Below are 54,797 nucleotides of genomic sequence, written 5' to 3'. Positions count from 1 at the left end.
TCCCCAACTGCCGACGATCCGCGCCTGGGCGGCCGGCCCGGTGCAGGGCCTGAAGCTCACCTCGCTGTCCGGCGCGGCCCTGTCCGGCTCGACGTACTACACGAAGGGCGCGATCACTGCGAAGTGGTCGACCACCACGCCGGGTTCGCTGATCTCGAAGTTCGAGCTGCTGGTGGACGGCAAGGCCGCCGCCACCGCCTCCGGCACGGCCACCTCGGTGAGCGCCACGCTCGGTGCGGGCAGCCACGCCGTCGCCGTACGGGCCGTGCACCAGTCGGGCAAGACCACGACCACGGCCACGGTGACCGTCGTCACCGACACCACCGCGCCCACGTTCGCGACCGCGCCGAAGCTCTCCCTGCGCACCGGCACGGTCAGCACCACCGCCGTCCCGGTCACCCTCGGCTGGAAGGCCACCGACAACGCGGCCCTGAAGTCGGTGAGCCTGCTGACCCCGACGACGGCCGCCTTCGGCCCGACCACGACCAGCTCCAGCCGCACCGCCAAGTCCGGCTCGGCGTCCACCTGGTCGATGAAGGCGTCCGACTACGCGGGCAACACCCGCACCTCGTCCCCCGCCTTCACCCCGGTGATCCTGCAGGAGACCTCGGCCGCCAAGTCCGGTACCTGGACGGCTCGTTCGTCCACCAACTACCTGGGCGGCAAGTCGTACTCCAGCACGTCCAAGGGCGCGAGCCTGACCTGGACCTTCACCGGACGGTCCGCGTCCTGGGTGGTCTCGCGGGCCTCGACCTCCGGGCAGGCGTACGTCTACGTGGACGGCACCAAGGTCGCGACCGTCGACCTGAAGTCGTCGGCCACCGCCTACCGCCAGGCGATCTGGACGAAGACCTGGTCCTCCAGCGCCAAGCACACCGTGAAGATCGTGGTGGTCGGCACCAGCGGCCGTCCGACGATCACGACGGACGGTCTGGTGTACATCAAGTGACCGGGCTCAAGTAGCCGAGTCCACCGGTTCGGGCGTCCGCTCCTGCGCGGCTTGCGGAGTGGGCGCCCGGTCCGCGTTCACGACCACTCCGGCGATCAGCGCGCCCAGCAGCAGCGCGCCCATCGCCCACCACGTGGCGACGTTGAAGCCGTGCACCAGCGCCGTCGCCTGGAGCTGTCGCCGGTTCACGCCCGGCCCCGCGTGCGCCGTGAGATAGCGCGCGGTCACGCTCGCGGCGATGGTGTTCAGCAGCGCCGTACCGATCGAGCCGCCCACCTGCTGGGCGGTGTTGAAGGTCGCCGACGCCGCCCCCGAGTCACGCGGCGCGACACCACCCGTGGCCAGCGACACCGACGTCATCATGGCCGTACCCATGCCGAGGCCGAGCATCAGCATCGCGGGCAGGATGTGCGAGGCGTACGCGGGTTCGGTGCCCACCTGCGCGATGATCGCCAGCGCGCCGGCCGCGATGAGCAGCCCCGGGACCATCAGCACCCGCGGCGGCACCCTGTTCAGCAGCCGGGCCGCGACCTGCGTGGAGCCGGTGACCATGCCGACCGTGATGGGCAGATAGGCGACGCCCGTCTTGACCGGCGAGTACCCGAGGACGCCCTGCATGTAGTAGGTGAGGAACAGGAAGACGCCGAACATGCCGATCGTGACGAGCAGCACGGTCAGGAAGGCGCCCACCCGCTGACGGTCCTTCACCACCGACATCGGCAGCAGCGGCACTCGCGCCCGCGTCTGCCACAGCCCGAACAACCCGAGCAGGACGACCCCGGCGGCGAGCAGGGCCAGCACCAGGCCGTCGCTCCAGCTCCGGGACTCCGCCTCGGAGAAGCCGTACACGAGGGAGAGCATCCCGGCCGACCCCAGCAGCGCGCCCGGTACGTCGAGGCGGGCGTCGGGGTGGCGTTCCCCGGGCGCGAGCAGGGCCAGCGCGCCGAAGAAGGCGATCAGGGCGATGGGCACGTTGACGTACAGGCACCAGCGCCAGTCCAGGTACTGGGTGAGGAAGCCGCCGGCGAGCAGCCCGACCGCGGCGCCCGCGCCGATGATCGCGCCGAAGATGCCGAAGGCCTTGCCCCGGTCCTTCGGGTCGGTGAACGTCGTGGTGAGCAGGGACAGCGCGGACGGCGCGAGCAGCGCGGCGAACACGCCCTGCAGGGCCCGCGCCCCGAACAGCATCCCGGAGTTTGCTGCGGCCCCGCCGAGCGCGGAGGCGGCGGCGAACCCGAGGAGTCCGATCGTGAACGTGTTCCGGCGCCCGGCCAGGTCGGCGATCCGGCCTCCGAGCAGCAGCAGTCCGCCGAAGGCGAGGGTGTACGAGGTAATGACCCACTGCCTGTTGCCGTCCGACATGTGCAGAGCGGCCTGGGCGGAGGGCAGCGCGATATTGACGATGGTCATGTCGAGTACGACCATCAGCTGGGCCAGCGCGATGACGACCAGGGCCCACCAGCGTCGGTTGTCGGCCATGGGCCAATCGTGCTCCCACCCAAGCCACTTGGGAACGCCCGCGTCTCTTATTGCGGGGTTTTTGCCAACCCCCCGGGCGTCCAGGGCTGCCCCACGGCTACCCCATGGCGTCCCGGCACAGCAGCCGCAGCGAACCATGGCCGCCGTAACACCGCCGGGCCTCGTCGACGGGGTCCCAGAGCCTGCCGTCGGGGGTGCGGACCCAGTGGTCGCCGCCGGACGACCACCACTCGGCGCCGGTCTGACGGGCGATCACCTCGCCGGCGTAGCACCCGAGGCCGCGCAGCATCTCCCGTACCGCGTCGTACGGCGCGCCCTCCCGGCGTATCTCCTCGATGACCCGGTCGACCCGCCACAGACTCTGTGCCGAGTAGTCGAGCCGGACCCGCGCGCCCTCGCGCATCATGGCCACCGCGTCCGCCGCCCAGCGCGCCGGTTTCGTGGCGGCGTGCGGCCTGGTCTGCTGCTGTGCTGTCACGTGGTGAACTGTCACACAGGGAAAAGCGAGGTCAGCGACGGTTTCGTCACTCCCGTTCGGGGTGTTCCGGCAACCGGTGCAGGACCCCCGCAACTCCGCCGCAGCTCCGCCGCACGACACTCACAGGAACCTCTCAGGCGGGCCCGCCGGCCAGGTTCAGACGCGCCCGCGGGCCCGGCGTGACACCACCGCGCGCAGCACCCGGCGGCCCTCGGTGGAGACGTCCAGCGCGCGGCGCAGCCCGGCCGCGCCATGGCCGGCGAGCAGTTCGAGGACGGTGACCTGGCGGCGCAGTTCGGCGGCGACCAGCGGGGACATGTCCTCGGTGCCGCCCTCCCGGCGGGTGTCGACGGAGGGTGCCGGGTCCTCGACGGGGTCGAGGAGCCGGTGGATGCGCAGCGAGGCCACGGAACAGGCGTCGGCCCACCGCCGTACCTCGTCGGGGGCGCGGTCCGCGGGGGCGGCGTCGAGCATGCGGCGGGCGAGCAGCCCGGCCTCGGCCTCGCCGGTGTCGAGGGCGTCCCGGGCCTGCTCCAGGCCCGCACCCCATCCGGTGTCGTCGGCGAGGCTCGTCCACAGCGGCCGCAGCACCAGGTCGTCACCGCCGAGCAGCGGCACACACCGATCCAAACAAGCCAGCCCGCTGGCGGCCAGTCCGCGTTCATCGGCCTGCGCGATCAGCTCCACCAGGCTCATCCCACGCCTCCCACAACGGTATGCACCAAGGCGCCGACCTGTACGGAGCCCGCACTTCCCCTTACTGCGTGCAAGGGCCCGGGAGTGTCACAGCGGTACGACGCCCAGCAGATCAAGGAGCCGGAAGAAAGGGTTTTCGGCCAACGGCGCCGACGGGTCGGGGTCGGCGGTCAGTACGGCGAGGAGCGCGTCCGGGTCCGTGGGGTGCCCGGCCTCGGCGGCCCAGGCGACGGCGCGGCCGGCGGCGTCGAAGGGGTCCAGGAAGTAGTCCTCCAGGGACAGCCCCCGCTCGTCGAGCCCCAGCAGGCGGGCCGCGGCCTGCCGGCCCAGGCAGGTGGTCCAGCCGCCGCTCTCCGGCGCCGCCGCCTCGACAACCACACAGGCGCCGTCCATCACATAGCCGAACAGCGCGGGCGCACCGGTGCGCGCGGCGAGGGCGTTCATGCTGCCGACGTCGGCATCGGGGCTGTCGTACGCCCAGACCCGCCAGCCGTCCGGCGCCAGGGTCCGCACGGTGCCCCCGTCGGGCGGCGATTCGCCCCGGCCGACGACGAAATACCCCCAGTGGCCCATCTCTGCCCCCCCACTCGTCCCGGGCCGAATACACCACAGGGGCGCGGGAGTCCGCCAGACGCGTGCGGCCGTGAATCAGAGTGCTGCCGGGGCGGCGCCCGCCAGCGCCTTCTCGTGCTGCATCCGGGTCAGCCGCACCACGACGAGGATCGCGAGGACGGCGGCGGCGATGTCGAGGGCGTCCGAGACCAGCATCCCGAGGGCGTCGTCACGGGCCTGGGCCGCGCCCTCGGTGTCGCCGTTGCCGCCGCTCACGGCACGGCCGGCGAACAGCGAGGCCAGCCAGAGCGTCCACCAGGCGTTGACCAGCGCGTGCGAACGGGTCGTCCCCCACGGGCTGCTGGCGTCCCAGATGTCGAGGGTGATCCGGCGCGGGTACCAGAGGTTCACGACCGGCACGAACCAGCCGCCGATCGCCCAGCCCGGCGACTTGCGGTGCCCGAACGGGTTGAACACCTGGGCGTTGGCCCGTACCCGCTGGAACCAGCACAGGTACACCACCGCGCAGCTGACCAGGGAGACGGCCTGGGCGCCGGCGGCGAGGCCGGAGAGCGCGTCGGCACGGTCGGCCCGGCGGAACGCGGCGGCACCGGTCTCCCCGTCGGCCAGGGCGCCCGTGGCGTCGTACTGGAGGAGGTCCGCGCAGACGGCGAACAGGTCGGCGGCGACGACCGCGCCGAGCAGCACGGCGGCGGCCCAGCCGAGGCCCACGGGTGAGCGTAGCCACAGCCCCGGCGCGCTGCCGAAGACCGGGGCGGGCTCGGGCGAGGCGCCCAGGCAGCGGTGGCACAGGGTGGCGCCGGGCGCGGCGGCGAAATGGTGACAGCGGGCGCAGATCAAGACGGTTCCCCCGGGATAGGGCACGGAACCCTCCCCTGGTCCGCGCGCGGAAGCGGAACATACGGCCCGTCACCGCCGTACGTCCACCTCTCGGCGCCCGTCAGCCCAGCTTGCCCGCCAGCGTCTTGAAGTCGGTCCAGGACATCGCCGGGGTGCCCGGGTCCCAGAGCTTCTGGATGGTGGCCCGCAGAGGCAGCCGGATGCCGGCGGCGACCTGGTCCTGCGTCTGGGAGTTGGCGAGGTCGCACCAGACGGCGAAGGAGCCGCCGAGGATCTGCGGGTCGTAGCGCGTGGCCACGGCGCCGGTGCCGCGCAGCACGCGCGGGGTCCACTGCTGGTAGATCCGCTGTCCGGTCGGATAGACGAAGGTGTTGGGCTCCCCGAGGACGTAGTAGAGGAACTCGTCGTTGTAGTTGAGGACCTTGCGCCCCGCCCTCAGGTACTCCACCGGCTGCCGGGCGCCGTTCTCCTTGCCGGTCCAGTAGGCGACCTGGAGGTCCTCGGCGGGCTGCACGGAGGTGCCCCGGAAGAAGCCGTCGTTCCAGACCCGCATGGTCCGGTCGTGGGCGCGGACGGTGTCGGCGCGGTCGTCGAGCCAGCCGGTGGTGAGGTCGGCGACGGTGCCCGAGGCGCCGTACGCCTCCCGGGCGGCGGCTGCCAGCTGCGGGTAGGAGGCCTGCGGGTCGGTGACGACGAGCGCCTGGTACTCGTCGCCGCCGAGGTTCCAGGAGGAGCCCGGGAACAGGTCGGCGTACTCGTCGAGCAGGTCGTCGACGATCTTCGCCGAGTCGTCCTGGGAGATGTCGACGGCGCCCTTGGTGGCGACGCCCTGCGCGTTGCGCAGCCGCAGGTCCGGGTGGGCGGCGAGGACGGCGCCGAGGTGTCCGGGCGAGTCGATCTCGGGCACCACCTGGATGTGCCGGCCGGCGGCGAGGTCGACGATCTCCTTGACCTGCGCCTTGGTCAGGTGGTCCGGGGAGACGATCTCGGGGTGGGTGTCGGACTCGATCCGGAACCCCTGGTCGTCGGAGAAGTGCAGCCCGAACTCGTTGAACTTCAGGTCGCCCAGTTCCTTTATCCGGCTTTCGATCCAGGCCGCCGTGAACGGCTTGCGCGCGATGTCCAGCATGAACCCGCGCTGCGGCTTGGCCGGCTGGTCCTTGACGACCCCCTCCGGGGCGCTGCCGCCGCCCCGTACCTCCTGCTTGAGGGTGCGGGTGCCGTAGAAGACACCCGCGTCCCCGGGCCCGCTGATCCGCACCGACCCGCCGCGCACGGTCATCGTGTACGACTCCGGGTCCCCGGTCCCGCCGAGGTCGAGCCGCAGGTCGCCCGCCTTGACGTCCTCGTTCGCCGCCTTCTGGCCGGCGTACGACAGCCCCAGCTCACCCGCCGTCAGCCGCCCCTCGTCGATGAGCGCCGGGTCGCTCACCACGACCCGCCCGCCCTTCCGGGGGCGCCAGCCGGGTCCGCGGGCGGCGGTGTGGGAGCGCACGGCGGGGATGGTGCGCGGGGCCTGGGAGAGCGGGTAACTGCGGGTCGGCGTGGGGGTGGGGGTCGTGGCCCGATCGGCGGACGAGGCGGCCGTGCCGCCGCCGGACGACTGCCGGGCGGCCGATCCGGCCGGGGTCCCGCCGCCGTCGCCCGAGGTGGCGGCCCATACGCCGATGCCGGTGCCGAGCGCGACGGTTGCCACGAAGGCCGCGGCGATCACCGCCCGTCTCCGTGTCACCTGCCGTGCCGAGGGCCTGCGCTTGTGCTGGCTCACCGGTCCAACCTATGACGCGTCCACCGCTCAGGCGTCATCCAACCGCTCCGAAACTCTCTCCTTCGGGTGAAATTGAGGCAACCAACCGACACACCGTGAACGTCCTCGATAACGTCGACGACACATATCTCACAGCATCCCCTGCCACACCGCATGTGACGCGAGGACCCACGCTGCCCGCCCACCGCCCGCCCCACCTCCCCACCCCGCTGGACGCCTTCAACACCGCGCCCGACGACGAGGTCGGTGCCCTTCTCCTGCACTGCCTGCGCAGCCTGCGCTGGTCCCGTCGGCTCGCCGACCACCGCCCCTACCCGGACGTGGAGTCCCTGCTGGCGGCGGCGGACGAGGCGGCCTACGACCTGTCCCCGGCGGACCTGGCGGAGGCCCTGGCGGGCGAGTCCCTCCCGCCGGTGCCGGACGATACTTACTCTGCGGCCCACACCGCCCTGAGTGCGGCGAACGCGGCATATGAAGCTCGGTTCGGACACGTGTTCGTCATCTATCTGGGCGACACACCCCCCGAGGAATCCCTGGACCGAGTTCTCGAAGGCATCCGATCACGTTTGACAAACGATCCGGAGGAAGAAAGGGTCATCGCGGCCGAGGAACTCCGGCGCCTGGCAAGCGGACGGCTCCTGGCCCTACTCAGGGGCGCGGGGCAGTGCTCATCAGCGGCTCCGCCGCGGGGCGCGACCAGCCACAAACAACCCGCACCCGGCAAATAACCGCACCGCCCACCCCGGATGCCGCCCGGCTAAGCCATACGCGTGCCACTTTGATCACACCGGTAGGCCCGGCGTAAGCCCAGCGGCAGCGCATCGCTACGATGCTGGGGGCCGGTGGACCGTACCCGGCCGGGCCCGACCGACACCAAGCCGGCGCGGCCCCAATCCCCGCTCCCGGAGGGACTTCCGTGCCGGCTGGAACGCTGTACCGCGGCCGGGAAGGAATGTGGTCCTGGGTGGCTCACCGAGTCACCGGCGTCCTCATTTTCTTCTTCCTGTTCGTTCACGTGCTGGACACCGCTCTCGTCCGCGTCTCCCCCGAGGACTACGACAAGGTCGTAGCCACGTACAAGACGCCGATCGTCGCGCTGCTGGAGTACGGCCTCGTGGCCGCCATCCTCTTCCACGCCCTCAACGGCCTGCGCGTCATCGCCGTCGACTTCTGGTCGAAGGGCCCGCGCTACCAGAAGCAGATGCTCTGGACGGTCGTCGGTGTCTGGGTCGTCCTGATGGCCGGGGCCATTTACCCCGTTCTCGGCCACGCCGCTCGTGTCCTGTTCGGGAGCTGACGCAGATGTCGACCACTGAAACCACCGCAGCCGGCGTCGGCCCCGTCGAGGGCGCCCCCCTCTTCAACGTCGACAACCCGGCCCCCCTGATCGAGGCCCCGCGCAAACGCACCAAGAAGTCCCCGAAGTCCACCCGGGGCAACTTCGAGATGGCCGCCTGGCTGTTCATGCGCCTGTCCGGCGTCGTGCTGGTCGTCCTGGTCCTCGGCCACCTGCTGATCCAGCTGGTGCTCGACGGCGGCGTGTCGAAGATCGGCTTCGCGTTCGTGGCCGGCCGCTGGGCATCGCCGTTCTGGCAGGTCTGGGACCTGCTGATGCTGTGGCTGGCGATGCTGCACGGCGCCAACGGCCTGCGCACGATCATCAACGACTACGCGGAGCGCGCGAACACCCGGCTGTGGCTCAAGGGCCTGCTCTACACGGCCACGGTGTTCACCATCCTGCTGGGTTCACTGGTGATCTTCACCTTCGACCCGAACATCCGCTAGGCACGGGGCTGCGAGAATCATGAAGATCCACAAGTACGACACCGTCATCGTCGGCGCCGGCGGCGCGGGCATGCGCGCGGCCATCGAGTCGACGAAGCGCAGCCGCACCGCGGTCCTGACCAAGCTCTACCCCACCCGCTCCCACACGGGCGCCGCGCAGGGCGGTATGGCCGCCGCGCTCGCCAACGTGGAGGAGGACAACTGGGAGTGGCACACCTTCGACACGGTCAAGGGCGGTGACTACCTGGTCGACCAGGACGCCGCCGAGATCCTGGCGAAGGAGGCCATCGACGCCGTCCTCGACCTGGAGAAGATGGGCCTGCCGTTCAACCGGACGCCCAACGGGACGATCGACCAGCGCCGGTTCGGCGGTCACTCCCGCAACCACGGCGAGGCGCCGGTCCGCCGGTCCTGCTACGCGGCCGACCGCACCGGCCACATGATCCTCCAGACGCTGTACCAGAACTGCGTCAAGGAGGGCGTGGAGTTCTTCAACGAGTTCTACGTCCTGGACCAGCTGATCACCGAGGTCGACGGCGTCAGGAAGTCGGCCGGTGTCGTCGCGTACGAGCTGGCCACCGGCGAGATCCACGTCTTCCAGGCGAAGGCGGTCATCTACGCGTCCGGCGGCACCGGCAAGTTCTTCAAGGTGACGTCCAACGCGCACACGCTGACGGGTGACGGCCAGGCCGCCGTCTACCGCCGGGGGCTGCCGCTGGAGGACATGGAGTTCTTCCAGTTCCACCCGACCGGCATCTGGCGCATGGGCATCCTGCTGACGGAGGGCGCCCGTGGTGAGGGCGGCATCCTCCGCAACAAGGACGGCGAGCGCTTCATGGAGAAGTACGCGCCGGTCATGAAGGACCTCGCGTCCCGTGACGTCGTCTCCCGGTCCATCTACACGGAGATCCGGGAGGGCCGCGGCTGCGGTCCCGAGGGCGACCACGTCTACCTCGACCTCACCCACCTCCCGCCGGAGCAGCTGGACGCCAAGCTCCCGGACATCACCGAGTTCGCGCGCACCTACCTCGGTATCGAGCCGTACACGGACCCGATCCCGATCCAGCCCACCGCGCACTACGCGATGGGCGGCATCCCGACGAACGTCGAGGGTGAGGTCCTGATCGACAACACCACGGTCGTGCCGGGCCTGTACGCGGCCGGCGAGGTCGCCTGTGTGTCGGTGCACGGCGCCAACCGGCTGGGCACGAACTCCCTGCTGGACATCAACGTGTTCGGCCGCCGGGCGGGCATCGCCGCCGCGGAGTACAGCCACACCTCGGACTACGTGGAACTGCCGGAGAACCCCGCCGAGTTCGTCGTCTCGCAGATCGAGAAGCTGCGCACCTCGACGGGCAACGAGCGGGTCGCCACGCTCCGCAGGGAGCTCCAGGAGACCATGGACGCCAACGTCATGGTGTTCCGCACCGAGCAGACGATCAAGACGGCCGTGGAGAAGATCGCGGAGCTCCGCGAGCGCTACCTGAACGTCTCGATCCAGGACAAGGGCAAGCGGTTCAACACCGACCTGCTGGAGGCCATCGAGCTCGGCAACCTGCTGGACCTGGCCGAGGTCATGGCGGTCTCCGCCCTGGCCCGCAAGGAGTCGCGCGGCGGTCACTACCGCGAGGACTACCCCAACCGCGACGACGTCAACTTCATGCGCCACACCATGGCGTACCGCGAGGTGGGCGACGACGGCGCCGAGTCCATCCGTCTCGATTACAAGCCGGTCGTCCAGACCCGCTACCAGCCGATGGAGCGTAAGTACTGATGGCAACCCCTGTTCTGGACAAGGCGGACGCGGCCGGCCAGCCCGAGCCCGGCTTCGCCGACTCCCCGTACATCACGGTCACCTTCCGGATCCGCCGCTTCAACCCGGAGGTCTCCGCGGACGCCGTCTGGGAAGACTTCCAGCTGGAGATCGACCCGAAGGAGCGCGTCCTCGACGGCCTCCACAAGATCAAGTGGGACGTCGACGGCACGCTGACCTTCCGCCGCTCCTGCGCGCACGGCATCTGCGGCTCGGACGCGATGCGGATCAACGGCAAGAACCGCCTCGCCTGCAAGACGCTGATCAAGGACATCAACCCCGAGAAGCCGATCACGGTCGAGCCCATAAAGGGCCTGACGGTCCTGAAGGACCTGGTCGTCGACATGGAGCCGTTCTTCCAGGCGTACCGGGACGTGATGCCGTTCCTCATCACGAACGACACCAACGAGCCGACGCGCGAGCGTCTGCAGTCCGCCGCGGACCGCGAGCGCTTCGACGACACCACCAAGTGCATCCTGTGCGCCGCGTGCACGTCGTCCTGCCCGGTCTTCTGGAACGACGGCCAGTACTTCGGCCCGGCCGCGATCGTCAACGCGCACCGCTTCATCTTCGACTCGCGTGACGAGGCGGCCGAGCAGCGCCTGGAGATCCTGAACGACCGCGACGGCGTCTGGCGCTGCCGCACGACCTTCAACTGCACGGACGCCTGCCCGCGCGGCATCGAGGTCACCAAGGCGATCCAGGAAGTCAAGCGCGCCCTGATCACGCGCCGCTTCTGATCCCGGCTCCGCCAGGACCACAAGGGCCCCGCTCCTCGGAAGGAGCGGGGCCCTTCCGCGTGTCTGCGGCCGGTGCGGGTGCGCGGTTCTAACCTGACGGTATGTCAGATGACGAGTCGTACGAACTGCTCGGGTTCGACAACGTGCTGTTTCCCGTCGGGGATCTCGCCGATGCCGTCGCCTTCTACGAGCGGGCCGGGTTCACGGTCGGGTTCCGGTTCGACGAGGGCGGGATCGCCCTGCTGAAGGTCGGGGGCGAGACGCCCGGGATCCTGCTGCGGGCCGAGGCGGGACTGGGGCGGCGGACGCCGGTGTGGGCCGCGCCGCGGCTGTGGCTGGAGGTGCCGGACGCGCGGGCGGCGGCGGGGCAGCTGGCCGAGGCCGGGATCGCCGTGCTCGACGCGCCGTTCTCCGTCGCCACCGGATGGACCGTCGAGATCGCCGACCCCTGGGGGAACGTCCTCGGGTTCACCGACTACAGCAAGCGGCCGGAGCTGGCGCGGCGGGCGTGAACGGGGTCACTCCGCAGTTGAGTTGAACACGTTCAAAAGCAGGGCTACAGTCATCCCTGTCAGCGTTTTGAACGCGTTCAAGAAGGGGTGGGGCATGGACCGCACGGTCATCGCCTACGTCATCTACCTGCTCGTCAGCATCGGACTGACCATCTGGGTGGCCCGCACGCTCAGCCGCAACGGGCGGATCTTCCTCTCCGACGTACTGCACGGGAACGAGCAGCTCGCCGACGCCGTCAACCACCTTCTGGTCGTCGGCTTCTACCTCGTCAACCTCGGCTTCGTCGCGCTGTACCTGCACACCAGCGACACCGTCGACGACACCCGGGAGATCTTCGAGGCCCTGTCGGCCAAGCTCGGCGTCGTGCTGCTGGTGCTCGGCGTGATGCACCTCGGCAACGTGTACGTCCTCAACCGGATACGGCGGCGCGGGATCATGGAGAAGGAACAGCTCCCGCCCGTCCCGCCGCAGGGCTGGACCGCGCCGGCGGCCGGGGCGTGAGCACCGTGCCGGCCACCGACGACCGGGGCGCCGCGCGCGTCCCGGTCCGCGGGCTCACCGTTCTCTACGACGCCGAGTGCACCCTCTGCACCCACCTGCGCGACTGGCTCGGGCGGCAGCCGCAGCTGGTGCCGCTCACCCTGGTCCCGGCGGCATCGGACGAGGCCCGCGCCCGCTTCCCCGGACTCGACCACTCCGCCACCCTCGACGAGGTCACCGTCGTCGGCGACTCCGGGCAGGTCTACCGGGACACGGCCGCCTGGATCGTCGTCCTGTGGGCGCTCCGGGAGCTCCGGCCGCTGGCGCACAAGCTGAGCACCCCGGCCGGAGCCCGGCTGGCCCGGGGCGCGGTACTGGCCGCCGCCCGGTGGCGGGGCGCCCAGTGGGGCGGGAAGGTCTACCGGCGCGAGGCAATCAATAGGGGCGGCGCGCAGCGCCTCGTTGAGGGGCGGTGGTCGGGCGACGGGTGGGCGTACGACCCCGGGCTCGGGTGGGTCTACGACCCTCCGGGCTGTGCCGGCGACATCTGCGCCACTCGTTAGGCTCTGTCCGTGTCCGCGAAGAACGACGGTCCTGTCGAGGCCGATACGCCCAGCAAGTCCGAGCAGACCCGCGCGCTGATCCTGGAGACGGCGATGCGGCTGTTCCGGGAGCGCGGCTACGAGAAGACCACCATGCGGGCCATCGCCACGGAGGCCGGGGTCTCCGTGGGCAACGCGTACTACTACTTCGCCGGCAAGGAACACCTGATCCAGGGCTTCTACGACCAGATCGCCGCCGAGCACCGGCTGGCGGTCCGCGAGGTCCTGGACCGGGAGACCGACCTGGAGGCACGGCTCGCGGGAGTCCTCAAGGTGTGGCTGGACATCGCGCTGCCGTACCACGAGTTCGCGGTCCACTTCTTCAAGAACGCCGCCGACCCCGACAGCCCGCTCAGCCCGTTCTCCCCGGAGAGCGAGCACGCGCGCGTGGAGGCGATCAGCGTGCACCGGGAGGTGCTGGCCGGGGCGAAGACCAAGGTCGCGCCGGAACTGCGGGACGTCCTGCCGGAGTTGATGTGGCTCTCGCAGATGGGGCTCGTCCTGTACTGGATCTTCGACCGGACCGGGGGGCGGGAGCGGAGTTATCGGCTGGCCGAGCGGGGGGCCCGGCTGACCGCGCGCGGCGTCTCCCTCGCACGGTTCCGGGTGCTACGGCCGCTCGTGCTGGAGGTCCACGAACTGTTCACGGACTTCCTGCCGGGGATGACGCGGGTGCTGCCCGACCCCGCGGTCAAGGCGAAGGGTAAGTGATCACTTTCGGGTGAAGGGGGTCGAACGGGACAGCGGGGGGCCTGCCTGCCTACGATGATGACCTCGACACCAGCCCCTGGGAGGCACGCGATGTCCGCCGCAGCCATCGAGCACCCCTTCGACGACGAGCCGTTCTCACTCACGGCCATCGCCGACGAGATCATGGAGCGCCATCAGGGCTACCGAGTCGAGATCATCGGAGGCCACCTCCTCGTGACCCCATCACCGGATGCCCCTCACGCCCGTACCCTGACCGGCCTCATGATCCCTTTCATTGCCGCCGGCCTGCACGGCGGGGAAACCGAGGTCCTCCAGAACGTCGGCCTCTGGCTGCCCACTGGTGCCGAGGACTACGCCATCCCCGACCTCGTGGTGGTGGACGCCGACATCGACGATCACTATGTCGAGAACAACGCGTACGAACCGGTCTGCTTCCGCCTCGTCCTGGAGGTCACGTCCAGCAACTGGAAGGACGATCTGAAGACCAAGGTCAAGGCGTACGCCAGCGCAAAGGTCCCGGTCTATGTCGTCGTCGACCGCAAGCACCAGCGTCTGCACGTCCTCGCCGATCCGGCCGGGGACGAGTACGAGTACCACCGCCCGTACTCCCCCGGCGAGATCGTCACCCTGCCCGACTCCATCGGCGCCAAGGTCAGCCTCGACGTCGACGAGATCCTCAAGGCCGGGCAGCCGAAGGTCAGTTGACCGCGTCCACCTCGTCCTCGGTCAGCTCCACGTCGTAGACCACCGGTCCCTCCGCCACCGTCACGTGCCGGGCGCGGGAGCCGTACGCCGAAGACGTCACCGCCAGCAGGTAGGAACCCGGCGCCGGGACCGACACGATGTAGGAGCCGTCCGCCAGCGACGTCACGCGGTCGAGTTGGCGCCCGCCCTTGGACATCAGGGTCACCGACGCGTCCTCCACCGGGTCGCCGTCCGCCGTACGGACGAAGCCGTGGATCGCCGTGGCCGGGCCGGTGGGCTCGGTCGGCTCCGGAGCCGCCGCCGTCTCCTGGGGTTCCACCGCCAGGTGCGGGAGCCGCTTGTCGAGCCAGGCCGGCAGCCACCAGTTGGAGTTGCCCAGCAGATGCATCGCCGCCGGCACCAGCGCCGTACGGAGAATGAACGCGTCCAGCGCCACCGCCGCCGCCAGGCCGACGCCCGCCATCGCCGCGCCCGAGTCGCCGCTCAGGACGAAGGCCAGGAAGACACAGACCATGATCAGGGCCGCTGAATTGATGACGCGGCTGGTCTCCGCGAGGCCGACCCGGACCGCCCGCGCGTTGTCCCTCGTGTGCACCCACTCCTCGTGCATCCGGCTCACCAGGAACACCTGGTAGTCCATCGAGAGGCCGAAGAGGAGGGACAGCATGATGACGGGGAGGAACGCGTTGATCGGGCCCTCCTTGCCGAGGCCCAGCAGGTCCAGGCCCCAGCCCCACTGGAAGACCGCGACCAGGACACCGAAGGAGGCCGCCGCCGCGATCAGGTTCATCACCGCCGCCGTCAGCGGGACCACCAGGGAGCGGAAGGCGACCAGGAGGAGCAGGAAGCCCAGGCCGATGATCGTGGCGATGAAGAGCGGCAGCCGGTCGCCGGTGACCGAGGCGAAGTCCTTGGAGACCGCAGTCACGCCGCCCACGTGCGCCTCCGCGCCCGCCTTCGGGATCACCTGGTCCCGGAGCGTGTCGATCAGGTCGTCGGTCTCCTTGGACTGGGGTGAGGTGGTCGGGATCACCTGGATGACGGTGACGCCCTGCGCGGGCGGCAGCGCGGCGGCCCGGGCGACCCCGGAGGTCGCCTCGATGCCCTGGACCAGCTTCGCCGTGTCACCGCCCGCGCTGACCACCTGGAGCGGGCCGTTGAAGCCGGGGCCGAAGCCCTCGGCGAGCAGGTCGTAGGCCTTCCTGGTGGTCGTCGACGCGTCGTCGTTGCCCTGGTCGGTGGCGCCGAGGCGCAGGGAGAGGACCGGGATGGCGAGGACCGCCATGACGACCACCGCGAGCACGGCGATACGCCTCGGGCGCTTCTCGACGTTCACCGACCAGCGGGCCGCGAGGCCGCTCGCCTTCTCCGGTTCGGGGCCCTCGGCGGCCAGCCGGCGGCGCTGGCGGCGGCTGAGGACGCGCGGGCCGAGGAAGCCGAGCAGGGCGGGCAGGAGGGTGGTGGCGGCCAGGACGCTGAGCACCACCGTCAGGGAGGTGCCGATGACCACGCCGTCCAGGAAGCGGAGCCGGGTGACCAGCATGCCGGCCAGCGCGATGCAGACCGTGCCGCCCGCGAACAGCACCGCCCGGCCCGAGGTGTTGAGGGCGGTGACCGCCGACTCCTCCGGGTCCATGCCGCGCAGGATGCCCTTGCGGTGCCGGGTGACGATGAACAGGGCGTAGTCGATGCCGACGCCGAGGCCGATCAGGGAGGCGAGCAGCGGGGCGATGTCGGGGATGTTCGTGGTGTGGCTGAGGAGCTGGGTGGAGAACAGGCCCATGCCGACGCCGAAGACCGCGATCGCGATGGGGAGGGTCATGGCGAAGAAGGAGCCGAAGGCGAGGAAGAGGACGACCGCCGCCGCGACGATGCCGACCATCTCGGAGAGGCCCTGCGGGGGCTCCTGGACGCGCTGGATGGCCTGGCCGCCCAACTCGACCTGGAGACCGCCGCGTTCGGCGTCCTGGGCGGTGTCGACGACCTTCTGGACGATGTCCTTGGGGATCTCGTTCGCCCGCTGGGCGAAGGTCAGCTGGGCGTAGGCGATCTTGCCGTCCTGGCTGATCTGCCCGGCCCCCTGGGCGCCGGCGTAGGGGCTGGTGACCGCGCCGACGCCTGTCAGCTTCGCGATCGTGTCGAGGGCCGGCTGGATGCGGCTCTGGACCGCCGGGTCCTTGACCGAGCCGTCGGTGACCTTCCAGACCACGGTGTCCGTGTCGCCCGAGGTGTTCGGGAAGGCCTTCTGCATCAGGTCGTACGCGCTCTTGGAGTCCGTGTCGGGGAGGGAGAAGACGTTCGCGTAGTCCGTGCCGGCCGTCGAGGCCGAGAACCCCACGCCGAACAGCGCCCCCACCCACAGCAACAGGACCACCAGCCGGTGCCGATAGCACCACCGTGCCAATGCCGTCACGCTCAACAGCTCCTTGAATCAAGTAGGTTCGGTCGGTCGGTCCCCCAGGTCCTGGGCAACAGGATTGGCGGCGGGACGGGCGCCGGGACACGCGGCGCGCATGACTCTCAAGGAACTCCAAAGCTGTGAGCCCCCCGGCTGTCGGTGGTCGCGCCGATACTGGGGGCATGACGGCTCCAGGCAGCACCGTGCTGATCGTGGAGGACGAGCCGAGCATCGCGGACGTCCTCGCCATCGCCCTGCGCTACCACCGGTTCGAGGTGATGACGGCCGGTACGGTCCGGGACGCCCTCACGCTGGCCGAGCGCACCCGCCCCGACGCCGCCCTGCTGGACGTGATGCTGCCGGACGGCGACGGCCGGGCCCTGGCCCGCGAACTGCGCGCCCGGCAGCCGGACCTGGCCCTGGTCTTCCTCACCGCGCGGGACGCGCCGGCGGAGATAGTCGGCGCGCTCGGCTACGGCGACGACTACATCACCAAGCCGTTCAACATCGACGAGGTCGTCGCCCGCATCGGCGCGGTACTGCGCCGCACCCGCCCGGCCGACGTCATCCAGCAGCACCCGCCGCTGCGCTACGGCGACCTGGAGCTGGACGAGACGACGTACTCGGTGCACCGGGCCGGCCGCACCGTCGAGCTGACCCCGACCGAGTACGCGCTGCTGCGCTTCCTGGTGCGCAACGGCGGCCGGATCGTCCCCAAGGAGCAACTGCTCAGGCACGTCTGGCAGTACGAGCACGCGCCGTCCGAGTCGACCGTCGTGGAGACCTACATCAGCTATCTGCGGCGCAAGCTGGACGCCCTGGGCGCGCCGGTGATCACCACCCGGCGGGGCGTCGGATACGGCCTGGCATGAACGTCGGGAAGCGACGCCGGCACCGGCACGGCATGCACTCGCTGCGCGGCAAGCTGACCCTGGCCAACGTCGGCCTCCTCGCCGTCGGCATCGTGGCCGCGGCCACGATCAGCATCATGGGCATGCGGCTGTACCTCCTCGACCAGGTGGACTCCTCGCTGCTCAAGATGCGCACCTCGCTGGGGAGTTCGGGGCTCACCCTGCGGCAGGTCGACTCGCTGGGCGCGCTCGGCGTCATCCGCGACCGGATGGTGCCGGCGGAGTCCGACCCGGCGCCGGGCTCGATCTTCGCCGTGGTCGACGCCAAGGGCGGCGCCGTCGAGGTCTTCGACATGGCGCCGACCGAGGCCCAGCGCGCACTGGCGGCCGCCGTGCACGACCCGCGCGCGCTCGCCGCCGCCCCCGACCCGGGCGACGTCACCGTGCACGGCGCGAAGTACCGGGTGACGGCGACCCGGCTCGCCGACGGCCCCTACATCCTGCTGGCCTCCTCGACCGAGCTGCTGCACGAGGGCATAGCCAAGGCGCTCCGGCTCGACTTCGCCGTCGGCGCGCTGCTGCTGGCGCTGCTGGCCTGTCTGACCATGTTCAGCGTGCGCCGCCGGATGCTGCCGCTGGAGGACATGGTGGAGACGTCGTCGGCGATCGCCGAGGGCGACCTGACCCGGCGGGTGCCGTCGAGCCAGCATCCGACGGAGGAGGTCGAGCAACTGCGGCTGGCCCTCAACTCCATGCTGCACCAGGTGGAGACGGCGTACCGGACGCGCGAGCGCAGCGCGGCCCAGCTGCGCCGGTTCGTCGCCGACGCGTCGCACGAGCTGCGGACGCCGCTCGCCGCCATCCGCGGCTATCTCCAGCTCTACGAGAAGGGGATGCTGAGCGAGCCCGGGGAACGGCGGCGGGCCTGGGACCGGATGCACGGCGAGGTGGACCGGATGGGCCGGCTCGTCGACGAACTGCTGCTGCTGGCACGGCTCGACCAACGGCCCGAGATCCGGTTCCGGAACGTCGACGTGAGCCGGCTGGTGCGGGACGCGGCGGAGGACCTGCGGGCCCAGCAGCCGGGGCGGCGGGTGGCGGTGAGCGCCGAGGGCGCGGTGCTGGTGCGGGCCGACGAGTCGGGGCTGCGGCAGGTGCTGGGGAACCTGGTGGCCAACGTCCGTACCCATACGCCGGTCGGCGCTGCGGTGCGGCTGGGGGTGGAGCGGTCGGACGGGGTGGTGCGGGTGTGTGTCGCCGACGAGGGTCCGGGGCTGGCGGAGGAGGACGCCGCGCGGATCTTCGACCGGTTCTTCCGGGTGGGGAGCGCGGAGGGGAGCGGGCTGGGGATGGCGATCGTGCAGGGGGTGGTGGACGCGCACGGGGGTGAGGTCTGTGTGCGGACGGCGCCTGGGGAGGGGCTGGCGGTGACTGTTACGTTGCGTTGTGGCTGAGTTTCGGGTGCGGGTGGGTGTTGTGGCTGGTCACGCACTTCCTACCGCCAGCCCCTAAAGGGGCGCTGTGATCAGCGCCCACACGGTCTTGCCGTGGGCTCCTCTGCTCCACACCCCCCACGCCGCCGCGAGCGTCTCCACCAGGTGCAGGCCCCGGCCCGTCTCGTCTCTCTCACGGACGATCCGGAGCCGGGGCTCCATCCGGCCCTCGTCGGAGACCTCGATCAGGCACGAGCCGTCCGCCAGCGCCGTCACCGCCACCTCGAACTCCCGCTCCAGCAGCGGGCCGTGGCGTACGACGTTGGTGGCCAGCTCGGACACCAGAAGCATGGCGTCGCAGACCGCCGGGTCGCCCGGACCGTGCCCCCAGTCGCCCAGATGGTCCCGGACCCGGTGCCGGGCCAGGCCCACGGACGCCGGATGCCGGGGCAGCCGGAAGGAGTTGCGTCTCAGCACGTCTGCTCCTCACCCCACGCACACCTCCGTCACATGGTGGCGCGTCGGGTGTCCGCCCCCGTCAGATCCAGTCCAGACTCCACAGGCGGAACAGGCCCGTGCTGTCCGTGAGGTACTGGGTGCCGCCCACGTCCTCGCTGCTGACGACGTAGTCCGTGCGCTGCCAGAGCGGGATCAGCGGCACGTCGTTCGCCACGTCCGTCTGGATGTTGCGGAAGTCCGCGTCGACGCGGGCACGGTCGGCGAACTGCTGGCTGTGTTGGATGAGACCGTCGACGGCCTTGTTGCTGTAGCCGGTGCTCATCACGGAGTCGCTGCCGACCAGGGAGGCGCCGAAGGTGTCCGGGTCGGGGTAGTCGGCGACCCAGCCGACCGCCCAGGCGTCCATCTTGCCCGTGGCCCACGACTTCTGGAAGTCGGTCCACTCGTATCCCTTGACGTCGACCTTGAACAGGCCGCCCGCCTCCAGTTGCTTCTTCAGCGCGGCGGCCTCCTCGGCTCCCGCGCCGTGGCCGATGCCGTAGCCGAAGGTGAACTCGACCGGGGTGCTGACACCGGCCTGCTCCAGCAGCGCCTTCGCCTTGTCGACGCTCTGCGACGGGTACTGGTCGAAGAAGGACGTGGTGTGGCCGGTGAGACCGGTCGGGATCAGCGAGTACAGCGGCTCCACCGTCCCGTCGTACACGGTGGCGGCCAGCTTCTCGCGATCGACCAGCCAGGCCAGCGCACGGCGCACGAGGACGTCGTGCAGGACGGAGTTCTTACGGGTGTTGAAGTACAGGTTGCGGGTCTCGGCGCTGTCGGACTTCGTGACCCGCTGGTCGGGGTCGCTCGGCGAGAGCTTGGACACCATCGCCGGCGGCAGCGTACGGGTGGCGACGTCGATCTCCTTCGCCTTGTACGCACTGCTGAGCTTGGCCGAGTCGGTGTAGTAGTCCAGCTTGATGGGGCGGCCGGAGCCGCTGAGGTCGCCCTTGTAGTCGGCGTTGGGCTGCAGGGACGCCTGCTTGCCCTTCGTGTAGGACGTCAGGCGGTACGGGCCGGTGCCGTCCACCGAGTTGTCGGTGCGCAGGCCGTCCGCCGGGTACTTGTCCTTGTCGACGATCGAACCGGCGCCGGTGGCCACCTTGTACGGGAACGTCGCGTCCGGGGACGACAGATGGAAGGTCACGGTCTTGCCGGAGGCGCTGACCGACGAGAGCGTCGAGAACAGGGAGGCCGGACCGACGTCGGATTTGATCTTCTTGACCCGGTCGAAGGAGAACTTCACGTCCTCGGCGGTCATCGCCCGGCCGCTCGGGAAGGTGATCCCGTCGCGGATCACACACCGGTACGTCTGCAGACCGGAGCCCGTGAAGTCACAGCTCTGGGCCGCGTCCGGGACCGGCTGGACACCGCCGGGCTCGAAGGTGAGCAGCGACTGGAAGACGTTGTTGAACAACGCCCAGGAACCGGCGTCATAGGCGCCTGCCGGGTCGAGCGCGGTGACGGCGTCGGTCGTACCGACGGTGATCGTCTTGTTCTTGTTCTCCTGCGACGGCAACAGCTGCCAGCCGCCGATCCCCACGATCGCCAGGACGAGAAGCGTCACGAGAATCCGCATGCGAACAGATCGCACGGTTGGTGCCCTCCCCAGGACCCGCACGGGCCCGTTCCAGGCCCTACCCAGGCCCTCCACAAGTGCCACTCCCCTAAGTGACGCGGCTCACCTAACCACAGGTGTTTCGTGTGGGGGAAGAGTGATCCGACTAGATGAGGAAGAACTTACCGAACGCTTGTTTCCTCCGGATTTCACAGCTCCCGCACAGGCGCCGGGAGCTCAGGCCTGCTTCGACGCCAGTTCGACGACCGTGATGTCGGAGGGTGCCCAGACGCGCGTGGGCGGGCCCCAGGCGCCGGCTCCCCGGGAGACGTACAGCTGGGTGTCGCCGTAGCGGTCGAGGCCCGCGACGGTCGGGTTGGCCGCGGCCGCGATGAGGTTGCCGGGCCAGAGCTGGCCGCCGTGGGTGTGGCCGGAGAGCTGGAGGTCGACGTGGTGGCGGACGGCCTCGTGGATCTGGACCGGCTGGTGGGCGAGGAGCACACAGGCGCGGTCCGGGTCCCGGTCGCCGAGCGCCCGGTTGAAGTCCGGACCCTGGCCCGTGCTTTCGCCGGCGATGTCGTTCACGCCGGCGAGGTCGAAAAGGTCCAGTTCGGTACGGGCGTTCTCCAGCGGGCGCAGGCCCAGCCCGCGCACCTCCTCGACCCACTGGCCGGCGCCGGAGAAGTACTCGTGGTTGCCGGTGACGAAGAAGGCGCCGTGTCGTGCCGACAGCCGGGCGAGGGGGGCGGCGGCGGGGCCGAGGTCCTTGACGCTGCCGTCGACGAGGTCGCCGACGACCGCGATCAGGTCGGACTGGGTGGCGTTGATCGTGTCCACGACCCGCTGCGCGAAGCCGCGGCCGAGGATGGGGCCGAGGTGGACGTCGCTCACCACGGCGATGCGGTAACCGTGGGCGGCCCGGGGGAGTTTGGCGAGCGGGACGGTGACGCGTTTCACGCGGGGGCCGCGGAGTACTCCGTAGGTTCCCAGGCCGACGGTGGTGACCGCAGCGGTTGCGGCTGCGCCGCCGACGATTCGGGAGACGATCAGGCGACGGGTGGGGTGGGGGTTTTCCGGGGTGGTTTCGGCAGGTTGTGCCGGTTGCTCGTCATGGGGGCCGGTCCCGCCCACGCGGCGGTGGCCGCATATCCGATACAGCACAGGCCGGAGCACCTCCCCCGCCACCACCGCCAGCAGCAGGTACAGCGACAGGGCCATCCACAGGAAGCCGGGCCAGGCCAGGGTTCGCTGGAGCGGGAACGGGGCGTGGCCCACCTCTGTGGAGAGGGCCGCGAGCATCAGGACCGGGCCGATGACGAACGCGGCCGTGCCGAGCCGGCGGGCCAGGCCCCAGCCCGTCGTCGTGTCCCGCACCAGGCGACGCCACAGGTACCAGTCCAGGCCCGCCACCACCGCCAGGGCGACGAGCGCGAAGACGATGATCACCCTGCCGTGCCTCTTTCTATGACGTTCGGCGCAGTGCGCGTACTCCGCGCAACCCGATGCCCCCGATGACCGTCCCCAATACGAAGGAAACGACGGCCAGCGTCAGGTGGACCCAGAAGTACGCCGTGGGACGGCCGTCGTCGAAAGCGAGCCCGCTGCCGTCCTTGACAAGGTTCTTGACGAAAGTGATCCAGATGAACCAAGACCACACTCCGAACGCGAGCAGGAACCAGGACACCGGGCGGCTGAGCTTCATGGGTCCAGTATCGCCGTCGGCTGTCCGGTTCCGTGTCCGGGGTGGGGTCGGTGGCGGGACTTCGCCCTCCGTGCCGGGTACGTTCTCGTCCGTGTCCGCACCGAAGCCCCCGGCCGGCCGATCTCTGCTGGCCGCCTCCGCCGCCCTGTTGTCCCTGTCGCTCACCGCGCCGGCCGCGCTCGCCGCGCCCACGCCCTCGACCAGTCCGTCGGCCACTCCCCCGGCGCGCATGTCGACGGTCGGCGGCACCCGGCTCGGGCAGCCCGGTACCCAGGTCGATCTGGCCGCCGGAGTGCCGGTGCTGCCGAAGGACATCACGGCGCGTTCCTGGATCGTCTCCGACGCCGAGTCGGGCGAGGTACTCGCCGCGCACAACGCGCACTGGCGGCTGCCCCCGGCGAGCACCCTGAAGATGCTGTTCGCGGACACCGTGCTGCCGCGGTTCCCGAAGTCGACCCCGCACAAGGTGGTGCCGACCGACCTCGCGGGCATGGGCGCCGGTTCCAGCCTGGTGGGGATAAAGGAGGGCCAGACCTACACGGTCCACGACCTCTGGCTCGGTGTCTTCCTTCGCTCCGGCAACGACGCCGTGCACGTGCTGTCCGCGATGAACGGCGGTGTCGAGCAGACCGTCAAGGACATGCAGTCCCACGCCGACGACCTCCAGGCGCTGGACACGCACGTGGTGAGTCCGGACGGGTACGACGCGGCCGGGCAGGTGTCGTCGGCCTACGACCTGTCGCTGTTCGCCCGTTCCGGGCTGCAGAAGAAGGACTTCCGGGAGTACTGCTCGACCGTGCGGGCCGCGTTCCCGGGCGAGACGACGAAGAACGCCAAGGGCAAGTCGGTCCGTGAGTCCTTCGAGATCCAGAACACCAACCGGCTGCTGAGCGGCGACACCGACGTGCCGGTCTACCAGGGCATCGCGGGTGTGAAGAACGGCAACACCACCAATGCGGGCGCCACCTTCACCGGGGTCGCGGAGCGGGGCGGCAAGGTGCTGCTGGTCACCGTGATGAACCCGGAGAAGAAGGACCACAACGAGGTCTACAAGGAGACCGCCAAGCTGTTCGACTGGGGTTTCCAGGCGGCCGGCAAGGTGACTCCGGTGGGCGAGCTGGTCCCGCCGAAGGGAGCCGTGGACTCCAGTGCCCAGCCGGGGGCGACCACCTCGGCTTCCGCGTCCGGTGCCAGCTCCGGTTCCGGTTCCGGGAAGGCGGCCGGGTCGACGCCGGTGGCGGCCGCCTCCGCCGACGGCTCCAGCGGGGTCGGGATCGCGCTGGGGATCGCGGGCGGGGCGCTGGTGCTGCTCCTGGGCGCGGCGTTCCTGGTCAACCGCCGTTGGCCGCTGCCGGATCTGGTACGTCGGCGGACTCGTCCGTGATCTCCGTGCTGCTCTCGGTCGCCGTCCAGGCGGCGCAGAACAGGACGAGTTTCGAGGTGAAGTTGATCCACAGCAGCAGGGCGACCGGCACGCCGAACGCGCCGTACATGCTCTTCGTGGCGACGCCCTGGATATAGCCGCTGAGCAGCAGCTTGAGGAGTTCGAAGCCCACCGCGCCGATCAGTGCCGCGACCAGCAGGCGGCGGCGCGGCGGTTCGACCCCGGGCAGCAGGGTGAGGGCGTAGAGCAGCACCAGGAAGTCGGCGACCACCGCGACGACGAACGCGATGACGCGTAGCAGCAGGCTGCCCCAGCTGTGCCTGTCGATGCCGAGCTGTCCCGCCGTCCAGCCGATCGCCGCCGTGGCGATCGTGGAGACGGCGAGGGTGACCAGCAGCGCGCCGCCGAGGCCGATCAGGATGCCGGCGTCCTTGGCCTTGGCGACGATCGGGTTCTTGTCCTTGTCGGGCAGTTCCCACACGGCGCGCAGACAGTCCCGCATCTGGCCGACCCAGCCGATGCCGGTGAACAGCAGGACGGCACCGGCGATGAGACCGACGGTGCCGGCGTTCTGCACCAGGGAGTTGATGTCCAGCTGGTCGGAGATCCCCGGGAACTGGTCGGCGATCTTGCCCTCCAGGCTGTGCTGCCGTGAATCGCTCAGGGTGGCGGCCGCGATCGCGGCGCCCACGGTCAGCAGCGGGAAGAGCGCGATGAAGCTGATGAAGGTCATGGCAGCGGCCAGCCGGGACCACTTCACCCGGTCGAGCCGCTCGTACGACCGCCACGTGTGCGTGTGCATCAGCCAGCCCACGAGCGGGCCGATGACGGGAAGTTTTCTCAGCCACTCCATGATCCGACTCTGCCCTCCGCGCGGAAGACCAATGTACGGGTACCCCAGAAGCGCAGAACCGTGGCGAGCGCCATGCCGACGACCGCTCCGGAGACGGTGTCGGCGCGCTGTGAGGTGAGACCCAGGCCGTAGTGGCTGACGGCGAGGCAGAGCAGCTGGACCAGGGCGCCGGCGAGGTTCACGGCGACGAAGACGGCGTAGGGGCGCATCCCGGACAGGCGCGCGTGGCGGTAGGTGCCGCGCGCGTTGCCGAGGTAGGCGACCGTGCAGCCCGCGAGGAAGGACAGGGACTTGGCGGTGAGCGGGTCGAGGGCGGCCGGGCCGCGCAGGCAGCTGAAGAGGGTGAGGTCGGCGGCGTAGGCGAGCAGACCGACGGTCGCGAAGCCGACCAGCTCGCGCGGGGGCGTGAGACTCGCGCGGAGGGAGTGCGGGCGCGCGGTCACCAGTGCGCCACCGCGAGCCCGTACATCGCGAGCCAGGCCAGGCCGATCAGGGCGAGGGCGCGGTCGCGCAGGACGACGTCCTCGGGCTCGCCGGCGGTGCCCCGGTCGGCGAAGACGGCGTAGCGCAGGATCGCCAGGATGAAGGCGACCATGGACAGCTGACGCCACGGCAGCAGGCCCGCCGCGGGGGTGTGGTGGCCCTCCAGGGCCCACAGGCAGTAGGCGAGGACGGCGACCCCGGCGGCGAGCTGCCAGACGAAGCGGAGGTAGCCGGTGGTGTATTCGGTGAGCAACGCGCGCGTGGCGCCCGCTTTCCCGGCCAGTTGCACGGCCTCGGAGTAGCGCTTGGCCGACACCATGAAGAGCGCGCCGAAGCCGGTGGTGATCAGGAACCAGCGGGACAGCGGGATGCCGAGCGCGACCCCGCCGATCACCGCCCGCATCAGGAAGCCGGTGGTGACGACGACGAGGTCGACCACCAGGACGTGCTTCAGGGCGACGCAGTACGCCAGTTGCATGCCCAGGTAGGCGGTCAGGAGGGCCGGGACGAGGGGCGGGGTCAGCCAGGCCGCGAGCAGCGGTCCCAGGACGGCCAGGACGCCTCCTGCCGCGTAGGCGACGGGGACCGGGACCCGGCCCGCGGCGACCGGGCGGCGGCACTTGGTGGGGTGGGCGCGGTCGGCGTCCGCGTCCCGGGCGTCGTTGATCAGGTAGACGGCGGCGGCGCAGGCCGTGAAGAGGACGAAGGTGAGGGTGAGGGTCAGGAGCGCGTGCCCGGAGAAGAGCCGGCCCGCTGCGGCCGGGGCGGCGATGACGAGGGTGTTCTTGATCCACTGTTTGGGGCGGGTGGTCTTCAGCAGGCCCTTGAGGAGACCGCCGGGGGTGACACGCGCGCGTGCCGGACCGTTCGCTGCTCCGTGGGCGGACCCGTTCGCTGGTTCGTGCGCTGGTTCGTGCGGTCGGGCGGGGTTGCCGCGCTGCTCGTGCAGATTCGTTTCAGCAGCGTCGTCGGCGGTCGCTCCGGTGGCGGCGTGCGCGGTCTCGGTCACCCATGCCTCCCCGCGTACGAGGCACCCGGCACTCCCCCGCGCATCCATCGCGCCCCGGCGCGCGCCGTGAGCGCCCCCAGGGCCGCGCCCGCCGCGACGTCCGTCGGGTAGTGCACGCCGACGACCAGCCGGGAGAGGCACATGGCCGCCGCCAGGGGCGCGAGGGCGGGCGCGCCGAGCGCCCCGAAGGCGACGGCGGCGGCCGCGGCGGAGGTGGCGTGCGAGCTGGGGAAGGAGTGCCGGCCCGCGGTGCGCACCCGGGGCCGGACATGCGCAGGGCGCGCACGGCGCACGAGCCGTTTGACGCCGATGCTGCCGAGGTGCGCACCCGCGACGAGCGCCGTGCCGCGCAACCATGCGTCGCGCCGCGCGCCGTCCGCGGCGGCCCCGGCGAGGCCCGCCGCGAGCCAGAGCGCGCCGTGCTCACCGGCGAGGGAGAGACCGCGCGCGGCCGACGCGACGCGTGGATCGGCACCGCAGGCGTGCAGCGCGGAGAGGATCCGGTGGTCCATGTCGTCCATTGGACTCACTGTTCACCTTGACCACGCCAAAGCTACGACCATATTGAGCGACATTCCGATAATCACCCGTTTCGGGGAGTCAGGTGATCTTCCGTAACCAATCGCCAACAGCACTCATAACACCCATACGGTAGCGATACGGTCGTCCACATGCCTGGAAAGCCTGGAGGGCCCGCAGGTCCCGCCGAGTCCGCACCCCCCGGAACCACCGTCCCCGTCACCGGCTGGGGCCGCACCGCCCCCACCGCCGCCCGCCTGATCCGTCCCCGGACGTACCAGGAGGCGGCGAACGCGATCCGGAACTGCGGGGCGCGCGGCGGTATCGCGCGGGGTCTGGGACGGGCGTACGGGGACGCGGCGCAGAACGCCGGCGGCGCCGTGCTCGACATGACGGCCCTCGACCGCATCCATGCCATCGACGCCGACGGCGGCACCCTCCTGTGCGACGCGGGGGTCTCCCTGCACCGCCTGACGGAGGTGCTGCTGCCGCTCGGCTGGTTCGTCCCGGTGACCCCAGGGACCCGCCAGGTGACGGTGGGCGGCGCGATCGGCGCCGACATCCACGGCAAGAACCACCATGTCTCGGGATCCTTCTCCCGTCACGTGCTGTCCTTCGAACTCCTCACCGCCGACGGCCAGGTCCGCACGGTGAGCCGCGGCACCCCGCTGTTCGACGCGACGGCCGGCGGCATGGGTCTGACCGGAGTGATCCTCACGGCGACCGTCCGCCTCCTCCCGGTCGAGACGTCGTACCTGACGGTCGACACCGAACGCGCCACCGACCTCGACGACCTGATGAACCGCCTGACCACCACGGACCACCGCTACCGCTACTCGGTCGCCTGGATCGACCTGCTGGCGCGCGGGGCGGCGACCGGGCGTGCGGTGCTCACGCGGGGCGACCACGCGCCCCGGGAGGCGCTCGGCGAGGGCACACGCGCCGGGCGTGCACCACTGGCCTTCCGCCCCCGTCGGCTTCCGGCCGCCCCCGCGTTCGTCCCCGAAGGCCTCCTGGGCCGCACCACCGTCGGTCTCTTCAACGAACTCTGGTACCGCAAGGCGCCACGCGCGCGTACCGGCCAACTCCAGCGCATCTCCGCGTTCTTCCACCCCCTGGACGGCGTCCCGCACTGGAACCGCGTGTACGGCCGCGGCGGCTTCGTGCAGTACCAGTTCGTCGTCGGATACGGCCGGGAGGACGCCCTGCGCCGGATCGTGGCCCGTCTCTCCGAGCGCCGCTGCCCGTCCTTCCTGGCCGTCCTCAAGCGCTTCGGCGACGCCGACCCCGGCTGGCTCTCCTTCCCCGTGCCCGGCTGGACCCTTGCCCTCGACATCCCGGCCGCCCTGCCCGGCCTCGGCGCGTTCCTCGACGAACTGGACGAGGAGGTCGCGGGCGCCGGCGGCCGCGTCTACCTCGCCAAGGACGCCCGGCTGCGCCCCGACCTGCTCGCCGCGATGTATCCACGGCTCGCCGACTTCCGCGCGCTGCGCGCGGAGTTGGACCCGCGCGGGGTGTTCGTCTCCGACCTGTCCCGCCGTCTCGGTCTCTAGGAGCTGATCGCTGTCATGAAGGACGCCTTCGGAATGCCCCAGTCCCTGCTCGTCCTCGGGGGTACGTCCGAGATCGCGCTGGCCACCGCGCGCCGGCTGATCGCCCGCCGTACCCGCACGGTCTGGCTGGCCGGCCGCCCCTCCCCCGCGCTCGACCACGCCGCCGGGCATCTGCGCACCCTGGGCGCCGACGTCCGCACCGTCCCCTTCGACGCGCTCGACCCCGAGTCCCACGAGACCGCCCTCGGCAAGGTCTTCGCCGAGGGCGACATCGACATGGTGCTGCTGGCCTTCGGCGTCCTGGGCGACCAGGCGACCGACGAGCGGGAGCCGGTGAAGGCCGTGCGGGTGGCGCAGACCAACTACACGGGCGCCGTCTCGGCGGGCCTGGTCAGCGCACGGGCCCTGCAGACGCAGGGCCACGGCTCCCTGGTGGTCCTGTCGTCGGTCGCCGGGGAGCGGGCGAGGCGCTCCAACTTCATCTACGGCTCCAGCAAGGCGGGCCTGGACGCGTTCGCCCAGGGCCTGGGCGACGCGCTGCACGGGACGGGCGTGCACGTGATGGTCGTACGGCCGGGGTTCGTGCGGTCGCGGATGACGGCGGGGCTGGAGGAGGCGCCGCTGGCCACGACCCCGGAGGCGGTGGCGACGGCGATCGAGACGGGTCTGCGGCGGCGCTCGGAGGTGGTGTGGGTACCGGGGGCGCTGCGGGTGGTGATGGCGGCGCTGCGGCACGCACCGCGGTCGGTGTTCCGACGGCTGCCGATCTAGTCGGCCACCGGCTCTACCGGCTCGCGATGGTCCCCCGCTCCGCATGCCCCACCTGAGGCGGCACGACGGAGCCCCCGAACACGTAGTCGTGCAGCTTCCGCCACACGCCGTCGGAACCCTGCTCGTACAGCGCGAACCCCATGCAGGACCACTCGGCCTCGTACTCCGCCAGCTCCGTGAAGGCCCGGTCCATCGCGGCCTCGTCGATCCCGTGCGCGACGGTGACATGCGGGTGGTACGGGAACTGCAGCTCGCGGTCGAGCGGCCCGGACGCGGCGCGGACCCGCTGCTGGAGCCAGGCGCAGTCGTCCGCCCCCTGGACCACCCGGACGTACACGACCGGTGAAACGGGCCGGAACGTGCCCGTGCCGCACAGCCGCATCGGGAACGGCCGGCCCACCGCGGCGACCTCGCCGAGGTGGGCCTGGACGGCGGCCAGCTCGCCCTCGGCGATCTCGGTGGGCGGCAGCAGCGTGACATGCGTGGGGATGCCGTGGGCCGCGGCGTCGCCGAAGCCCGCGCGCAGCTCCTGGAGCAGGCTGCCGTGAGGCTCCGGGACCGCGATCGATACGCCGATCGTTACGGTCCCCACGTCATCTCCTGTCGGTCGTGGTGGTCGGACGCGTGTCGGGTTCGTACCCGGCCGTCCGGCTATCGACTGTACGGCCACGGCCGCCTTCCGGGCAGCCGTGGCCGAAGTGATGTGCAGCGCTCCCGTGCGCTCCCCGGAGCGCTCCGAGCGCCCCCGGCGCCCCGCTCGGTACCGCCGGCACTCCGCTCAGTGCTTGGCGGGCAGGAAGCCGACCCTGTCGTAGGCCTGGGCCAGGGTCTCCGCGGCGACGGCGCGGGCCTTCTCCGCGCCCTTGGCGAGGACCGAGTCGAGCGTCTCCGGGTCGTCCAGGTACTGCTGGGTGCGCTCCCGGAACGGCGTCACGAAGTCGACCATGATGTCGGCGAGGTCCGTCTTGAGCGCGCCGTACATCTTGCCCTCGTACTCCTGCTCCAGCTCGGCGATCGACTTGCCGGTGAGGGTGGAGTAGATGGTGAGGAGGTTGCTGACGCCCGGCTTGAGCACCGCGTCGTAGCGGATCACGGTGTCCGTGTCGGTGACCGCGCTCTTGACCTTCTTCGCCGTCGCCTTCGGCTCGTCGAGGAGGTTGATGAGGCCCTTCGGCGTGGACGCCGACTTGCTCATCTTGATCGCCGGGTCCTGGAGGTCGTAGATCTTCGCCGTCTCCCTGAGGATGTACGGCTTCGGGATCACGAAGGTCTCGCCGAAGCGGCCGTTGAAGCGCTCGGCGAGGTCGCGGGTGAGCTCGACGTGCTGCCGCTGGTCCTCGCCGACGGGCACCTCGTTGGCCTGGTAGAGCAGGATGTCGGCGACCTGGAGGATCGGGTACGTGAACAGGCCGACGCTGGCGCGGTCCGCGCCCTGCTTGGCCGCCTTGTCCTTGAACTGGGTCATCCGGCTGGCCTCGCCGAAACCGGTGAGGCAGTTCATGACCCAGGCGAGCTGGGCGTGCTCGGGGACATGGCTCTGCACGAAGAGGGTGCAGCGGTCCGGGTCCAGGCCGGCGGCGAGCAGTTGCGCGGCGGCGAGGCGGGTGTTGGCGCGCAGGTCGGCGGGGTCCTGCGGGACCGTGATCGCGTGCAGGTCCACGACCATGTAGAAGGCGTCGTGGGACTCCTGGAGGGCCACCCACTGGCGGACGGCGCCGAGGTAGTTGCCGAGGTGGAACGAGCCGGCGGTGGGCTGGATGCCGGAGAGCACGCGGGGTCGATCAGAGGCCATGTCCACCATTCTCTCAGAGGGTGACGGGAGAAACGGTCGCCCTGGAGAGTGCTTGCGGTGCGCGGGGAACTGCGGCGCCGTTGTGGCTGGTCGCGCAGTTCCCCGCGCCCCTGACGGGGCGCTGATCAGCCCAGGTCGATCTCCGGGTACAGCGGGAAGCCCGCCACCAGGTCCGTCGCGCGCTGGGCGATCTCCGTCGACACCTTCTCGTCCAGGACGTGGGAGGCCTTGCTCGGCGCGCCCGACTTCGTCGTGCCCGGCTCCGTCGCCGTCAGGACCCGGTCGATCAGGGCCGCGACCTCGTCCATCTCGGCCGTGCCCAGGCCGCGCGTGGTCAGGGCCGGGGTGCCGATGCGGATGCCGGAGGTGTACCAGGCGCCGTTCGGGTCGGCCGGGATCGCGTTGCGGTTGGTGACGATGCCGGAGTCGAGGAGGGCGGACTCGGCCTGGCGGCCGGTGAGGCCGTAGGACGACTCGACGTCGATCAGGTTGAGGTGGTTGTCCGTGCCGCCGGTGACGAGGGTGGCGCCCCGGCGCATCAGGCCGTCGGCCAGCGCGCGGGAGTTGTCGACGATCCGCTGGGCGTAGTCCTGGAAGGAGGGCTGCCGGGCCTCGGCGAGGGCGACGGCCTTGGCGGCCATGACGTGCGGGAGCGGGCCGCCGAGGACCATCGGGCAGCCGCGGTCGACCTGGTCCTTCAGCGAGTCGTCGCACAGGACCATGCCGCCGCGCGGGCCACGCAGCGACTTGTGGGTGGTGGTGGTGACGATCTGGGCGTGCGGGACCGGGTCGAAGTCGCCGGTCAGGACCTTGCCGGCGACCAGGCCCGCGAAGTGCGCCATGTCGACCATGAGGGTCGCGCCGACCTCGTCGGCGATCTCCCGCATGATCCGGAAGTTCACCAGCCGGGGGTACGCGGAGTAGCCGGCCACGAGGATCAGCGGCTTGAAGTCGCGGGCCTGGGCGCGCAGCGCGTCGTAGTCGATCAGGCCGGTCGCCGGGTCGGTGCCGTAGGAGCGCTGGTCGAACATCTTGCCGGAGATGTTCGGGCGGAAGCCGTGGGTGAGGTGGCCGCCCGCGTCCAGGGACATGCCGAGCATCCGCTGGTTGCCGAAGGCCTGCCGCAGCTCGGCCCAGTCGGCCTCGGAGAGGTCGTTGACCTGGCGGGCGCCGGTCTTCTGGAGGAAGGGGACCTCGACGCGGTCGGCGAGTACGGCCCAGAAGGCGACCAGGTTGGCGTCGATGCCGGAGTGCGGCTGGACGTAGGCGTGGCGGGCGCCGAACAGCTCGCGGGCGTGCTCGGCGGCGAGCGCCTCGACCGTGTCCACGTTGCGGCAGCCGGCGTAGAAGCGGCGGCCGACGGTGCCCTCGGCGTACTTGTCGCTGAACCAGTTGCCCATCGCGAGCAGGGTGGCCGGCGAGGCGTAGTTCTCGGAGGCGATCAGCTTGAGCATCTCGCGCTGGTCGTGGACCTCCTGGCCGATGGCGTCGGCGACGCGCGGCTCGACGGCACGGATCACGTCGAGGGCCGCGCGGTACGCGGTGGACTCGGTGGAGAGGGGCTCGGTGGAACGGGGCTCGGACATTCGGGACCTCCGGACATGGCGTTCGGCGTTCACGGTTCGGCCCAGGCGCACGGCACTCGATCGGACACGGGCCGCTCCCCGATGGTCGGTCCCATCCCAGCGCGCCAGTCACGGCCCGCTGGTCAGACTACCGGGCACGCCGGAGCCGAGGGCCGTGGCGTCCACCAGTCGGGCGGGGGCGGCACACCTGCCCGGCCGACCGCCACGGCCGCCGGACCCACCGGCAGGCGCCGTGGCCGCCCGGCCGGGTCAGGCGGCGGGCGGCAGGATCACGTGGGGCAGGAAGCGGGCGTAGTCGTCCGTCACCAGGCCCTGCGACTCCCTGATGCCCAGTCCCGCCGCCTCCTCGCCCACCACCCACGCGCCGAGCACCACATGGTTGCCGTCGAACGAAGGCAGGGGCGCCAGCTCCTGGTAGCAGCACGGCTCTTCGCGTACGACGGTCCCCGCGCCCGGCGGGTGGACGAGGACGCCCGCGCCCTCCCGCCCCAGCAGCGGCTTGCTGACGTAACCCGTCGTCCGGGCCAGTTCCCTCGGGCCGTCCACGTACGCCGGCAGCAGGTTCGGGTGCCCCGGGTACAGCTCCCAGAGGATCGCCAGCAGCGCCTTGTTGCTCAGCAGCATCTTCCAGGCCGGCTCTATCCACATGGTGGTGCCCGTGCCGCCGCCGTTGTCCAGGGTGTCGAGGACGTGGGCGGCGAAGGCGTCGGTCGTGAGCCATTCCCACGGGTAGAGCTTGAAGCAGCTGCGGATGAACCGGAGCCGGTTGTCGACGAAGCGGCCGGAGAGGGTGTCCCAGCCGATCTCCTCCATGGAGATCCAGTCGGTGTCCAGGCCCGCCTGCTCGGCGGTCTCCTTCAGGTAGGCGACCGTCATCAGGTCCTCGCCGAGTTCGTCGGCGGAGGAGTGCGCGAAGTGCAGGGGGATGCCCGGCGGGAGCAGCCGGGCCTGCCGCTGCCAGGCGGCGACGAGGCGTTCGTGGAGGCTGTTCCACTGGTCGGCGCCCGGGAAGCGGTCCTCCATCCAGAACCACTGGGCCGAGGCCGCCTCCACCAGGGAGGTGGGGGTGTCGGCGTTGTACTCCAGGAGTTTCGCCGGGCCCGTGCCGTCGTAGCGGAGGTCGAAGCGGCCGTAGAGGGACGGGAGTTCGGCGCGGCGGTGCCAGGCCTCGGTGACGGCGGCGCGGATGCGGGGGTCGGTGATGCCCAGCTCGGCGAAACGATCCTGCGCGACGATGTGGCCGGCCGCCGCCAGGCACATGGCGTGCAGTTCCTCGACCGCCTCCTCCAGCGCCTCCACCTCGTCGAGGGTGAAGACGTAGTAGGCGGTCTCGTCCCAGTACGGGCGCAGGGTGCCGTCCGGGTGGCGGGTGAGGGGGTAGATCAGGCCCTGTTCCTCGACGGTCCGCTGCCAGTCGGGGCGGGGTTCCGTGGTACGGCGGTGCATCGTGCGGTCAGCCGCCGGAGCTGCCGTGGCCGCTGCCGAAGCCGCCGCGGTGGACGCTGTGGCCGCCGCTCGACGAACTGCCGGAGCCCTTGGCCGGCTTGCTGAACGAGCCGCCGCTGACCCAGCCGCTCTTCTTCTTGCCGCCGTAGTAGTAGGCGCCGTTGACGGCGGCCTTGGTGGAGGTGCAGTTCTTGTCGGAGACGACCTGGTAGCCCTTGGCGGCGGTGTAGCTGTTGCGGTCGACGCAGCGCTTGTCGGGGTCGGAGGAGCAGGCGGTGAGGGCGGCGGCCAGGAGGCCCATACCGCCGAGGATCACCGTGCCCGAGCGGAGTTGCCGGCGTGCGTCAGCCATGTTCGTGTGCCCCCGTGTGGTGTGCGGTGGGCCGACGGCGGTTGAGTGATCGTCGGCCGGGTGTCCGGCGACAGCTTAGACGAGCGGATCCGGCCCGCTCAGACGAGCGAATCCAGCCCGCTCCGACTTGTCATGTCCAGGTAAGAAAATCATGTGAAGCCGCCGGAGATCCTGCCGCCGCGCCGCGCACCACGGGTACCGTCCAGCTGTTCGTAGGTGAACGATCAACTTCGAACTCTACGCGCGAAGACGCCCACCCCGCAGCACCCCGCAGCACCCGCACCGCCATCCCCCTCGCACCCCCCACCGACGGAGGAATGACAGATGCCCGGCTTCGCCGCCTCGCGCCACAAACTCACCACGGCCCTGACCGTGCTCGGCCTGCTCACCGCGGGAGCCGCGCTCCAGGTCGGCACCGCGGCCGCCCCCGCCCACGCCGCCACCACCTACCGCGTCCTGTTCGACGACGGCCACGCCGAGGAGGCGGGCAACGCGGACTGGATCATCTCCACCAGCAAGCCCGACCCGCTCTCCCAGGACTCCTCCCCGTCCTCCGACAAGGACTGGACCGGCGCGCTGTCGTCATGGGGCGTCGCCCTGCAGAAGACCGGTGACTACAGCCTGAAGACCGCGACCAGTGCGCTCACGTACGGCGGTTCGTCGACGACCGACCTGTCGAAGTTCGACGCGCTGGTGCTGCCCGAGCCCAACACCAAGTTCACCACCGCCGAGAAGACGGCGATCATGAACTTCGTGAAGGCCGGCGGGGGTCTGTTCATGATCTCCGACCACACCGGGGCCGACCGCAACAGCGACGGCTACGACGCGGTCGAGATCCTCAACGACCTGATGACGAACAACAGCGTCGACTCGACCGACCCGTTCGGTTTCTCGATCGACTCGCTGGACGTCGGCTCCGGGTACCCGAAGGCCATCAGCGACAGCAGCGACCCGGTGCTGCACGGCGGCTTCGGCACCGTCACCAAGAGCCTGATCGCCGACGGGACCACGGCGACCCTCAAGCCCTCCGACAACTCCGCCGTCAAGGGGCTGGTGTACCGCAGCGGCTACTCGGGCAACACCGGCGCCTTCTTCCTGACGTCCGCCTTCGGCAGCGGCCGGGTCGCGTTCTGGGGCGACAGCTCCCCGATCGACGACGGCACCGGCCAGTCCGGCAACACGCTGTACGACGGCTGGAACGACAGCGGCGCCACCAACGCCGCCCTCGCCCTCAACGCCACCGCCTGGCTGGCCGGCGCCAACTGACCCACAAGGGGAGGGAGCGGGTCCGGGGTGCGTCCCGGGCCCGCTTCCCGCTTTCCTCACGATCACCGTCCGCTCCTCTCACCCGGAGCCCCTACAGTCCCTTTGTGCTCTTTGGAATGGTGTGTGCGCTCGCGGCCGCGATCTGCTTCGGTACGGCGACCGTCTTGCAGGCGATGGCCGCGCGGGCGGCCGGTGACGGTGCGGGCGGGGAGGCCGCGCTGCTGCTGCGGGCCGTGCGGCAGTGGCGGTACCTCGCCGGACTGGGGCTGGACGGGCTGGGTTTCGTGTTCCAGATCCTGGCGCTGCGGTCGCTCCCCATCTACGCGGTGAGCGCCGCGCTGGCGTCGAGCCTCGCGGTGACCGCGGTGGTCGCGGCCCGGCTGCTGCGGGTGCGGCTGAGCGGGCTGGAGTGGGGCGCGGTGGGGGTGGTGTGCGCGGGGCTCGCGATGCTGGGGCTGGCGTCGGGTCCTGAGGGCGACCGGGCCGGGTCCGACGCGCTGAAGTACGCGATGCTCGCGACCGCGGTGGGCGTGCTGCTGCTCGGGCTCGTCGGCGGGCGGCTGTCGGGGCGCTGGCGGGCGCTGCTGCTGGGCCTCGGGGCGGGGTTCGGGTTCGGGGTGGTGGAGGTGTCGGTGCGGCTCATCGACACCCTGTGGCCGGGCGGGCTGCTCACCAACCCGGCGACCTACGCGCTGCTCGTCGGCGGCGGTGGCGCCTTCCTGCTGCTGACCTCGGCGCTCCAGCGCGGCTCGGTGACCACGGCGACGGCCGGGATGGTGATCGGCGAGACGATCGGCCCGGCGGCCATCGGCGTGGTGTGGCTCGGGGACCGGACCCGGGAGGGGCTCGCCTGGCTCGGGGTGCTCGGTTTCACGGTGGCCGTGGCGGGGGCGCTGGCACTGGCCCGGTTCGGGGAGGCGCCCGGGGCGCAGGACACGGGCCCCGGGGCGCCCGAGCCCGTCAGCCCAGCGCGTCCGTGATCCCGTCCCACAGGCGGGTCCTGGCCTCCAGGGCGACGACGACGGTCTCGACTGCCTCGTCCCAGCGCCGTTCGTCGGTTCCGCACAGGTCGGCGACCGTCTGGAGGGCCATGGGGGTGTGCTCCTCGCCGTCGACCTCGATATGGCGGGCGAGGTAGTCCCGGAAGAGCGGGAAGCGGTCGGTGCCCTCCTCCTTGATGACCTGGTCGAACATGTCCGGGATCAGGTCCTCGCGGGAGAAGGCGAAGGCGGCGGCCCGGCAGTGCGGCGGGCGGTCGGCGATGATGCCGAAGGTGGTGCGTACGAACTCGGCGGCGGGGGCCGGGACCTGGGCCACCCGCAGGGCCGCCGGCACGTCGTGGCCCTCGGCGAGGAGCGCGACGAAGGGTCGGCGCGCACCCCCCGGGCACGGGCGAGTTAGGCGGCGAGCGCAGTTCGACGCGGCCGCGCGGATCGCCGTAGCCGAAGGCCTCGCTCGGGGCGGTGGTGAGGGCGCGGCGGGCCGCCCTGAGCCACTCGGCGCGCGGGAAGGCGGAGACGTCGGGGTGGCCGGCGCGCAGGTCGTAGGCGGGGTGGTGAGCAGTCGTACCGGTGACGGGCGCCGCTCCATGCCGTCCCGGCGGCGAGGGCGTCGGCTCCCTGGCGACGCGGGTGCCGGAGCCCTGGCGGGCGGTGAGCCAGCCCTCGGCGACCAGGTCGGCGTAGGCGTCGGCGACGGTGTTGCGGGCGATGCCCAGATCCACGGCGAGGGAACGGGACGACGGCAGCCGGGTGCCGGGGACCAGCCGGCCGCCGCGGACGGCTTCGCGCAGGGCGTCGGTCAGGCCCCGGCACAGGCCCGGACCGGCCGGTTCCAGATGGAGGTCGACGCTCAGAGTGGCCCATGTTCTCCCCATGGAAATGGACCATACTCCTGGGCTGCCTGGCTCCTAGGGTCGAGATATGACCACAGAACACCCGACCGAGTACGCACCCGAACACTCCCCCCGTCTGCCCTGGTCGGAGCTGGTGCCCGACGTGTACCGGGCGATGGTCCGGCTGGACACCGCCGCCCGGAAGGGCCTCGACCCGAAGCTCCTGGAGCTGGTGAAGATCCGGGCCTCGCAGCTCAACCGCTGTGCGCTCTGCGTGGACATGCACAGCAAGGACGCGCTGGCGCAGGGCGAGAGCGTCGAGCGGATCATCCAGCTCAGTGCCTGGGAGGAGTCCGAGCACTTCTACACCGAGAAGGAGCTGGCGGCGCTGGGCCTGACGGAGGCGGTCACGGTCCTCACGGAAGGCTTCGTGCCGGACGACGTCTACGAGCGGGCCGCCAAGCACTTCGAGGAGGCGGAGCTGGCGCAGCTGATCGCCGCGATCACGGTGATCAACGCGTGGAACCGGTTCGGGGTGACCTGCCGTCTGGTGCCGGGGCACTACACGCCGGGGCAGCACGCGTGAGCAAGGCCGGCACCTGCCGGGCCGGGGCTCCGGCAGTGGGCCGTGGCGGCGGTCCGGGAGATCGCCGCCTGGCTCCGTCGGACGGGGCGGCCGGGATCACCTCACGTGGCTGACCGCCGCCGGGCGGAAGCGCCGGTACAGCACCACTCCGGCCGCCAGCGAGGCCAGGCTCGCGGCGGCCGGCGCCCAGGGGTTGCCGGTTCCGGTGTGCGCGAGTGTGCCGGTCGTCCGCTGCCGGACGACGGTGGCGGGCGGCTTCGGCGCCGGGTGCGCCTTGACCGGGTGTGACGGCTGGTGGCGGACGGGTGGCGCGGGAGGCGTGGACGGGCCGGGCCCGTCGGGGTGGTCGACCGGTGTGTCGACGGACTCGTTGCCGAAGACGGGATTGCCGATACCCACCGCGTTCACGCTGTTGCCGATGACGTTCAGGGGAACATCGACCGGAAGCTGGATGCCGTTGCCGGAGAGGACACTCGGCGAGTCGTGAGCGCTGCCGACGGCCGTGGCCCCTTCCTTCTCCTTGGCCTTGCCCCCCTCGTTGGCGCAGCGGTTGCCCATCGCGGGGTTGAGCAGCCCGATCACGTCGACGGTGTTCCCGCACACGTTCACCGGGATGTTCACCGGCAACTGGATGTCGTTGCCGGAGACCAGCCCGGGCGAGCCGGACGCGGAACCGTCCGCGGCGGAGTCGGCCCACGCCGGGCCCGCGACCGCCATCGCACCAGACGCGACAGCGAAGGCGATCACACTGTTTCGGGTAGCCCGTTTCATGGGTTCCCTGCCCTTCCAGACACGTCGCGGGCTCTCACCCGCGAGCGGCGAAATCCAAGCAGAACGAAAGAAGTAGTGGCTTTTCGACCATTTGGCCGGTATCCGGCACCCCGCCGGCGTTCGGCTGCGCCATGGTTCGCTTCGGGCAGCGGATGCGCGCACGACGGCGGGGTACGCGGCCAGGGCCGGGCGAGCAGCCGCGGAGGGGTCAGAGCGCCTGGTTGTTGCAGCCCATGTCCGAACCGAGGTGGTTCTGCTGCGCACCCGGGTTGCCCTCGCCGTTCAGCAGGTTGCCCGCCAGACCGGTGATCGCGCCGACGCTGCCGATCACCTCGATGTTCATGTCGTGCGAACGGCACTCGGTGGCCTGCGTGATGTCGAGGTCGCGGCCCAGGTCGTCGTGGGCGAAGGCGGTGGTGCCGCCGAGGGAGCCGACACTGCCGAGCATGGCGCCCACGAGGACTGCCTTCTGGAACGTGCGCATGGGTTCTCCATTGGTCGAGCGGATGGAATCTGCAAGAGATCGAGCGGGAAGTGCGGATGTCCGCCGGCGCGGCGGCCGTCAGCCGAGTCGGGGAAGCCCCAGCTGGCCGACGGGAGGTGCCGCGACCTGTCCGAGACCGACCGGGGAGAGCTGCGGCACGCCCGGTGACCCGAGCTGCGGGCTGAGCAGCGGGTTCACCTGCGGATTGATCTGGGGGTTCACCTGCGGGGCGACGATCGCCGGGCCCTGCGCGCCGAAGGCCTGGGGTGCCTGGGGTACGGCCAGCTGGGGGGCGACCTGCGGCATGACCTGGGGCATGACCTGGGGCACCACCTGGGCCGGCTGCGCGGGGGCGGCCTGGACCGGTTGCTGCGGTGCGGCCTGCTGCGGGTACTGCGGCGCGGCCTGCTGCTGGTACGGAGGAGGGGCCTGCTGCTGGTACTGCGGGGCGGCCTGCTGCGGGTACGGCGTCGCGGCGGCCTGTGCGACTCCCTGCGAGGTGGCCGTGCTGGAGGCGTAACCGGTTGGCTGCGGCGCGGGCGCGGGCGCGGCCTGCGGAACCGGCTGGGGAACGGGTGCCGGGGCCGCCTGGGGAGCGAACTGCTCGGGAGCCGGCGCCGGGGCGGCACTGCCTTGTCCCATGGGAGCGGCATGACTGACGCCGCCGCCGAGCGCGGACAGACCGCTGGCCGCCACTGCAAAGAGCGCGGCCTTGTGAAGCTTGCGCATGAAACCCTCGGCCCTTCGATACCTGAATAGGGAAGTCCATTGCATTCAGCGCGGTCACACGTGCACTCGGTGTGATACTCGTACCGCACCACCGGCAGCGGCAGTTCCGATAAGCACGCGGACTTCGCCTTCGGAGCCGACAGCGATTGCCTCACCCTCTTCAGGTCCACGGTCGCTGCCTTCTCCTCGTCGGAACGAGAGTTGTCCGGCTGCGGTCACGGCATCCAAAAGCCCGTCACCCATTTGCCGTCCAATGGGCCGGACTTCACTATCCGCACACCCTGCGGCAAATGGGTGACCACGCCCCGGCGACCGTTTCTGGGTCTGCGCGCGCCTCGTTCCCCACGGGGCAGGAACGATGGGTCACCGCAGCCGCACAGGGCAGCAGGAACAGCGACAACTGCGCTGCCTCATCAGCATTTCATCAGATTCCGTGCACAGGTCAATGAAGGGCCGAGAATTCCATGCGCAAGCTTCGTAGGGTCGCGCTCGTCGTCGCAGCAGCCGGGGGTCTCACCGCCGTCGGCGCCGCCCCAAGCTCCGCCGCCACTCCCGCCGCCTACAACGGGGCTGTGCCGCCTCCCGTTTCACAGCCGGACGCCCAGGCCGCCTCGCTCTCCTCCGCTCAGGCGACCGCGCAGTCCTACGGTTCGCCGACCCAGCAGCAGGCGCCCCCGCAGCGTGGCACCGAGGTCGCCCCGCAGATCAACCCGCAGCTGAACCCGCAGATCAACCCGCAGCTTTCGCCGCCGGCCCCGCAGCCGGCGCAGGGACAGGCCGCCCCGGTGAGCCAGACCAACATGTTCCGTCCGTCCCAGGAGTGCAGCCCGCAGTCCCTGCTCGACGCGAACGTCCCGGTCGCCCTGCTCGCCGCCTCCCAGACCCGCGGCGTCGACTGCTCCCAGGCCAACAGCCAGTCGAACTCGCTCGCCAACGCGCGCCAGGGATGACGGCCAAACGTCGGTGTGCGAAAGGGAGTTGCCGAGAATCGCGACCGACGGGCCCGTACCGACGCGATACGGCTTTCGGGTGCTTTCGCTTTGTGATCGCAAAAACGGCGCGTCGTTGCCATCTTTGGCGTATTTCGTACTAATCTCCCGTAACTGTAATAAGTCGATCTCCCACAGATCGCACCCACTCACTCCCCGGAGATGACATGCGTAAGCTTCGCAACGTTGCCGTCCTGGTCGCCGCGATCGGCAGCATCGGACTCGTCGGCGGCACGGCCCACGCCGACCAGGGCGGTAAGGGCGGCGAGCACGGTGACAAGTTCAACATCCAGCAGAGCTCCCACTGCAAGTCCCACGACCTGAACGTGGACGTCCTCGGCGAGGTCGGCCTGCTCAACGGCGTCCTCGGCAACGCCCTGAACGGCGAAGGCAACCCGGGCGCCCAGGCCACCGACATCGGCTCCACCATGGGCTGCAACAACAGCGCATTCTGAAAATCTGATCGGCGCGGAGACGTCGGTTGACCAATGGTCCCGGTGCCGGGCTTCAAGCCCGCGCCGGGACCATTTGTGTGCGCCGGAAGACCTCCAAGTCGGCGAAAATTGCTCGCTTTCGGCGCGCCGCTGGAATATCTCGGTTATTTCGTATCAACCTTCAGGTCAACGGATGCCGATCTTTCCCGGATCGCCTCTACCTCACCTCACCGGAGATGAAATGCACAAGGTACGTACCGCTGCCGTCCTCTTCGCCGCGTTCGGGAGCCTCGCGCTCCTCGGTGCCGGCGCCGCCCACGCCGACCAGGGCGGGGGCAGGAAGGGAGGCGACAGCTTCGACATCCGGCAGAGCAGCACCTGTACGTCGCACGACAGCAACGTCGACATCCTCGGCGAGGTCGGCATCGCCAACGGCCTGGGCGGCAACCTGCTGAACGGCGAGGGCAACGCGGGTGCGCAGCAGAGCCACCTCGGCTCGGACATGGGCTGCAACAACAGCTTCGGCAAGTAAGGCGAACGACAAAGCCCGGTGCCCCGGCCGACGGCCGGGGCACCGGGCTTTGTCCATGGCGCTCAGGGACGCCTCAACGGCGCTCAGAACGCGATGTGCGGCTTCTCGAAGCCCTTGGGCAGCTCCGCCGTGTTGGAGCAGTCCACAACGGGCCCGGCGTCCGTGGATCCGCTGCCCAGCAGGCCGTCCTCCGGATACACCGCGCTCGGCCGGTCGGTCGTCGAGCAGTCCTGCGTCTGCCTGATGATGTGCGTGCCGTCCTTGTCGGTGTGGACCTCCGACTTGCGAATGCAGACGGTGTCACCCTGCGCATTGGTCTTGCAGTCGCTCGAGTGTCCGTCCGCGTACGCGTGTCCGGCGCCGACGCAGATCGCTGCGAGACTCCCGACGAGCCCCGTGACGGTGGCAATCTTCTGCCGAGTGAACATGTGCTGCTTCCTTTGCAAAAGAGGCCCGGCCGCGTGCCGTCACCGGCGTGCGTCCAGGCCCGAGAAGGTCGAAACAGAGCATCCTGCGCCTGGCCGCGGTGCCGACCGCTGCCGACGACAGGATGGCGGCAGCCCGGACGCATGCCCCGAGGGAGCGGTGCGTCCGGGCTGCCTTCGCCACGGGGTGTCACTCAGCGAACCCGCTGAACGGACCCCGGAATTCGTGCGATGTTCCTCAGGCTTCCGAAGGAGGCCGAAGCGTTCGTGACGGCGCCGAGAGGACGAGCCCTCGGTACGCCGTTACTCGCCCTCGCCGCCCTGCTGGCCGTAACCCTCGGGACCCTGCTCGGGGCCCTGCTCGGGACCCTGCTCGGGACCCTGCTCAGGCCCGGACTTCTGGTCCTCCGGCTGACCCTGCGGCTGCGCCTGCGGGCCGTAGTAACCGCTGCTGCCGACGGCAACGGCGTTGGCCGACGAGTTGGCCACGGCGGTGACGCCCTGGCCCGCGTCCTCGCCACCGGCGGCGAAGCTGGCCCCGGCACCGACGAAGGACAGGCCGGCAACCGCCGCCGCTACGACCGCGGCACGCTGAAACTTACGCATGATTTGACCCTTTCTTATCCGGGCAGGACAGCCCGGCTCGACTACGCAATGTGAGCATATACACACATTTCGTAGTCATTCAGGATCTAACTCGCTCATGTCGCGTCGTCCGCGCGTCGCGTCGTCGCCCGCCAGTGCCCCGCATGCCGGTCCTCGCGGGTGCCGGTCGACCCCCACGTCTCGGGGGAACAGGTCACCTCGGGCCCCAGCCGCGCCCTCCCGTTGCCCAGGACGGCAGGCACCGTCAGGGGCTGCACCGTCTGACAGGTGTCCTGGTGGGGCGGGATCTCACCTTCGGGGACCTCGCCCTTGAACCGCTGGGTGCAGGAGAGGTTGCCCAGGACGTCCTGGGTGCAGGCCCCCGGGTCCGCTCCGGCATACGCCTGGGTGACGCCGGCACCGGCCACGACGAGGCCGCCGACGAGCACCGAGAGAGCCGCGATCTTCTTCCTGTCGAACATGGTCAAGCTCACCCTGTGAAAGCGGTGTTGTACTGACCGCAGGTGGTGTCCGTGGTGCCGGCGAGACCGAGCACGCCGATCGGGACATCGTTTTCGGCGACCGTCTGCGGACTGCACTCCTGGTAGGGGCGGTAGAGGTCGGACACCTGCAGCCCGTTGGCGCCGCTGTCGGCGACAGCGGTGCCGGCACCGAGGGCAGACAGGCCGCCGGCCGCCGCCACCGCCGCGAACACGACCTTCTGAAGCTTGCGCATGGAAACCTCGATTCTCTTTCTGTACATCGAGAACGATTGCCTAGCGTGACCACGCAAACACTAGCAGTAGCCGCATGCGACTTACCGCACCCAATGGGGCCATGAGTTGCCGTTCGCCGCATAACGCCGCCGATACCAATACGGTCGTATCAAAGGGAAGTTGAGTCAGAGGAATTCCGGCTGCGTGGTTCGCATGTGTTCATCCGCCGGCACGGAGGCAATCAGGTCCCGCAGTCGCTCGGCATACCGCCGCACGTTCTTGTAGGCGACCTCGGTGTCCGGGTAACGGCAGGCGAACCAGAGCCCCTCGTGCAGCCGGCTGACCCAGGCACACACCTGGTCGCCGTACGACACCCGGATCAGCCCGTACGTCTTCTGCTCGGTCCAGCCGGCCGAGCCGGGGGTGGGGCGGGCGTCCACGTACGAGACGATCGAGTACATGTCGGGCGAGGTCGGACGGAAGTCCGCGCCGAGCAGCCGCAGTACGCGGGCCAGCGGAATGCGCGCCAGCGACCGGTTGGCCCGCAGTTCGGCGCGGACCGTGGCGAGCGCGCCGTCGAAGTCCCGTGCCGCGGGCACCTCGATCGGTGCGCCGCCGACGTACCAGCCCACGGAGTCCGACCATTCGGACTTCAGTCGGGTGTGGAACGGCACGACCGTACGGTAGACCGGCTGCCCGCCGAGTTCGTGGACGATCAGACTGGTCGCGGCCAAGATGCCCACCAGGCTGCCGCCGTAGGGCCGGCAGTGCGCCTCGAACGCGGCGGCGGTGTCGGCGTCGACGAGCGGCTCGCACATCAGCTTCTGGGCGGGCAGCGCGCCACCGGGTCGCAGACCGAGGTCTACGGGGAACTCCGGAAGCCTCCCGTCGCACCGGGCGATGAACTCCCGCCAGCGTCCGACGATCGCGTGGGTGTCGTCGATCCCGTCCGCGTTCGCCCGCTCGTGCCGGCAGAAGTCGACGTAACTCCCCACCGGCGTACCGGTGGTGGGCCGCCCCGTGACGCCCGACGTGTACAGCCCGTGGATCTCGTTCGAGGTGAGCTGGAGGGAGTAGGCGTCGACATTGGTGTGGTCGAAGGCCATGTACACGCTGGTGGAGTCGTCACGGACGACCGCCGCGTAGATGAGGTTCGGCCAGCCGAGCGCGTCCGCCGCGACGTCGAATCGGTCCTGCAGATACCGGGCCAGCACCTCCGCGTCGGCGAAGTCGCCGACCTCCTCGCGGTGCAGCGTCACGTCGTCGGCGTCGAGCGTGAACCGGTGCATGTCGTCGCCGACCAACCGGAAGCCGCTGCGCAGCGTCTCGTGACGCAACGTCCAGCCGCGCAACGCCTCTTCCAGCGCGTCGAGATCGGCCCGGCCCGGCAGGTCGAACGCCGTGCCGAGCCAGGTCGGTACGAACAACCCGTCCTCGCGCACCGCCCGCGCCGTTCTGATGTGCGACTCCTGGATGTACGCCGGCGGCCGCGGATCCGGCGGGAGCGCTGTCGCGGCCGCGACGGTCGCCGGGCTGAACGTCCACTCGACTAGCCGTCCGGGCCGGACCTCGCAGCGCTGAATGTCAGAAATTCGCACGATGGCGTCTCCTTCACAGAAGACACCAGCTTGATCAAGGCGGAGCCGTGCGCGAGCGATGACCGCTGTGTCGTCCGCTTTTCAGCGGGACGTGTGACACCTCGAACGGCGAAGCGATCAACCGGTGTTGCTCAGGACAGCCACTCCTTCCACACCGAGGGGTGACCGTCCACCCACTTCTTGGCGGCCTCCTGAGGGCTCAGCTTCTGGTCGGCGATCATCAGCGAGACCTCGTTCTGGTCCTCGGTCGTCCACTTGAACTTCTTCAGGAAGGCCGCCGCCCTGCCGCCGCTCTTCGCGAAGTCCGCGTTGAGGTACTTCTGCAGCGGGGTGTGCGGGTAGGCGCAGGCGACCTTGGCCGCGTCGGCGTCACAATCCTCCTGGTACGCCGGGAGCTTCACCTCGGTCATCGGCACCTTCTTGAACAGCCACTGGGGCGAGTACCAGTAGGTCAGGAAGGGCTTCTTCTCCTTGGCGAACTGCTTCATCTGGGTGATCTGGGCGGCCTCGGAACCGGCGAAGACGACCTGGTAGTCCAGCTTCAGGTTGTTCACCAGCGCCTTGTCGTTGGTGACGTACGACGGTGAGCCGTCGAGGAGTTGCCCCTTGCCGCCGCTCTCCGCGGTGCGGAACAGCGAGGCGTACTTGTTGAGGTTCTTCCAGTTCGTGATGTCGGGATGCTGCTTGACCAGATAGGTCGGCACGAACCACCCGATGTGCCCGGTGACTCCGAGGTCCCCGGCACGGCCGATGGTCTTCTTGTCCTCGACGTACCGCTTCTCCTGGTCCGGGTGGCCCCAGTCCTCCAGGATCGCGTCGACGCGTCCCTGGCTGAGCGCGTCCCAGGCGGGCACCTCGTCCACCTGCACGGTGTCGACGCGGTAGCCCAGTTCGTGTTCGAGCAGGTACTGGGCGACGGCCACATTGGACTGCGCGCCGACCCAGGACTGCACGGACAGGGTCACGGTCTTCGATCCCCGCGCGTTGGCGAAGGGCGAGGCCTGCTTGGTCATGTCGGCGGCACCGCAGCCGGTCGCGAGGACGAGCACGGAGACGGCGGCCGCCAGGGTCGTACGGCGCATGGTCATGCTCCCTTCCTCGTACGGCGCTCCGTGGGCTGGGTGACGCGGTCGAGCATCAGGCCCAGGCAGACGATGGCGGCACCGGCCACCAGTCCGGTCGCCAGGTCGCCCTGGGCGAGACCGAAGGCGACGTCGTAGCCGAGAGCGCCACCGCCGACCAGGCCGCCGATGATGACGACGGCGAGGACCAGCACCACGCCCTGGTTGACGGCGAGCAGCAACGCGGGCCGGGCGAGCGGCAGTTGGACCTGCCACAGCTGCTGACGGCCGGTGGCGCCGAGCGACCGCGCGGACTCCAGGGCGGCGGGGTCGACCTGCCGCAGCCCCTGGGCGGTGATCCGTACGACGGCGGGCAGCGCGTAGACGACGGCGGCCGCCACGGCCGGGGCACGGCCGACGCCGAACAGGGCGACGACCGGGATCAGGTACACGAACTGCGGCATGGTCTGGAACACGTCCAGGACGGGGCGCAGGGCGCGTTCGACGCGGTCGCTGCGGGCGGCGGCGATTCCGGTCGCGAAACCGAGCACGAGGGTGACGGCGACGGCCGCGAGGACCTGGGACAGCGTGTCCAGCGACGGCTCCCAGACGCCCAGCACGCCGATCGCGGCCATCGCGAGGACGGCGGTGAGCGCGGTGCGCCAGGTGCCGATCAGCCAGGCCAGGGCGGCGACGACGAGCAGCACCGACCACCAGGGCAGCCACTGCAGGCCCGACCGGACGGGGTCCAGGATCCAGGTGGTGAAGTGGGCCGCCCAGTCGGCGGTGCCGCCCACGACCGGGACACCCGAATACAGGTGGGCGGTCATCCAGTCGACGGCACGGTTGACCGGCTCGGCGAAGTTCACGGTCCAGGCGGCGGGCCAGTCGAGGCCGCCGAGGAGGCGGGCGACGACGGCCACGGCCACGGTGGCGGCGAGGGCGTAGAGAAGGCCGAGCGGGGAGGGGCGGGTGTCGCCCCGGTCGCCCGCCGCGGCGGTGATGCGGTCCAGGACGACCGCAAGGAGCACGATCGGAATACCGGCGGCGAGGGCCGCGCCCACGTCGACCGAGGCGAGGGCCTGGTAGACCCGGTCGCCGAGGCCGCCGGCGCCGATGACGGAGGCGATGACCGCCATCGACAGCGCCATCATGATCGTCTGGTTGAGACCGAGGAGGAGTTCCTTGCGGGCGAGCGGGATACGGGCGGTCAGCAGCCGTTGCCTGCGGGTGGCGCCCAGGGACTCCACGGCCTCCAGGACCTCCGGGTCGGCGCCGCGCAGGCCGAGGGCGGTGAGCCTGGCCATGGGCGGGGCGGCGTAGACGACGGTGGCGAGGACGGCCGCGGGGACGCCGATGCCGAAGACCAGGACGACCGGGAGGAGGTAGGCGAAGGCGGGGAGCACCTGCATGGTGTCCAGGACCGGGCGCAGGGCGCGGTTCAGCCGGTCGGAGAGACCGGCACCGAGGCCGAGGACCAGGCCGACGGCGACGGACGCGAGGACGGCGACGACCATCAGGGCGAGGGTCTGCATCGTCGGCACCCACATGCCGAGGGCACCGCAGGCGAGGAAGGCGACGGCCGTCCCGACGGCGAGCCGGAGGCCGGCGACGCGGTGCGCGACGGCGGCGGCGAGCACGGTGACGCCGGGCCAGCCCGCGGCGAGGAGGGCGAGGTAGACGACGCGGACGGTGAGGACGACGGCGTTGCTGATGTAGCCGAGGAAGTAGAGGAAGAGGGGGTGGGTGTCGCGGTTGTCGATGACCCAGTTGCTGGCGGAGGTGAGGGGCTTGGAGAGATCGACGGTGAGGTGGTGCGGCCAGGCGGCGGACGCCCAGTGGGAGCTGGCGAGCGGAACGAGGACAGCCGCGACCACGGCCAGGACGAGCAGCTTGCGCACGGCCTGGCTGGCGGGCAGGGCTATTCGGCGGGGACTCGGGACACTGATCGTCGCCATCAGACACCCTCCGGACTGGTGCGGGGGGCGGGGGGCTTCACTTGCCCGCGCTCACGGGGTACCGCCGCGCCCACCCCGCCTGCGGTGGCGTCGGTGGCGGGACTGTACGACGGACGATCCGCATCCCGACTTGGGGGCGCGGGGAACTGCGCGACCGGCCCACCCCTGCCCGCGGACGAACCACTGCCCGCACCGGCCTTCGCCACGACGCCGAGCAACGTGTCCGCGTCGACCACACCGACGCACCGGTCCCCGTCCACGATCCGCGCCGGGGCGCCGGCCCCCGCCACCACGTCGATCGCCTCGGCGACCGTCGCGGTCGAGCCGACCGCGGGTCCCGCCGAGGCCTCCCCGTCCTTCGCCGGCCTCATCGCGGAGCGCACCGTCAGGACCTGCTCGCGCGGTACGTCCCGCACGAACTCCCGGACGTAGTCGTCGGCCGGGGAACCGACGATCTCCTCCGGCGTACCGAGCTGCACCACCTGTCCGTCCCGCATCAGGGCGATCCGGTCGCCGAGCTTGAGCGCCTCGTTCAGGTCATGCGTGATGAAGACCATCGTGCGGCCCTCCTCCTGGTGCAGGCGGACCACCTCCTCCTGCATGTCCCGCCTGATCAGCGGGTCGAGCGCGCTGAACGGCTCGTCGAAGAGGAGCACCTCGGGGTCGACGGCGAGCGCCCGCGCCAGCCCGACCCGCTGGCGCTGGCCGCCGGACAGCTGGCCGGGGCGGCGCTGCTCCATGCCCGCCAGGCCGACCTTGGCGACGACCTCCGCGGCCCGCCTGCGCCGCTCGGACCTGCCGACGCCCTGGATCTCCAGGCCGTACGCGACGTTGTCCAGGACGGACCGGTGCGGCAGCAGCCCGAAGTGCTGGAAGACCATCGCCGCGCGGTGCCGGCGCAGCTCCCGCAGCCGCCCCTTGTCCATCGCACGGACGTCCTCGCCGTCGATGACGATCGTCCCGGACGTGGGCTCGATGAGCCGTGTCAGGCAACGGACCAGCGTCGACTTCCCGGAGCCGGACAGGCCCATCACCACGAAGACCTCGCCCTTGCGCACGTCGAAGGAGACGTCACGGACGGCGGCCGTACAGCCGGTGCGGGCGCGCAGGTCGGCGGGCGCGAGCCCGGTCAGCTCGGCGTCCCCGGGAACGCGGTCGGCCTTCGGACCGAAGACCTTCCACAGACCGTCGACGGAGAAGACAGGAGTGGTGTCAGAAGTGGCGACAGGGGTCGTACTGCTACTCATCACGCACCGCCCTTCAGCAGGTCCACGGCCCTCTCGCCGACCATCAGCACTCCGATCATCGGGTTCACGGCCGGCATGGTCGGGAAGACGGAGGCGTCGGCGACACGGATGCCGTCCAGGCCGCGGATCCTCAACTCCGGGTCCACCACGGCCTGTCGGTCGTCCGCCGAGCCCATCCGGCAGGTGCCCGCCGGGTGGTACACGGTGTGCGCGACCTTGCGGGCGTACTCGCTGAGCTCGGCGTCGCCGAGGATGTCCGGCCCCGGGCACACCTCGCGCTTCAGCCAGCCGGCCAGCGGCTCGGTCTTCGCGATCTCGCGGGCGATGCGGATGCCGTCGACGAGGGTGCGGCCGTCGTAGTCGTCCTCGTCGGTGAAGTAGCGGAAGTCCAGCGCGGGCTTCACGGACGGGTCGGCGCTGGTGAGGTACAGCCGGCCGCGGCTGCGCGGCTTGGGGATGTTCGGGGTCATCGAGACGCCGAACTCCGGGCGCCGGTAGCCCAGTCGCTCCGGGTTGTCCGTGAACGGGATCTGGTAGAAGTGGAACATCAGGTCCGGGCCCGCGTGTTCGGGGTCGCGGCGCACGAACAGACCCGCGTCGGAGTCCATCGCGGAGTTCTCGGGGATCGGGCCGTTCGTCTCCCAGACGATCACCGACTCCGGGTGGTCGAGGAGGTTCTCGCCGACGCCCGGGAGGTCGAGCGCGACCGGGATGCCGAGCGCTTCGAGGTCCTGGGCCGGTCCGATGCCCGAGTGCAGGAGCAGGCGCGGGGAGTCGACGGCCCCCGCGCTCAGCACGACCTCGTTGCGGGCCCGTATCAGCAGGTCCTCGCCGTGCTTGGTGCGGACGTGGACGCCCTCGGCGCGGGTGCCGTCCAGCTCCAGCCGGTATGCCCAGGTCTCCAGCAGGATCGTCAGGTTGGGGCGCTCGTCCATCACCGGGTGCAGGTAGGCCACCGAGGCGCTGGAGCGCTTGTTGTCCTCGGGGTGGTAGGCGAGGTCGAAGAAGCCGGCGCCCTCGGTGAACGGCTTGCGGTTGAAGCCCTCCACGCGCGGGACGCCCAGCGCCTCCTGCGCCGCGTCGACGAAGTCGCGGGCGATGGCGTTCCGGTCCTTCTCGTCGACCGGGACGATGTTGTTGAGGAGACGGGCGTAGTACGCCTCCATCGGGACCGCGCCCCAGCCCTTGGCGCCGGCCGCCTCCCACTCGTCCCAGTCGGAGGGCAGCGGCTTGAAGGCGATCAGCGTGTTGTGCGACGAGCAGCCGCCGAGGACGCGGGCGCGGCTGTGCCGGATGTGGGAGTTGCCGCGCGGCTGCTCGGTGGTCGGGTAGTCGTAGTCCAGCTCGCCGCCGAGCAGGCCCATCCAGCGGCGCAGGGTGAGGACGTCGTCGCGGCCGACGTCACTGGGACCGCCCTCGATCACGGCGACCGTGACATCGGGGTTCTCGGTGAGACGGGAGGCTATGACGGAACCCGCGGTTCCGCCGCCGATGACGACGTAGTCGTAGGTGTGGGACTGGGACATGGGGGGTGCTCCAAAAGGCTTCCGAAGCCCTGGGTGAGGCTTCTCGCGTACGGCGGTCGGGTGGGCTCAGCCGGCGAACCAGCGGACCGGCCGCGGTGCGAGGTTCTGGTAGACGTGCTTGGTCTCGCGGTACTCGGCGAGCCCGGCGGGCCCCAGCTCGCGGCCGGTGCCGCTCTTTCCGAAGCCGCCCCACTCCGCCTGCGGGAGATAGGGGTGGAAGTCGTTGATCCAGACGGTGCCGTGCCGTAGCCGTCCCGCGACCCGGCGGGCGCGTCCGGCGTCGGCGGTCCAGACGGCGCCGGCCAGGCCGTACTCGGTGTCGTTGGCGAGAGCGACCGCCTCGTCCTCGGTGCGGAAGGTCTCGACGGTGAGGACCGGCCCGAAGACCTCCTCGCGGACGACCTTCATCTCCCGGTGGCACTGGTCGAGCACGGTCGGCTCGTAGAAGTAGCCGCCGGCGGGGCGGTCGGCGGACGGTTCGGGGCGCTTGCCGCCGGAGCGCAGCACCGCGCCCTCCGCCAGCGCCGACGCCACGTACGCCTCGGTCTTGGCGCGCTGCTGCTCGGAGACGAGCGGGCCGCACTCGACGCCGTCGGCCGTACCGCGTCCGAGGCGGATCCGGGCGGCCCGGCGGGCGAGTTCGGCGACGAACCGTTCCCTGAGCGGCTCCTCGACGATCAGCCGGGCGCCGGCCGAGCAGACCTGGCCGCTGTGGATGAAGGCGGCGTTGAGGGCCTGGTCGACGGCGGTGTCGAAGCCCTCGTCGGTGCCGCAGGCGTCGGCGAAGACGACGTTGGGGTTCTTGCCGCCGAGTTCGAGGGCGACCTTCTTGACCGACACGGCGGCCGCCTGGGCGACCTTGACCCCGCTGACCAGTCCGCCGGTGAAGGAGACCAGGTCGACATCGGGGTGCTCGGCGAGGCGGGCGCCCACGCTGTGCCCGGGACCGGTGACGAGGTTGGCGGCTCCGGCGGGCAGCCCGGCCTCCGCCAGCAGCTCTATCAGCGCGACGGTCGTCAGCGGGGTGATCTCGCTCGGCTTGATCACGAAGGTGTTGCCCGCCGCCAGCGCCGGAGCGATCTTCCAGCTGGCCTGGAGCAGGGGGTAGTTCCAGGGGGTGATCAGGGCGCAGACGCCGACGGGCTCGTGGACGACGACGCTATGGATGTCGGGCGAACCCGCGTCCACCACCCGGCCCGAGCCCTCCGCCGCCACCAGGTCGGCGAAGTAGCGGAAGGCGTCGGCGACACAGTCGATGTCGACCCGGCCCTCCTCGACGGTCTTGCCCGCGTCCCGGCTCTCCAGGAGGCCCAGCTTCTCGCGGTCGCGCACGAGCAGGTCGGCCACCCGGCGGAGCAGGGCGGCGCGCTCGGCGACCGGGGTGCGGGGCCAGTCGCCGGTGTCGAAGGCGCGCCGGGCGGCGGCCACCGCCGTCTCCGCGTCCTTCTCGTCACCCTCGGCGACCACGGCGAAGGGCAGGCCGTCCGCGGGGTCGATGATCTCGCGTGTCGCGCCGGAGACGGCTTCCAGCCACTCGCCTCCGGCCTGGATGGTCGCTTGTGCCGTTCGGTCCGCCATGATCGGTATTGCCTTCCGTTCCTGTTCAGTGCCCCTGTGTGACAGAGAAGTCACACTCGGGGACCGTCACCGCCTGCCCTCGGTCCCGGATTGCATGCGCAATCGGTGGCCGAAAGTGTGCTGCATCACTGAACAGTCGGACGAAACGGGTCAAAAAGCTCTCTCAGGGCGTGGCGGTCGACGGTTCGGCGCGCGTGGCGTGCCGGGGCCTGCTCCGGGTCGAGATCTGACCGACGAGTTCCCAGAAACACACCAGGGCCGTCACCGGCGGAATCCCGAAAATGACTAACGACAACAGCGCATGCGACGAATGACTGGCGCACAGCGCCACGGCCAGGACGGAGGCGGCCAGCACCACACACCAGGACCGGCGTGCACTCCGGTGCTGAGCGGTGGCCCGCAGGACGGAGAGCGCCGCCACGAACCACGGGCCGTACACCGTCAGCGGCCAGTACTGCGCCAGGCCCGCGGGCAGCACCCCCGAGGCGATCCCGCGCAGCTGCCCGTAGGAGTAGCAGACGGACCAGGTCAGCATGCACACCGCGCACAGCGAGACCGCCGCGATCAGGAACGTGATGTGCGTGATGCGCCGGCCGCCGTCGAGCAGATGCGGCTCCTGGCGGACCCGCCGACGGCCGCCCCTGCGCTGGGCCGGCACGTCCAGCAGGGTGGGCGCGGCGGTCGCACTCCCGCCGGTCGGCGTGGACAGCATCTGCGCCAGCTCCTCGACCGGATCCCAGTCGTTCGGCGTGACGTCCGGCTCCGGGGCACCCCAGGCGTGGTCGTAGAGACCCGGATGGTCGTAGCGTCCGGGGGTCTCGTACAGACCGGGATGCTCGTACAGACCAGGGTGGTCATAAAGACCGGGATGGTCATAGAGACCCGCATCGCGCTGAATCCCGTCCATGGTTAAAACCTCCGCCCCCTGCTTCAGAACGCCGCGTACAGATCGGCCAACGTCCGCCGATAATCATTTTCCAGCACATTGATTCTCGTCAGGAAATCATCGAGCAGGTCCGAGCATGAGGTGATATCCATACTGCCGGGCCAGCGGAGCACAGTGGTCGGGTGATCTTCGGCGGTGATCCAGTCCAATCGCGTCACAGTCACCTTAACGACCGTCACGCAGAGCTGGATTTGGAGCGTTCGGGGGAATTGGGTCACCCAGAAGAGGACCTATGAAATACAGACAGGCAATTACATTCCGCGGATTCTGGAATTAAATGAACGAAGACGCGGCCTGCGCGGGGCGGGTGTTCAGTCCACGCCGGGGTCCGCGTCACAGTCCGTGTCCGGCGGGCAGAACCAGTCCACCGCCGTCGTCAGATGGCCCAGCTCGTCGTCGCGGCCGTCGGAGTCGGGACCGTAGGAGGCGACGGCGTAGATGTTGCCGTCGGCTGCGACGAACCGCTCGTCGACGACGTGCCAGGTGCCGACGTCCGGCTCACCGCCGATCGTGCCGGCCAGGTACTCCAGCCGGGAGCCGGTGAAGCCGACGTCGTCGAGGCTGGTCAGACCCAGCTCCTGGAAGCCGTCCGGCTTGGGGGTCTGGTCGGAGAGGTAGAGCTCGAAGGAGGCGTCCGGAGAGCTCTCGGCGACCTGGTAGACCTGCAGCCGGTGCGCACGGTCCGGGCTGCGGTAGCTGACGACGGCGATGCCGTACGAGGAGTCGACGGTGGACCGCGACCAGCCCTCGGGGACGGCGATCCGGAAGCCCTCGGCGTCGTGCCGCACCTCGTATCCGGCGGGCGGTACGGAGGCCGACGGGGACGGGGTGCCGCTGCCGGACGGCGCCTGCGACACCGTCCCGGGCGCCGCGGAGGGGGTCGGGCCGACGGAGGAGGCGGCCACGACAGGCTTGCCGCCCTCCCCCTTGCCGACCACCAGGGTCAGCACCAGGCTGACGGCCACACCGACGACAGCGGCGCCGACAACCACGGACCACACAACCCTGCGCCCGGGCCGCCGAGAGAACCCGGCCACCTGGTCCGGCCCGGCGGATACCCAGCCCGACCCAGCGTCCGCCCAGACCGCCCCGACGGGCGGCGGCACCGACTCAGCGGGCGGTGGGACCGACCCGACGGGCGGTGGGACCGACCCGACGGGCGGTGGGACCGACCCGACGGGCGGTGGGACCGACCCGACGGGCGGTGGG

The 54,797-nt window shown here is 70.7% G+C and carries 59 protein-coding genes, 1 pseudogene and 1 riboswitch (1 of these 61 running past the window's edge); of the genes and pseudogenes, 22 read left to right on the top strand and 38 right to left on the bottom strand.

Translation table 11 applies throughout. The annotated features are described in order from the left end of the window. Positions 1-949 carry the 3' end of a peptidoglycan recognition protein gene (locus ACGFZQ_RS07065; RefSeq protein WP_393839489.1) on the top strand. It extends 1,325 nt beyond the left edge of the window, so only the last 949 of its 2,274 coding nucleotides appear in the window; its start codon lies beyond the left edge, outside the window; it ends in the stop codon at positions 947-949. Positions 950-955: 6 nt separating this feature from the next. Here ACGFZQ_RS07065 and ACGFZQ_RS07060 read toward each other — a convergent pair whose 3' ends face one another. From ACGFZQ_RS07060 to ACGFZQ_RS07035, 6 genes are all read right to left on the bottom strand, one after another. After that, entirely contained in the window at positions 956-2,428 is a 1,473-nt protein-coding gene (locus ACGFZQ_RS07060) for an MFS transporter (protein WP_393839488.1), read from the bottom strand. A gap of 97 nt (positions 2,429-2,525) precedes the next feature. After that, entirely contained in the window at positions 2,526-2,906 is a 381-nt protein-coding gene (locus ACGFZQ_RS07055) for a hypothetical protein (protein WP_351741863.1), read from the bottom strand. A gap of 156 nt (positions 2,907-3,062) precedes the next feature. Next, positions 3,063-3,602, bottom strand: coding sequence for a hypothetical protein (locus tag ACGFZQ_RS07050; protein WP_351741865.1), 540 nt, complete (start codon positions 3,600-3,602; stop codon positions 3,063-3,065). Positions 3,603-3,689: 87 nt separating this feature from the next. Further along, positions 3,690-4,175, bottom strand: a complete 486-nt coding sequence (locus tag ACGFZQ_RS07045; RefSeq protein WP_393839487.1) for a hypothetical protein — start codon at positions 4,173-4,175, stop codon at positions 3,690-3,692. Between the two features lie 75 nt (positions 4,176-4,250). Next, positions 4,251-5,039, bottom strand: coding sequence for a DUF4328 domain-containing protein (locus ACGFZQ_RS07040; protein WP_393839486.1), 789 nt, complete (start codon positions 5,037-5,039; stop codon positions 4,251-4,253). A 76-nt stretch (positions 5,040-5,115) separates the two neighbouring features. After that, entirely contained in the window at positions 5,116-6,783 is a 1,668-nt protein-coding gene (locus tag ACGFZQ_RS07035; RefSeq protein WP_393839485.1) for a glycoside hydrolase family 20 protein, read from the bottom strand. Between the two features lie 155 nt (positions 6,784-6,938). Between ACGFZQ_RS07035 and ACGFZQ_RS07030 the strand changes: the two genes are divergently transcribed. The 10 genes from ACGFZQ_RS07030 (at position 6,939) to ACGFZQ_RS06985 (ending at position 14,132) form a co-directional block, all read left to right on the top strand. After that, the gene (locus tag ACGFZQ_RS07030) at positions 6,939-7,511 is read left to right on the top strand and encodes a 2-oxo-4-hydroxy-4-carboxy-5-ureidoimidazoline decarboxylase (RefSeq protein ID WP_393839484.1); all 573 of its coding nucleotides are present in this window, start codon (positions 6,939-6,941) and stop codon (positions 7,509-7,511) included. A gap of 188 nt (positions 7,512-7,699) precedes the next feature. Then, positions 7,700-8,080, top strand: coding sequence for a succinate dehydrogenase, cytochrome b556 subunit (sdhC, locus tag ACGFZQ_RS07025; RefSeq protein ID WP_043406142.1), 381 nt, complete (start codon positions 7,700-7,702; stop codon positions 8,078-8,080). Between the two features lie 5 nt (positions 8,081-8,085). Further along, complete coding sequence (locus ACGFZQ_RS07020) at positions 8,086-8,568, top strand: succinate dehydrogenase hydrophobic membrane anchor subunit (protein WP_351693256.1); 483 nt, start codon at positions 8,086-8,088, stop codon at positions 8,566-8,568. Between the two features lie 19 nt (positions 8,569-8,587). Beyond that, entirely contained in the window at positions 8,588-10,342 is a 1,755-nt protein-coding gene (sdhA, locus tag ACGFZQ_RS07015) for a succinate dehydrogenase flavoprotein subunit (RefSeq protein ID WP_393839483.1), read from the top strand. Continuing rightward, the gene (locus ACGFZQ_RS07010) at positions 10,342-11,121 is read left to right on the top strand and encodes a succinate dehydrogenase iron-sulfur subunit (protein WP_351741877.1); all 780 of its coding nucleotides are present in this window, start codon (positions 10,342-10,344) and stop codon (positions 11,119-11,121) included. Before sdhA ends, ACGFZQ_RS07010 begins: the two co-directional genes overlap by 1 nt. 101 nt (positions 11,122-11,222) lie before the next feature. Next, positions 11,223-11,633, top strand: coding sequence for a VOC family protein (locus tag ACGFZQ_RS07005; RefSeq protein WP_393839482.1), 411 nt, complete (start codon positions 11,223-11,225; stop codon positions 11,631-11,633). A 94-nt stretch (positions 11,634-11,727) separates the two neighbouring features. After that, positions 11,728-12,135 carry a hypothetical protein gene (locus ACGFZQ_RS07000; RefSeq protein WP_351741881.1) on the top strand — a complete coding sequence of 136 codons (408 nt, stop codon included), beginning with the start codon at positions 11,728-11,730 and terminating at the stop codon, positions 12,133-12,135. Continuing rightward, positions 12,132-12,677 carry a thiol-disulfide oxidoreductase DCC family protein gene (locus ACGFZQ_RS06995; protein ID WP_393839481.1) on the top strand — a complete coding sequence of 182 codons (546 nt, stop codon included), beginning with the start codon at positions 12,132-12,134 and terminating at the stop codon, positions 12,675-12,677. Before ACGFZQ_RS07000 ends, ACGFZQ_RS06995 begins: the two co-directional genes overlap by 4 nt. Before the next feature lie 9 nt (positions 12,678-12,686). Next, the gene (locus ACGFZQ_RS06990) at positions 12,687-13,427 is read left to right on the top strand and encodes a TetR/AcrR family transcriptional regulator (RefSeq protein ID WP_393839480.1); all 741 of its coding nucleotides are present in this window, start codon (positions 12,687-12,689) and stop codon (positions 13,425-13,427) included. Between the two features lie 90 nt (positions 13,428-13,517). Further along, entirely contained in the window at positions 13,518-14,132 is a 615-nt protein-coding gene (locus tag ACGFZQ_RS06985) for a Uma2 family endonuclease (protein ID WP_362563049.1), read from the top strand. On the opposite strand, the gene ACGFZQ_RS06980 is transcribed toward ACGFZQ_RS06985, so the two are convergent. Next, complete coding sequence (locus ACGFZQ_RS06980; RefSeq protein ID WP_393839866.1) at positions 14,125-16,536, bottom strand: MMPL family transporter; 2,412 nt, start codon at positions 16,534-16,536, stop codon at positions 14,125-14,127. The two genes, ACGFZQ_RS06985 and ACGFZQ_RS06980, sit on opposite strands and share 8 nt — an antisense overlap. Positions 16,537-16,712: 176 nt before the next feature. Here ACGFZQ_RS06980 and ACGFZQ_RS06975 point away from each other — a divergent pair, with 176 nt between their 5' ends. Beyond that, positions 16,713-17,402: a response regulator transcription factor gene (locus ACGFZQ_RS06975; protein WP_351741891.1), complete on the top strand. Its 690-nt coding sequence runs from the start codon at positions 16,713-16,715 to the stop codon at positions 17,400-17,402. Then, the gene (locus tag ACGFZQ_RS06970; protein ID WP_393839479.1) at positions 17,399-18,835 is read left to right on the top strand and encodes a sensor histidine kinase; all 1,437 of its coding nucleotides are present in this window, start codon (positions 17,399-17,401) and stop codon (positions 18,833-18,835) included. Before ACGFZQ_RS06975 ends, ACGFZQ_RS06970 begins: the two co-directional genes overlap by 4 nt. Positions 18,836-18,889: 54 nt before the next feature. Here the strand turns inward: ACGFZQ_RS06970 and ACGFZQ_RS06965 are convergent, their stop codons facing one another. The 4 genes from ACGFZQ_RS06965 to ACGFZQ_RS06950 all read right to left on the bottom strand — a co-directional run bounded on the left by ACGFZQ_RS06965 (position 18,890) and on the right by ACGFZQ_RS06950 (position 22,575). Next, positions 18,890-19,291, bottom strand: coding sequence for an ATP-binding protein (locus ACGFZQ_RS06965; protein WP_393839478.1), 402 nt, complete (start codon positions 19,289-19,291; stop codon positions 18,890-18,892). A gap of 61 nt (positions 19,292-19,352) precedes the next feature. Further along, positions 19,353-20,894, bottom strand: coding sequence for an ABC transporter substrate-binding protein (locus tag ACGFZQ_RS06960; protein WP_393839477.1), 1,542 nt, complete (start codon positions 20,892-20,894; stop codon positions 19,353-19,355). A gap of 216 nt (positions 20,895-21,110) precedes the next feature. Continuing rightward, on the bottom strand, positions 21,111-22,319 hold the full coding sequence (locus ACGFZQ_RS06955) for a metallophosphoesterase (RefSeq protein WP_393839476.1): 1,209 nt from the start codon (positions 22,317-22,319) through the stop codon (positions 21,111-21,113). A 16-nt stretch (positions 22,320-22,335) separates the two neighbouring features. Continuing rightward, on the bottom strand, positions 22,336-22,575 hold the full coding sequence (locus ACGFZQ_RS06950) for an SCO4848 family membrane protein (RefSeq protein WP_351318425.1): 240 nt from the start codon (positions 22,573-22,575) through the stop codon (positions 22,336-22,338). A 91-nt stretch (positions 22,576-22,666) separates the two neighbouring features. Here ACGFZQ_RS06950 and ACGFZQ_RS06945 point away from each other — a divergent pair, with 91 nt between their 5' ends. After that, positions 22,667-23,959 carry a D-alanyl-D-alanine carboxypeptidase family protein gene (locus tag ACGFZQ_RS06945; protein WP_393839475.1) on the top strand — a complete coding sequence of 431 codons (1,293 nt, stop codon included), beginning with the start codon at positions 22,667-22,669 and terminating at the stop codon, positions 23,957-23,959. Here ACGFZQ_RS06945 and ACGFZQ_RS06940 read toward each other — a convergent pair. From ACGFZQ_RS06940 to ACGFZQ_RS06925, 4 genes are read right to left on the bottom strand one after another with little or no spacing between them, the layout of a single operon-like run. After that, positions 23,907-24,812 carry a YihY/virulence factor BrkB family protein gene (locus tag ACGFZQ_RS06940; RefSeq protein ID WP_393839474.1) on the bottom strand — a complete coding sequence of 302 codons (906 nt, stop codon included), beginning with the start codon at positions 24,810-24,812 and terminating at the stop codon, positions 23,907-23,909. The genes ACGFZQ_RS06945 and ACGFZQ_RS06940 overlap by 53 nt on opposite strands. Beyond that, positions 24,800-25,255, bottom strand: a complete 456-nt coding sequence (locus ACGFZQ_RS06935) for a GtrA family protein (RefSeq protein WP_351741907.1) — start codon at positions 25,253-25,255, stop codon at positions 24,800-24,802. Before ACGFZQ_RS06935 ends, ACGFZQ_RS06940 begins: the two co-directional genes overlap by 13 nt. Further along, positions 25,252-26,304 (bottom strand): decaprenyl-phosphate phosphoribosyltransferase, encoded by a 1,053-nt coding sequence (locus ACGFZQ_RS06930; protein WP_393839473.1) that lies wholly within the window; start codon positions 26,302-26,304, stop codon positions 25,252-25,254. The genes ACGFZQ_RS06935 and ACGFZQ_RS06930 overlap by 4 nt, the downstream gene beginning before the upstream one ends. Next, a complete protein-coding gene (locus tag ACGFZQ_RS06925) occupies positions 26,301-26,825 on the bottom strand; it encodes a phosphatase PAP2 family protein (RefSeq protein WP_393839472.1) in 525 nt (174 codons plus the stop codon). The genes ACGFZQ_RS06930 and ACGFZQ_RS06925 overlap by 4 nt, the downstream gene beginning before the upstream one ends. 150 nt (positions 26,826-26,975) lie before the next feature. Here ACGFZQ_RS06925 and ACGFZQ_RS06920 point away from each other — a divergent pair, with 150 nt between their 5' ends. Together ACGFZQ_RS06920 and ACGFZQ_RS06915 are read left to right on the top strand one after the other, a co-directional pair. After that, a complete protein-coding gene (locus ACGFZQ_RS06920) occupies positions 26,976-28,376 on the top strand; it encodes an FAD-binding oxidoreductase (protein WP_351741915.1) in 1,401 nt (466 codons plus the stop codon). Positions 28,377-28,391: 15 nt separating this feature from the next. Beyond that, a complete protein-coding gene (locus ACGFZQ_RS06915; protein WP_382533064.1) occupies positions 28,392-29,147 on the top strand; it encodes a decaprenylphospho-beta-D-erythro-pentofuranosid-2-ulose 2-reductase in 756 nt (251 codons plus the stop codon). Positions 29,148-29,160: 13 nt separating this feature from the next. On the opposite strand, the gene ACGFZQ_RS06910 is transcribed toward ACGFZQ_RS06915, so the two are convergent. The 5 genes from ACGFZQ_RS06910 to ACGFZQ_RS06890 all read right to left on the bottom strand — a co-directional run bounded on the left by ACGFZQ_RS06910 (position 29,161) and on the right by ACGFZQ_RS06890 (position 34,323). Continuing rightward, positions 29,161-29,739: a 2'-5' RNA ligase family protein gene (locus tag ACGFZQ_RS06910; RefSeq protein ID WP_351741920.1), complete on the bottom strand. Its 579-nt coding sequence runs from the start codon at positions 29,737-29,739 to the stop codon at positions 29,161-29,163. Positions 29,740-29,925: 186 nt separating this feature from the next. Continuing rightward, positions 29,926-30,939 carry a tryptophan--tRNA ligase gene (gene trpS, locus ACGFZQ_RS06905; RefSeq protein WP_351741922.1) on the bottom strand — a complete coding sequence of 338 codons (1,014 nt, stop codon included), beginning with the start codon at positions 30,937-30,939 and terminating at the stop codon, positions 29,926-29,928. Positions 30,940-31,064: 125 nt separating this feature from the next. After that, positions 31,065-32,525, bottom strand: coding sequence for a glycine hydroxymethyltransferase (locus tag ACGFZQ_RS06900; protein WP_351741927.1), 1,461 nt, complete (start codon positions 32,523-32,525; stop codon positions 31,065-31,067). 32 nt (positions 32,526-32,557) lie between these two features. Then, a riboswitch (ZMP/ZTP riboswitch) is annotated at positions 32,558-32,647 on the bottom strand. Between the two features lie 127 nt (positions 32,648-32,774). Next, a complete protein-coding gene (locus ACGFZQ_RS06895; RefSeq protein WP_393839471.1) occupies positions 32,775-33,971 on the bottom strand; it encodes a glutathionylspermidine synthase family protein in 1,197 nt (398 codons plus the stop codon). 7 nt (positions 33,972-33,978) lie between these two features. Continuing rightward, on the bottom strand, positions 33,979-34,323 hold the full coding sequence (locus ACGFZQ_RS06890; protein WP_351741932.1) for a hypothetical protein: 345 nt from the start codon (positions 34,321-34,323) through the stop codon (positions 33,979-33,981). Positions 34,324-34,647: 324 nt separating this feature from the next. Between ACGFZQ_RS06890 and ACGFZQ_RS06885 the strand changes: the two genes are divergently transcribed. Both ACGFZQ_RS06885 and ACGFZQ_RS06880 read left to right on the top strand, forming a co-directional pair. After that, positions 34,648-35,589 (top strand): hydrolase, encoded by a 942-nt coding sequence (locus ACGFZQ_RS06885; protein ID WP_393839470.1) that lies wholly within the window; start codon positions 34,648-34,650, stop codon positions 35,587-35,589. 116 nt (positions 35,590-35,705) lie between these two features. After that, entirely contained in the window at positions 35,706-36,569 is an 864-nt protein-coding gene (locus tag ACGFZQ_RS06880) for a DMT family transporter (RefSeq protein WP_393839865.1), read from the top strand. On the opposite strand, the gene ACGFZQ_RS06875 is transcribed toward ACGFZQ_RS06880, so the two are convergent. After that, positions 36,550-36,924, bottom strand: a complete 375-nt coding sequence (locus ACGFZQ_RS06875) for a DUF3050 domain-containing protein (protein WP_393839469.1) — start codon at positions 36,922-36,924, stop codon at positions 36,550-36,552. The two genes, ACGFZQ_RS06880 and ACGFZQ_RS06875, sit on opposite strands and share 20 nt — an antisense overlap. A gap of 29 nt (positions 36,925-36,953) precedes the next feature. After that, a pseudogene (locus ACGFZQ_RS06870) lies at positions 36,954-37,465 on the bottom strand (GntR family transcriptional regulator); the annotation flags it as partial. Positions 37,466-37,511: 46 nt separating this feature from the next. Between ACGFZQ_RS06870 and ACGFZQ_RS06865 the strand changes: the two are divergent. Further along, positions 37,512-38,009, top strand: a complete 498-nt coding sequence (locus ACGFZQ_RS06865; RefSeq protein WP_365794508.1) for a carboxymuconolactone decarboxylase family protein — start codon at positions 37,512-37,514, stop codon at positions 38,007-38,009. 96 nt (positions 38,010-38,105) lie between these two features. On the opposite strand, the gene ACGFZQ_RS06860 is transcribed toward ACGFZQ_RS06865, so the two are convergent. The 3 genes from ACGFZQ_RS06860 to ACGFZQ_RS06850 form a co-directional block, all read right to left on the bottom strand. Continuing rightward, positions 38,106-38,726, bottom strand: a complete 621-nt coding sequence (locus ACGFZQ_RS06860) for a chaplin (RefSeq protein ID WP_393839468.1) — start codon at positions 38,724-38,726, stop codon at positions 38,106-38,108. Positions 38,727-38,988: 262 nt separating this feature from the next. Further along, entirely contained in the window at positions 38,989-39,264 is a 276-nt protein-coding gene (locus ACGFZQ_RS06855) for a hypothetical protein (RefSeq protein WP_382533052.1), read from the bottom strand. 78 nt (positions 39,265-39,342) lie between these two features. Continuing rightward, the gene (locus ACGFZQ_RS06850) at positions 39,343-39,993 is read right to left on the bottom strand and encodes a hypothetical protein (protein ID WP_393839467.1); all 651 of its coding nucleotides are present in this window, start codon (positions 39,991-39,993) and stop codon (positions 39,343-39,345) included. A gap of 464 nt (positions 39,994-40,457) precedes the next feature. Between ACGFZQ_RS06850 and ACGFZQ_RS06845 the strand changes: the two genes are divergently transcribed. The 3 genes from ACGFZQ_RS06845 (at position 40,458) to ACGFZQ_RS06835 (ending at position 41,948) form a co-directional block, all read left to right on the top strand. Further along, positions 40,458-40,943, top strand: coding sequence for a hypothetical protein (locus ACGFZQ_RS06845; protein ID WP_393839466.1), 486 nt, complete (start codon positions 40,458-40,460; stop codon positions 40,941-40,943). A gap of 206 nt (positions 40,944-41,149) precedes the next feature. Beyond that, entirely contained in the window at positions 41,150-41,437 is a 288-nt protein-coding gene (locus ACGFZQ_RS06840) for a hypothetical protein (protein WP_393839465.1), read from the top strand. A gap of 220 nt (positions 41,438-41,657) precedes the next feature. After that, positions 41,658-41,948: a hypothetical protein gene (locus ACGFZQ_RS06835; protein ID WP_351741975.1), complete on the top strand. Its 291-nt coding sequence runs from the start codon at positions 41,658-41,660 to the stop codon at positions 41,946-41,948. An 83-nt stretch (positions 41,949-42,031) separates the two neighbouring features. Here the strand turns inward: ACGFZQ_RS06835 and ACGFZQ_RS06830 are convergent, their stop codons facing one another. The 13 genes from ACGFZQ_RS06830 to ACGFZQ_RS06770 all read right to left on the bottom strand — a co-directional run bounded on the left by ACGFZQ_RS06830 (position 42,032) and on the right by ACGFZQ_RS06770 (position 54,580). After that, on the bottom strand, positions 42,032-42,376 hold the full coding sequence (locus ACGFZQ_RS06830) for a hypothetical protein (RefSeq protein ID WP_351741978.1): 345 nt from the start codon (positions 42,374-42,376) through the stop codon (positions 42,032-42,034). A gap of 300 nt (positions 42,377-42,676) precedes the next feature. Further along, positions 42,677-42,979, bottom strand: a complete 303-nt coding sequence (locus ACGFZQ_RS06825) for a hypothetical protein (protein ID WP_393839464.1) — start codon at positions 42,977-42,979, stop codon at positions 42,677-42,679. Between the two features lie 95 nt (positions 42,980-43,074). Further along, the gene (locus tag ACGFZQ_RS06820) at positions 43,075-43,440 is read right to left on the bottom strand and encodes a hypothetical protein (protein ID WP_393839463.1); all 366 of its coding nucleotides are present in this window, start codon (positions 43,438-43,440) and stop codon (positions 43,075-43,077) included. Positions 43,441-43,448: 8 nt separating this feature from the next. Then, positions 43,449-43,694 (bottom strand): hypothetical protein, encoded by a 246-nt coding sequence (locus ACGFZQ_RS06815; protein ID WP_351693352.1) that lies wholly within the window; start codon positions 43,692-43,694, stop codon positions 43,449-43,451. 165 nt (positions 43,695-43,859) lie between these two features. Further along, positions 43,860-45,272 carry a condensation domain-containing protein gene (locus ACGFZQ_RS06810; RefSeq protein WP_393839462.1) on the bottom strand — a complete coding sequence of 471 codons (1,413 nt, stop codon included), beginning with the start codon at positions 45,270-45,272 and terminating at the stop codon, positions 43,860-43,862. A 131-nt stretch (positions 45,273-45,403) separates the two neighbouring features. Beyond that, on the bottom strand, positions 45,404-46,354 hold the full coding sequence (locus tag ACGFZQ_RS06805) for an ABC transporter substrate-binding protein (protein WP_393839461.1): 951 nt from the start codon (positions 46,352-46,354) through the stop codon (positions 45,404-45,406). Positions 46,355-46,356: 2 nt separating this feature from the next. Then, complete coding sequence (locus ACGFZQ_RS06800) at positions 46,357-48,291, bottom strand: ABC transporter permease subunit (RefSeq protein ID WP_351741992.1); 1,935 nt, start codon at positions 48,289-48,291, stop codon at positions 46,357-46,359. Then, positions 48,291-49,538: a glycine betaine/L-proline ABC transporter ATP-binding protein gene (locus tag ACGFZQ_RS06795; protein WP_393839460.1), complete on the bottom strand. Its 1,248-nt coding sequence runs from the start codon at positions 49,536-49,538 to the stop codon at positions 48,291-48,293. Before ACGFZQ_RS06795 ends, ACGFZQ_RS06800 begins: the two co-directional genes overlap by 1 nt. Then, entirely contained in the window at positions 49,538-51,064 is a 1,527-nt protein-coding gene (locus tag ACGFZQ_RS06790) for a GMC family oxidoreductase (protein ID WP_393839459.1), read from the bottom strand. Before ACGFZQ_RS06790 ends, ACGFZQ_RS06795 begins: the two co-directional genes overlap by 1 nt. A 66-nt stretch (positions 51,065-51,130) precedes the next feature. Beyond that, positions 51,131-52,642, bottom strand: a complete 1,512-nt coding sequence (locus ACGFZQ_RS06785) for an aldehyde dehydrogenase family protein (RefSeq protein WP_393839458.1) — start codon at positions 52,640-52,642, stop codon at positions 51,131-51,133. A gap of 163 nt (positions 52,643-52,805) precedes the next feature. Next, positions 52,806-53,549: a DUF2637 domain-containing protein gene (locus tag ACGFZQ_RS06780; protein ID WP_351742002.1), complete on the bottom strand. Its 744-nt coding sequence runs from the start codon at positions 53,547-53,549 to the stop codon at positions 52,806-52,808. Positions 53,550-53,572: 23 nt separating this feature from the next. Continuing rightward, positions 53,573-53,737 carry a hypothetical protein gene (locus tag ACGFZQ_RS06775; RefSeq protein ID WP_351742004.1) on the bottom strand — a complete coding sequence of 55 codons (165 nt, stop codon included), beginning with the start codon at positions 53,735-53,737 and terminating at the stop codon, positions 53,573-53,575. A gap of 162 nt (positions 53,738-53,899) precedes the next feature. Further along, a complete protein-coding gene (locus ACGFZQ_RS06770) occupies positions 53,900-54,580 on the bottom strand; it encodes a hypothetical protein (RefSeq protein ID WP_393839457.1) in 681 nt (226 codons plus the stop codon). Between the last annotated feature and the right edge of the window lie 217 nt (positions 54,581-54,797).

This window comes from Streptomyces sp. NPDC048254 (assembly GCF_043201895.1).
Lineage (GTDB): Bacteria > Actinomycetota > Actinomycetes > Streptomycetales > Streptomycetaceae > Streptomyces.
This window is presented reverse-complemented; position numbering and strand designations above follow the sequence as displayed.

Bases quoted from the DNA above. Each gene is read 5' to 3' on its own strand.
- ACGFZQ_RS06975 (WP_351741891.1), top strand. From the start codon at position 16,713: ATGACGGCTCCAGGCAGCACCGTGCTGATCGTGGAGGACGAGCCGAGC.
- ACGFZQ_RS06895 (WP_393839471.1), bottom strand. From the start codon at position 33,971: ATGCACCGCCGTACCACGGAACCCCGCCCCGACTGGCAGCGGACCGTC.
- ACGFZQ_RS06940 (WP_393839474.1), bottom strand. From the start codon at position 24,812: ATGGAGTGGCTGAGAAAACTTCCCGTCATCGGCCCGCTCGTGGGCTGG.
- ACGFZQ_RS06850 (WP_393839467.1), bottom strand. From the start codon at position 39,993: ATGCGCAAGCTTCACAAGGCCGCGCTCTTTGCAGTGGCGGCCAGCGGT.
- ACGFZQ_RS06885 (WP_393839470.1), top strand. From the start codon at position 34,648: ATGCCCGGCTTCGCCGCCTCGCGCCACAAACTCACCACGGCCCTGACC.
- ACGFZQ_RS07000 (WP_351741881.1), top strand. From the start codon at position 11,728: ATGGACCGCACGGTCATCGCCTACGTCATCTACCTGCTCGTCAGCATC.
- ACGFZQ_RS06960 (WP_393839477.1), bottom strand. From the start codon at position 20,894: ATGCGGATTCTCGTGACGCTTCTCGTCCTGGCGATCGTGGGGATCGGC.
- ACGFZQ_RS06820 (WP_393839463.1), bottom strand. From the start codon at position 43,440: ATGTTCGACAGGAAGAAGATCGCGGCTCTCTCGGTGCTCGTCGGCGGC.
- ACGFZQ_RS06925 (WP_393839472.1), bottom strand. From the start codon at position 26,825: ATGGACGACATGGACCACCGGATCCTCTCCGCGCTGCACGCCTGCGGT.
- ACGFZQ_RS06800 (WP_351741992.1), bottom strand. From the start codon at position 48,291: ATGGCGACGATCAGTGTCCCGAGTCCCCGCCGAATAGCCCTGCCCGCC.
- ACGFZQ_RS06780 (WP_351742002.1), bottom strand. From the start codon at position 53,549: ATGGACGGGATTCAGCGCGATGCGGGTCTCTATGACCATCCCGGTCTT.
- ACGFZQ_RS07045 (WP_393839487.1), bottom strand. From the start codon at position 4,175: ATGGGCCACTGGGGGTATTTCGTCGTCGGCCGGGGCGAATCGCCGCCC.
- ACGFZQ_RS06970 (WP_393839479.1), top strand. From the start codon at position 17,399: ATGAACGTCGGGAAGCGACGCCGGCACCGGCACGGCATGCACTCGCTG.
- ACGFZQ_RS06950 (WP_351318425.1), bottom strand. From the start codon at position 22,575: ATGAAGCTCAGCCGCCCGGTGTCCTGGTTCCTGCTCGCGTTCGGAGTG.
- ACGFZQ_RS06830 (WP_351741978.1), bottom strand. From the start codon at position 42,376: ATGTTCACTCGGCAGAAGATTGCCACCGTCACGGGGCTCGTCGGGAGT.
- ACGFZQ_RS06900 (WP_351741927.1), bottom strand. From the start codon at position 32,525: ATGTCCGAGCCCCGTTCCACCGAGCCCCTCTCCACCGAGTCCACCGCG.
- ACGFZQ_RS06815 (WP_351693352.1), bottom strand. From the start codon at position 43,694: ATGCGCAAGCTTCAGAAGGTCGTGTTCGCGGCGGTGGCGGCGGCCGGC.
- ACGFZQ_RS06785 (WP_393839458.1), bottom strand. From the start codon at position 52,642: ATGGCGGACCGAACGGCACAAGCGACCATCCAGGCCGGAGGCGAGTGG.
- ACGFZQ_RS07050 (WP_351741865.1), bottom strand. From the start codon at position 3,602: ATGAGCCTGGTGGAGCTGATCGCGCAGGCCGATGAACGCGGACTGGCC.
- ACGFZQ_RS07005 (WP_393839482.1), top strand. From the start codon at position 11,223: ATGTCAGATGACGAGTCGTACGAACTGCTCGGGTTCGACAACGTGCTG.
- ACGFZQ_RS06845 (WP_393839466.1), top strand. From the start codon at position 40,458: ATGCGCAAGCTTCGTAGGGTCGCGCTCGTCGTCGCAGCAGCCGGGGGT.
- ACGFZQ_RS06805 (WP_393839461.1), bottom strand. From the start codon at position 46,354: ATGCGCCGTACGACCCTGGCGGCCGCCGTCTCCGTGCTCGTCCTCGCG.
- ACGFZQ_RS06915 (WP_382533064.1), top strand. From the start codon at position 28,392: ATGAAGGACGCCTTCGGAATGCCCCAGTCCCTGCTCGTCCTCGGGGGT.
- trpS (WP_351741922.1), bottom strand. From the start codon at position 30,939: ATGGCCTCTGATCGACCCCGCGTGCTCTCCGGCATCCAGCCCACCGCC.
- ACGFZQ_RS06840 (WP_393839465.1), top strand. From the start codon at position 41,150: ATGCGTAAGCTTCGCAACGTTGCCGTCCTGGTCGCCGCGATCGGCAGC.
- ACGFZQ_RS06860 (WP_393839468.1), bottom strand. From the start codon at position 38,726: ATGGCGGTCGCGGGCCCGGCGTGGGCCGACTCCGCCGCGGACGGTTCC.
- sdhA (WP_393839483.1), top strand. From the start codon at position 8,588: ATGAAGATCCACAAGTACGACACCGTCATCGTCGGCGCCGGCGGCGCG.
- ACGFZQ_RS07060 (WP_393839488.1), bottom strand. From the start codon at position 2,428: ATGGCCGACAACCGACGCTGGTGGGCCCTGGTCGTCATCGCGCTGGCC.
- ACGFZQ_RS06890 (WP_351741932.1), bottom strand. From the start codon at position 34,323: ATGGCTGACGCACGCCGGCAACTCCGCTCGGGCACGGTGATCCTCGGC.
- ACGFZQ_RS06790 (WP_393839459.1), bottom strand. From the start codon at position 51,064: ATGTCCCAGTCCCACACCTACGACTACGTCGTCATCGGCGGCGGAACC.
- ACGFZQ_RS06855 (WP_382533052.1), bottom strand. From the start codon at position 39,264: ATGCGCACGTTCCAGAAGGCAGTCCTCGTGGGCGCCATGCTCGGCAGT.
- ACGFZQ_RS07020 (WP_351693256.1), top strand. From the start codon at position 8,086: ATGTCGACCACTGAAACCACCGCAGCCGGCGTCGGCCCCGTCGAGGGC.
- ACGFZQ_RS06985 (WP_362563049.1), top strand. From the start codon at position 13,518: ATGTCCGCCGCAGCCATCGAGCACCCCTTCGACGACGAGCCGTTCTCA.
- ACGFZQ_RS06835 (WP_351741975.1), top strand. From the start codon at position 41,658: ATGCACAAGGTACGTACCGCTGCCGTCCTCTTCGCCGCGTTCGGGAGC.
- ACGFZQ_RS06795 (WP_393839460.1), bottom strand. From the start codon at position 49,538: ATGAGTAGCAGTACGACCCCTGTCGCCACTTCTGACACCACTCCTGTC.
- ACGFZQ_RS06920 (WP_351741915.1), top strand. From the start codon at position 26,976: ATGCCTGGAAAGCCTGGAGGGCCCGCAGGTCCCGCCGAGTCCGCACCC.
- ACGFZQ_RS06880 (WP_393839865.1), top strand. From the start codon at position 35,706: ATGGTGTGTGCGCTCGCGGCCGCGATCTGCTTCGGTACGGCGACCGTC.
- ACGFZQ_RS07010 (WP_351741877.1), top strand. From the start codon at position 10,342: ATGGCAACCCCTGTTCTGGACAAGGCGGACGCGGCCGGCCAGCCCGAG.
- ACGFZQ_RS06865 (WP_365794508.1), top strand. From the start codon at position 37,512: ATGACCACAGAACACCCGACCGAGTACGCACCCGAACACTCCCCCCGT.
- ACGFZQ_RS06825 (WP_393839464.1), bottom strand. From the start codon at position 42,979: ATGCGTAAGTTTCAGCGTGCCGCGGTCGTAGCGGCGGCGGTTGCCGGC.